The organism is Pseudomonas marvdashtae (assembly GCF_014268655.2).
GTDB lineage: Bacteria > Pseudomonadota > Gammaproteobacteria > Pseudomonadales > Pseudomonadaceae > Aquipseudomonas > Aquipseudomonas marvdashtae.
This window is the reverse complement of sequence record NZ_JABWQX020000008.1, coordinates 1-57671: the sequence shown is the minus strand read 5'-3', so window position 1 is coordinate 57671 and position 57671 is coordinate 1. Positions and strand designations below refer to the sequence as shown.

Here is a 57671-nt window from a genome sequence, read left to right as displayed (position 1 = left end):
CGCCGATCGCGCCACCATCAGCATCGAGCCCAGCGGCACGTTCGACTATTCGACCTACCAGACCGACAACAAGCTGACCGTCAGTGTCCGGCCAATGAGCGTCGAGGACCTGCAAAAACGCAACACCGATCGTGCCGCCTATAACGGCGAAAAGTTGTCCCTCAACTTCCAGGACATTGAAGTGCGCTCGGTGCTGCAGTTGATCGCCGACTTCACCAATCTGAACCTGGTGGCCAGCGACACGGTGCAGGGCGGGATCACACTGCGCTTGCAGAACGTACCTTGGGACCAAGCGTTGGACCTTGTGCTCAAGACCAAGGGGCTGGACAAGCGCATGGTTGGAAATGTGCTGCTGGTGGCGCCGGCGGATGAGATTGCGGCACGCGAGCGCCAGGAGCTGGAATCCCAGAAGCAGATTGCCGACCTGGCGCCGCTGCGGCGCGAGCTGTTGCAGGTCAACTATGCGAAGGCGGCCGACATTGCCAAGCTGTTCCAGTCGGTCACCAGTGCCGAGGCGAAGGCGGACGAGCGGGGCACGATCACGGTCGATGAGCGGACCAACAACATTATTGCCTACCAGACCCAGGACCGACTCGACGAGCTGCGCCGGATCGTGGCGCAACTGGATATCCCGGTGCGCCAGGTGATGATCGAGGCGCGAATCGTCGAGGCCAACGTCGATTACGACAAAAGCCTGGGCGTGCGTTGGGGCGGCTCGATCCAGAACAAGGGCAACTGGAATTCGTCCGGCGTCTCCACCGGGGACTCCACCACCATTGGCACGCCGGGCAGCACCAGCACCAACCAGCCGTTCGTCGACCTGGGCGCGTCAGGCAATACGTCGGGAATCGGTATCGCGTTCATCACCGACAACGTGCTGCTGGATCTGGAGCTGACGGCCATGGAAAAGACCGGCAATGGGGAAATCGTCTCCCAGCCCAAAGTGGTGACCTCCGACAAGGAGACCGCGAAAATCCTCAAGGGCACCGAAATTCCCTACCAGGAAGCCAGCTCCAGCGGCGCCACCTCGGTGTCGTTCAAGGAAGCCGCGCTGTCGCTGGAGGTGACCCCGCAAATCACTCCGGACAACCGCATCATCATGGAGGTCAAGGTCACCAAGGATGAGCCGGACTACTTGAACATGGTGCAGGATGTGCCGCCGATCAAGAAAAACGAAGTCAACGCCAAGGTCCTGGTCAATGATGGCGAGACCATTGTGATTGGCGGGGTTTTCTCAAATACTCAGAGCAAGGTCGTAGATAAGGTGCCATTTCTTGGCGATGTGCCGTATCTTGGCCGCCTTTTCCGGCGTGATGTGGTTTCGGAGAAAAAATCCGAGCTGCTGGTGTTTCTCACTCCGCGTATCATGAACAACCAGGCGATTGCTGTGAGTCGTTGATTCTGTGCGAAATTTGATTCTTGTTGGACCGATGGGGGCTGGAAAAAGCACCATCGGTCGTCTGCTGGCCAAAGAGCTGCGCCTGCCATTCAAAGATTCCGACAAGGAAATTGAATTGCGCACGGGTGCCAATATCCCGTGGATCTTCGATAAGGAAGGCGAGCCGGGCTTTCGCGACCGCGAGCAGGCGATGATCGCCGAGCTGTGTGGTTTCGAGGGTGTGGTGCTGGCCACCGGCGGCGGCGCGGTGATGCGCGAAGCCAATCGTCGGGCGCTGCATGCCGGCGGACGGGTGGTCTATCTGCATGCATCCGTCGAACAGCAGGTCGGCCGCACCGCCCGTGATCGCAACCGCCCGCTGTTGCGTACCGCCGACCCGGCCAGGACCCTGCGGGACCTGCTGGAGGTGCGTGACCCGCTGTATCGGGAAATAGCCGATCTGGTCATCGAAACCGATGAGCGTCCGCCGCGGATGGTGGTGCTGGAAATTCTGGAGCGCCTGCAACAATTGCCCCCCCGTTAATGCGCCGCGCGAAATGCGCTATCCTCGGCATCCCGTCCAAGCCCGACTGGGGCGTGGCGGATGGCCATTAACTGGCGTCATGGCAGGCACCACGGACTTTCGTTAATTGCAGGCAGGACGCCTGATTTCATCTTCACTGTGGGGACACATGCAGACACTTAAGGTCGATCTGGGCGAGCGCAGCTACCCGATTCACATTGGCGAAGGCTTGCTGGACCAGCCAGAACTGCTGGCGCCGCACATCGCTGGGCGGCAAGTGGCAATCATCACCAATGAAACCGTCGCCCCTTTGTATCTGGAACGCCTGACTCGCAGCCTGTCGGCTTATTCGGTCATTTCCGTCGTGTTGCCTGACGGTGAGGCCTTCAAGACGTGGGAAACCCTGCAATTGATTTTCGACGGGCTGCTGACCGCGCGGCATGATCGCCGCACCACCGTGGTCGCCCTGGGTGGCGGCGTGATCGGTGACATGGCGGGTTTTGCCGCGGCGTGTTATCAGCGCGGTGTGGATTTCATCCAGATTCCAACCACGCTGCTTTCCCAGGTCGACTCGTCGGTCGGAGGCAAGACCGGGATCAACCATCCGCTGGGCAAGAACATGGTGGGTGCGTTCTATCAGCCCAACGTGGTGCTGATCGACACCGCCACGCTCAAGTCCTTGCCGGCGCGCGAGCTGTCTGCCGGGTTGGCGGAAGTCATCAAGTACGGGCTGATCTGCGACGAGCCATTCCTGGGTTGGCTCGAAGACAACGTAGATCGCCTGCGTGCGCTGGATCAAACGGCGCTCACCTACGCCATCGAGCGTTCCTGCGCAGCCAAGGCTGCCGTGGTTGGCGCCGATGAGCGCGAGTCGGGCGTGCGTGCCACGCTCAACCTGGGCCACACCTTCGGCCACGCCATCGAAACCCATATGGGTTATGGCGTCTGGCTGCATGGCGAGGCCGTTGCCGCGGGGACGGTCATGGCCCTGGAGATGTCTGCGCGCCTGGGCTGGATCAGCGAGCAGGAGCGTGATCGTGGAATTCGCCTGTTCCAGCGCGCCGGGCTGCCGGTCGTTCCGCCCGAAGAAATGACCGAGGCGGATTTCCTTGAACACATGGCAATCGACAAAAAAGTGATCGACGGTCGTCTGCGTCTGGTGCTGCTGCGCCACATGGGCGAAGCGGTGGTGACCGACGATTATCCGAAAGAGGTTCTACAGGCCACGCTGGGAGCGGACTACCGCGCCCTGGCTCAGCTTAAAGGTTAAGAAGATTTCGATGACTAGTTTGCATGCCGACGAGGCTTTCCTCGGCCACTTCCAGTTAAGTCATGACCCATTTGCTCCTCGGGTCCCAGGCTTCAAGTTCTTCCCGGCCCAACGCAAGCCGGTGCTGGGCCAGTTGCACCACTTGGCGCGCTACAGCCAGTTGCTGTTGGTCGTCACCGGCCCCCAGGGCAGCGGCAAGACGTTGCTGCGCCAAGCGCTGGTGGCCAGTACCAACAAACAGTCGGTGCAAAGCGTGGTGGTGTCGGCCCGTGGCGCGGGCGATGCGGCGGGTGTGTTGCGTCAAGTGGCCCAGGCGCTGAATGTCGCCCAGGCGGAGATTGGCGCAATTCTCGACCAGATCGTGCAATTGGCGCTGACCGGTCAGGAAGTCTATCTCCTGGTGGATGATGCCGAACAACTCGACGAATCTGCCTTGGAAGCCTTGCTGGCCCTCGCCGCCGGTGCACCGGAAGGACGCCCTCACGTGTTCCTGTTTGGCGAGTCGTCGTTGATCGCAGTTCTAGACCAACTGGAACTTGAGGAAGAGCGTTTCCACGTCATCGAACTGGCGCCCTACACCGAGGAAGAAACACGCGAATACCTGGCGCAGCGTCTTGAGGGTGCGGGCCGGGGTATCGAACTTTTCACCGCGGATCAGATCTCTGAGATTCACGAAAGCTCCGACGGCTGGCCTGGCAACATCAACCAGGTGGCTCGAGATGCTCTGATCGAAATCATGATCGCCAGCCGCTCAGCGGTGAAGCGTCCAAGTATGGGGTTCAACATGCCGAAGAAACACGTATTGGCGATTTCCGCCGTGGTCGTGGTCGCGGTCGCTGCCGCCTGGCTGATGCCAGGTCGCAACAAGGCACCCACCACCGGCGCACCTGCCAACGAACAGGCACAGCTGCCTCTCGGTCAGGGCACGCCGCAACCCAACGCAGGTGCCGGCGCCCCGGCGGTGGAATTTGCCGGCAACACGCAGCCAATGCCGCTGCCGCTGGTCGGGCAGTCACAGCCGGTCATGCGCGGTCCCCTGGCTGAAGCGGCTGGCGGAATTACCGAAGGCGACGACGGCGCACCGCCGCCGATCGAAGACACCAGCGACGTACCACCTACCGTGACCACCACCGCGCCACCTGCCGGTGTGCCTGCCGGTCCGGCGCCGACCCCAGCTCCCGCCAAGCCGACTCCGGCGCCGACCCAGTTGGCGACCGCCAAGCCTGCTCCGGTTCCAGCGCCTGCCACCAAGCCGGCCCCAGCGGCCAAGCCTGCCGCCACCCCGGCCAAGGCCGCGGGCGGTAGCTGGTATGCCGGCCAGGCGCCGGGCAACTACGTGGTGCAGATCCTCGGCACCAGCTCCGAAACTGCTGCGCAGAGTTTCGTCAAGGAGCAGGGCGGCGAGTACCGTTATTTCAAGAAAGTGCTCAACGGCAAGCCGCTTTACGTCATCACCTACGGCAGCTTTGCCAACCGTGACGCAGCCGTTTCCGCCATCAAGGCCTTGCCAGCGAAGGTTCAGGCTGGTAAACCTTGGCCTCGCACTGTCGCCAGCGTCCAACAGGAACTGGCAGCAACTCGCTGATGATTCGGCGGCCTTACCCAGGCCGCCTCTCCCGGCAACCTCAAAATTTCCGCAACGGCGAGCGACCTTTCAGGCCGCGCGCCTTGTGGTGTCTGCGTCACAGTAGCGTTTGAGTCGTAGCGGTCGAACCCAAAAAAGTTTTGACTAGCACAGCATATAGCTTTAAACCTTTCACAAATGCGACATGGATTTGCGACAGTTCGTCGTCAAATTTGTGAGCCTCTGTGACGGTGTGTACAATGACCTCCCTTTTGCCCCCGCAAAGCTGGCGTACGTTCGGCGCGGCACGCAACTGGCTGAATTGAAAAGAAATTTGCCTCGATAAGAGGCAGCCTGGTGAGAAAGTGTCTATGAAAGCAGGTCTGTACCAACCAGATGAATTCAAGGATAACTGCGGTTTTGGCCTGATAGCCCATATGCAGGGCGAGCCCAGTCATACCCTTTTGCAAACGGCCATTGAGGCCCTGACCTGCATGACCCACCGTGGTGGGATCAACGCCGACGGCAAGACCGGTGACGGTTGTGGCTTGCTGATTCAAAAACCCGACGAGTTCCTGCGTGCCGTAGCCCAGGAAACGTTTGGCGTGACCCTGCCCAAGCAATACGCCGTGGGCATGGTGTTTTTCAATCAGGACCCGGTAAAGGCCCAAGCCGCTCGCGAAAACATGAATCGCGAGATCCTGGCCGCCGGCCTGCAATTGGTCGGCTGGCGCAAAGTGCCGATCGACACCAGCGTCCTCGGCCGCCTGGCCCTTGAGCGCCTGCCCCTGATCGAGCAAGTATTTATTGCCGGCGAAGGTCTGAGCGACCAAGAGATGTCGATCAAGCTGTTCAGCTCGCGTCGTCGCTCGTCCGTGGCCAACGCTGCCGACACCGATCACTACATCTGCAGCTTTTCCCACAAGACCATCATTTATAAAGGCCTGATGATGCCGGCGGACCTCACCGCCTTTTATCCGGACCTGAGCGACGAGCGCCTGAAGACCGCGATCTGCGTGTTCCACCAGCGCTTCTCCACCAACACCCTGCCGAAATGGCCGCTGGCCCAGCCATTCCGCTTCCTCGCTCACAACGGCGAGATCAACACCATCACCGGCAACCGCAACTGGGCCGTGGCTCGTCGCACCAAGTTCGCCAACGACTTGATGCCGGACCTGGAAGAGCTTGGCCCGCTGGTCAACCGCGTGGGTTCGGACTCATCGAGCATGGACAACATGCTCGAGCTGATGGTGACCGGTGGCATCGACCTGTTCCGTGGCGTGCGCATGCTGGTGCCGCCAGCGTGGCAAAACGTCGAGACCATGGACCCGGACCTGCGCGCCTTCTACGAATACAACTCCATGCACATGGAGCCGTGGGACGGCCCGGCCGGTATCGTCATGACCGACGGTCGCTACGCGGTGTGCCTGCTCGACCGTAACGGCCTGCGTCCGGCACGTTGGGTCACCACCACCAACGGCTTCATCACCCTGGCCTCGGAAATCGGCGTCTGGAACTACCAGCCCCAGGACGTCATCGCCAAGGGCCGCGTAGGCCCGGGCCAGATCTTTGCCGTGGACACCGAAACCGGCCAGATCCTCGACACCGACGCCATCGACAACCGTCTCAAGTCCCGTCATCCGTACAAGCAATGGCTGCGCAAGAATGCCCTGCGCATCCAGGCGACCATGGAAGACAACGATCACGGTTCGGCTTTCTACGACGTCGATCAGCTCAAGCAGTACATGAAGATGTACCAGGTGACGTTCGAAGAGCGTGACCAAGTGTTGCGTCCGTTGGGCGAGCAAGGCTACGAAGCGGTCGGCTCCATGGGCGACGACACACCGATGGCCGTGCTATCGCAGCGCGTGCGCACGCCGTACGACTATTTCCGCCAGCAGTTCGCGCAGGTCACCAACCCGCCGATCGACCCGCTGCGCGAAGCGATCGTGATGTCGCTGGAAATCTGCCTCGGCGCAGAACGCAACATTTTCCAGGAGTCGCCGGAGCATGCCTCGCGCGTGATCCTCAGCTCGCCGGTCATTTCGCCGGCCAAGTGGCGCTCGCTGACCAACCTCGATCGCCCGGGCTTCGAGCGCCAGGTCATCGACCTGAACTACGACGAAAGCGTCGGTCTGGAAGCGGCGATCCGCAACGTGGCCGATCAGGCTGAAGAAGCCGCGCGCGCCGGTCGCACTCAGATCGTGCTGAGCGACCGCCACATCGCGCCGGGCAAGCTGCCGATCCACGCCTCGCTGGCCACCGGCGCGGTGCACCATCGCCTGACCGAAAAGGGCCTGCGCTGCGATTCGAACATCCTGGTGGAAACCGCCACGGCTCGCGATCCGCATCACTTCGCGGTGCTGATCGGCTTCGGCGCCTCGGCGGTCTATCCGTTCCTGGCCTATGAAGTGCTGGGCGACCTGATCCGTACCGGTGAAGTGCTGGGCGACCTCTACGAGGTGTTCAAGAACTACCGCAAGGGGATCACCAAGGGCCTGCTCAAGATCCTTTCGAAGATGGGGATTTCGACCATCGCCTCGTACCGTGGCGCGCAATTGTTCGAGGCCATCGGCCTGTCCGAAGAAGTCTGCGAGCTGAGCTTCCGTGGCGTGCCAAGCCGCATCAAGGGCGCGCGCTTCGTCGACATCGAAGCCGAACAGAAAGCCCTGGCCGCCGAAGCCTGGAGTCCGCGCAAGCCGATCCAGCAGGGTGGCTTGCTGAAATTCGTCCACGGTGGCGAATACCACGCCTACAACCCGGACGTGGTCAATACCTTGCAGGCCGCCGTGCAGCAGGGCGACTACAGCAAGTTCAAGGAATACACCGCGCTGGTGGACAACCGTCCGGTGTCGATGATTCGCGACCTGCTCAAGGTCAAGACCCTCGACACGCCGCTGGACATCAGTGAAGTAGAGCCGCTGGAATCGGTACTCAAGCGTTTCGATTCGGCTGGTATTTCCCTGGGTGCGTTGTCCCCCGAAGCCCACGAAGCCCTGGCGGAAGCCATGAACCGCCTCGGCGCGCGTTCCAACTCCGGCGAAGGCGGCGAAGACCCGGCGCGCTACGGCACCATCAAGAGTTCGAAGATCAAGCAAGTGGCGACCGGCCGCTTCGGTGTGACGCCGGAATACCTGGTCAACGCCGAAGTGTTGCAGATCAAGGTGGCCCAGGGCGCCAAGCCCGGTGAGGGCGGCCAATTGCCTGGCGGCAAGGTCAACGGCCTGATCGCCAAGCTGCGTTATGCGGTCCCCGGCGTGACCCTGATTTCACCGCCGCCGCACCACGACATCTACTCGATCGAAGATTTGTCGCAACTGATCTTCGACCTCAAGCAGGTGAATCCCAAGGCCCTGGTCTCGGTGAAGCTGGTGGCGGAAGCTGGCGTGGGCACCATTGCCGCGGGCGTGGCGAAAGCCTATGCCGACCTGATCACCATTTCCGGCTACGACGGCGGCACCGGCGCATCGCCGCTGACCTCGATCAAGTACGCCGGCGCGCCGTGGGAACTGGGCCTGGCGGAAACTCACCAGACTCTGCGCGGCAACGACCTGCGCGGCAAAGTTCGGGTGCAGACCGACGGTGGCCTGAAAACCGGCCTCGACGTGATCAAGGCCGCGATTCTCGGCGCCGAAAGCTTTGGCTTCGGCACTGCGCCGATGATTGCCCTGGGCTGCAAATACCTGCGCATCTGCCACCTGAACAACTGCGCCACCGGCGTGGCGACCCAGAACGAGAAGCTGCGCAAGGATCACTACATCGGCACTGTCGACATGGTGGTGAATTTCTTCACCTACGTGGCCGAAGAGACCCGTGAATGGCTCGCGAAGCTGGGCGTGCGCTCGCTGGAAGAGCTGATCGGCCGTACCGATCTGCTCGAAGTGATCGAAGGCCAGACCGCCAAGCAGCAACACCTGGACCTGACTCCGTTGCTGGGCAGCGACCTCATTCCCGCGGACAAGCCACAGTTCTGCCAGGTTGATCGCAACCCGCCGTTCGACAAGGGCGAGCTGGCCGAGAAGATGGTCGACATGGCCGCTGCGGCGATCAACGACATGAGCGGTGCCGAGTTCGAACTGAACATCTGCAATTGCGATCGCTCCATCGGTGCGCGTATCTCCGGTGAAATCGCTCGCAAGCATGGCAACCAGGGCATGGCCCAGGCGCCGATCACCTTCCGCTTCAAGGGCACGGCCGGGCAAAGCTTCGGCGTCTGGAACGCCGGCGGCCTGAACATGTACCTGGAAGGTGACGCGAACGACTACGTGGGCAAGGGCATGACCGGCGGCAAGTTGGTTATCGTTCCGCCCAAGGGCAGTGTCTACCGGACCCAGGACAGTGCGATCATCGGCAACACCTGCCTGTATGGCGCCACGGGCGGCAAGTTGTTTGCCGCTGGCACCGCGGGCGAGCGTTTCGCCGTGCGTAACTCCGGCGCCCACACCGTGGTGGAAGGCACCGGCGATCACTGCTGCGAGTACATGACCGGTGGTTTTGTCTGCGTCCTGGGCAAGACCGGTTACAACTTCGGCTCCGGCATGACCGGCGGTTTCGCCTATGTGCTCGACCAGGACAACACCTTCGTTGACCGGGTCAACCACGAACTGGTGGAAATCCAGCGGATCAGCGGCGAAGCGATGGAAGCGTATCGCAGCCACCTGCAGCGCGTGCTGAACGAGTATGTCGAGGAGACCGACAGCGAGTGGGGTCGTGAACTCGCCGAGAACCTCGATGACTACTTGCGTCGTTTCTGGCTGGTCAAGCCCAAGGCTGCCAACCTGAAGTCGTTGCTTTCCAGCACCCGTGCCAACCCGCAGTGATATGCGCCTGAAGAGTTTGATGAGGTTTTAACAATGGCTGAACGTCTGAATAATGACTTCCAGTTCATCGATGTCGGGCGCAAGGATCCGAAGAAGAAACTGTTGCGTCAACGCAAGAAAGAGTTCGTGGAAATCTACGAGCCTTTCAAACCCCAGCAGTCGGCCGACCAGGCCCACCGTTGCCTGGGTTGCGGTAACCCGTACTGCGAATGGAAGTGCCCGGTGCACAACTTCATTCCCAACTGGCTGAAACTAGTGGCCGAGGGCAACATCCTCCAGGCCGCCGAGCTGTCCCACCAGACCAACACCCTGCCGGAAGTCTGCGGCCGGGTGTGCCCGCAGGATCGCCTGTGTGAAGGTGCCTGCACCCTCAACGACGGTTTCGGCGCGGTGACCATCGGTTCGGTGGAGAAGTACATCACCGACACCGCGTTCGCCATGGGCTGGCGCCCGGACATGTCCAAGGTCAAGCCGACCGGCAAGCGTGTCGCGATCATCGGCGCGGGCCCGGCGGGCCTGGGCTGTGCGGACGTGCTGGTGCGCGGCGGCGTGACCCCTGTGGTGTTCGACAAGAACCCGGAAATCGGCGGCCTGCTGACCTTCGGCATCCCCGAATTCAAGCTGGAAAAGAGCGTGCTGAGCAATCGTCGCGAAGTGTTCACCGGCATGGGCATCGAGTTCCGCCTGAACATGGAGGTGGGCAAGGACGTGACCATGGAGCAACTGCTCGAAGAATACGATGCGGTATTCATGGGCATGGGCACCTACACCTACATGAAGGGCGGCTTTGCCGGTGAGGACCTGCCGGGCGTGTACGACGCGCTGGACTTCCTGATCGCCAACGTCAACCGCAACCTGGGCTTTGAAAAGTCGCCGGAAGACTTTGTCGACATGAAAGGCAAGAAGGTCGTGGTACTCGGCGGTGGCGATACGGCGATGGACTGCAACCGTACGTCGATTCGCCAGGGCGCCAAGTCGGTGACCTGTGCTTATCGTCGTGACGAAGCGAACATGCCCGGCTCGCGTAAAGAGGTGAAGAACGCCAAGGAAGAAGGCGTGAAATTCCTCTACAACCGCCAGCCGATTGCGATTGTCGGTGAAGACAAGGTTGAAGGCGTGAAGGTGGTCGAGACCCGTCTCGGCGAACCGGATGCCCGTGGCCGTCGCAGCCCGGAGCCGATCCCTGGTTCCGAAGAGATCATCCCGGCCGACGCCGTGGTCATCGCTTTCGGCTTCCGTCCAAGCCCGGCGCCGTGGTTCGAGCAATTCAGCATCCAGACCGACAGCCAGGGCCGCGTCGTCGCCCCGGAACAAGGCCAGTACAAGCACCAGACCAGCAACCCGAAGATCTTCGCCGGTGGCGACATGGTCCGGGGTTCCGACCTGGTGGTGACGGCGATCTTCGAAGGCCGTAATGCGGCGGAAGGGATCCTGGATTACCTGCAAGTCTGACCGCTGTAGATCGTTCCCACGCTTTGCGTGGGAATGCCTCAAGGGACGCTCCGCGTTCCAGGGGCACGCAGAGCGTGGGGAACGATCAATGAGGAGCAGCCAAACCGCGACAAATTGCCTCGATAGATAAAAGGCACGGCACTTGCCGTGCCTTTTACGTCGCGCTCTGAGAAAATGCCCGCACTTTTTTTCCGGATGCCGACATGACTGCCCTGAAGAACGACCGTTTCCTTCGCGCCCTGCTCAAGCAACCTGTAGACGTCACCCCGGTATGGATGATGCGTCAGGCCGGTCGCTACCTGCCGGAGTACCGTGCCAGCCGCGCCAAGGCCGGTGACTTCATGAGCTTGTGCATGAATCCGCAGTTCGCCTGCGAAGTCACGATGCAGCCGCTGGATCGCTACCCGCAGCTGGACGCGGCGATCCTGTTCTCCGACATCCTCACCATCCCCGACGCCATGGGCCAAGGCCTGTACTTCGAGACCGGCGAAGGCCCGCGCTTCAAGAAAGTCGTCAGCACCCTGGCCGATATCGAGGCCTTGCCGATTCCGGATCCGCAGAAAGACCTGGGCTATGTCATGGACGCGGTCAGTACCATTCGCCGGGAACTCAACGGTCGCGTGCCGCTGATCGGTTTCTCCGGCAGCCCGTGGACGCTCGCGACCTACATGGTCGAAGGCGGATCGTCGAAAGACTTCCGCAAGACCAAGGCGATGCTCTACGACAACCCCCAAGCCATGCACCTGTTGCTGGACAAGCTGGCCCAGTCGGTCACGTCCTACCTCAACGGCCAGATCCTGGCTGGCGCGCAAGCGGTGCAGATCTTCGATACCTGGGGCGGCAACCTGTCGGCAGCGGCGTATCAGGAGTTTTCCCTGGCCTACATGCGCAAGATCGTCAGCGGCCTGATCCGCGAGCACGAAGGTCGCAAAGTCCCAGTGATCCTGTTCACCAAGAACGGCGGCCTGTGGCTGGAAAGCATCGCCGATGCAGGCGCCGACGCCCTGGGTCTGGACTGGACCTGCGACATTGGCAACGCCCGCGAGCGTGTCGGCCACAAGGTCGCCCTGCAAGGCAACATGGACCCGACCGTGCTCTACGCCAAGCCTGAAGCCATCCGCGCTGAAGTCGGACGCATCCTCGCCAGTTACGGCAAGGGCAGTGGCCATGTGTTCAATCTCGGCCACGGCATCACCCCTGAGGTCGATCCGGAACATGCCGGCGCCTTCCTGCGAGCGGTGCACGAGTTGTCGGCGCAATATCACGTCTGATTGCTGCCCCTGTTACCCAGCCTGTCCGGACCCGTGCCGGACAGGCTTTTTAATGTCTGGATGTTTAACAGTTCGATATAGACCAGCCGATCGTTTAGAAGCGTTTAGTTGTTTGTTTTATGGCGATATCTGCTTGTACGATATTTCTTTAATTATGTAAGGGAAATCGATTCAGAGATCGTTCCTTCCATGTTGAGAGATTTGTCCTACATAGGAATCGGTTAACTTTCTATAAGGTTTCTGGCACTTGCGAGGTTTGGCGCTGAGCCGTCTGGTGCGCCTTTGCAAGGGGCGGTAATACGTCTTTCATTTCGATGAATAGTCTGGAACTTATATGAAAAATAACTTTAACAAGAGCAAGGTATTAACGGGGTGCACTACCTCCTTAGTTCTTTTGTCAACCATGATGACGTCTCAAGATGTGCTGGCCCATGGTTATCTCGACGTACCGCCTTCGCGCGCGTTGCTCTGCCAGAAAGGTGACAACAAAAATTGCGGTGGCGCGCAATACGAACCGCAAAGTACCGGTGAAACTTTCAAGGGTTTCCCGAACGGCGTCGGTGGGGCGCCGCTGCAAGGTCCCGTTGACGGCAAGATCGCCAGCGGCGGTCACGCATTGTTTTCTGCCTTGGATGCGCAATCGGCCACGCGTTGGCACTTGACCGAGATCAAGGACCGCAACATTGACTTTCAATGGCGATACACCGCGGTGCACCCTGCAACCAAGCACGAATATTTCATTACCCACGACGGCTGGAACCCAAACGAAGCGCTTAAGCGTGCCTCGTTCGACAGCACGCCGTTCTGTACTGTGGAGGGTGCTAATCAGGTCCCGGTCGGAGGCGCCAAACACAACTGCGTCATTCCCGACAGCAAGTCGGGTCATCACGTCATCCTGGCCGTTTGGACAGTGGGCGATACCGACAACGCGTTCTACGACCCGGCCGATGTGAACATCCTCGCCGAAGCCGCATTGCCGGGCGGCTGGCAGCCGGTGGGCAGCATTACCCCAGCGACCCCATTGCTGATGGGTGACAAGGTCAAGGCCCGGGCGTTCTCCGCGAGCGGTGAAAGTACCGAATACAGCGTAGAGATCCGTATCGATAACGCTGAAGTAGGCAAGCCTGAAAACTGGTCGTTCAAGCTGGCCGAAGCCATCAACAACGCCCATTCCGTGATTCGTGCCGGTATTCGTGACAATGACGGCAATATCACGCCGGTCGAGGGCACCAACCGCCTGTATGCGCAGAAAGAAAGCGGTGTGACTCGCTATGAAGTGCAACTGGACATGCAGGAAGACGCTGGCGCCAGCATGGAGATTTCCTCCCTGCAACCAGAATACGTCCTCGACAAAGGTCGGGTGAGCATGGTGTTCGCCGCGCAGACAAACCGCAGAATGAACCTCGAAGCCACGCTGTTCGACGAGAAGAACAAACAGGTGGGTGTCGTGAGCAAGACCGTGGCTGAAGGCAGCACCAACCTGAACCTGGACGTGCGCAGTGCCCCTGGCGCCCATACCCTCACGCTGGTGGGAACCACCGAAGACGGGCGCACCACCCGCCAGGATACCCAGGCGGTCACCCTGACCGGTGAAGGCGCGGGCATCGAGTACGACTTCGTATTCCCTGAAGGTATCAGCGACTACACCGCCGGCACGAAAGTGCTGCAGCCCAAGACTGACGAAGTCTTCGAATGCAAGCCGTTCCCGGCGTCCGGCTACTGCAAGCAGTACGGCCCGACGTCGAACGGTTTCGAGCCGGGTGTCGGTGCGTCCTGGCAAAGCGCCTGGGACAAGCTGTAAGTCCTGACAGGCACGGCCCCAGGCATTCCGTACAGGTTGCCCGGGGCTTTCGAGCGAGGTCACAACCATGCATTCCAACTGTCTCGGGCAACGGGTTCGGCTGCGCGGGCTACCGGTCGCCAGACATGAGTTTTTCGTACCTCCGATGGCGCGGCGGCGATCCTGCGCAAAGCCTGCGGGCGCGATGGTCCCAAGGACGCAAAGGTGAACCTGTCTTTTCTGAGCGGCGGCCGCCTGCCGAAGCTGCTGGTGGTCATACCGCTGCTGTATGGCGTTTTTCTGGCCGAGCAAGAGTGGCGCTTTCGCCAGGCGTTGAGCCGTGATGCGCCAGTGGTCGTCGACACACCGGCAGTCCCGGTTCGCCAGCTACCCAACGTGCAAGCGGTGGCAACCGTACTAGGGCTGCCGCTTGGGGGGGCACAGGCATCAAGCGCTGAACCGATCACGTTGCAAGCCAGTTTTGTCGCTGGCCAAGGCTTGTCGCGGGCATTGCTGGCCGACGCCGCTGGCTCGCGAATTTACCAGGTAGGTGAGCGCTTGCCGGGCGGCAGCGTGCTGCGCCGGGTCGAGGCGAGCCATGTGCTGTTATGGCGCAACGGGCGGGAAGAGCGGCTGGCCCTGCGGCAGGAAGCCAAACCTCTGTTGCGCAAACTGGACCCTGGGGAAGGCCGCCATGCCGCGCTTCGTTCTTCGCAATACCTACGCCCGGTGGTTGGGCAATCAGAGTGATCGAATTCATGAATAGCTTCATCCGGGGCCGCACCTCGCGGTTCCTGTTCTGTCTTGCCGTGTCTTGTTCGTTGTTGCCCACCGGTTCGTTGCGCGCCGAAGAGCCCCAATGGCAACTGGCGATGAACAACGCAGAACTACGCGACGTGGTCGATGAAATCTCGGCCATCCTGGGCAAGACCGTGGTGCTCGATCCCCGGGTGACGGGGCGTATTACTGTGATGTCCCACCAGGCGCTGGACCGTGAAGGCGTGCGTCGGTTGTTCTATTCGGTGCTCGACGCCCACAACTTCACCGTGATCGACGAAGGCGAGCGGATCCTGATCGTCCCGGTCAGCGATGCCAAGACGCGGGCCAGTGCCAGCGCCGTGAAAAACACCACTCCGTCGCAGTTCGTCACCCGGGTCATCGACTTGCAGTCGGGTGTTGCCGCCGATATTGCCGGGCTGGTCCGGCCCCTTGTGTCGGGCAATGGCTATATCGGCCCTTCAGTGTCTTCCAACGCGCTGGTGGTAACCGACACCGCCGCCAACGTGCAGCGCATTGTCGGCGTGGTGCACCAGTTGGATTCTGGACGTAACCGCAACCACAGGGTGCTGCGTTTGAGTCATGCCCAGGCCGGGGATATCGCGCCGATCATGCAGGCCACGGCTGGCAAGCGCGAGGGCGATGCGGCAGGCCTGGTGATTGCCGACACTCGCAGCAATCGCCTGGTGATCATCGGCGCGCCGTCGGTGCGTCAACGCCTGGTCGACCTGGCCCGGACACTGGACGTTCCGGCGGCCGCATCCCAGGGCAACGCGCGAGTCATCCGCCTGCGCCACAGCGATGCCAAACAACTGGCCGAAGTGCTCGAAGGCATCGGACAGGACCACAATCCGGCCCAGTCCGTGCCTGGCACTCGGGAAAACACTTCCACGGCGTCGTTCATGATCAAGGCTGATGAAAGCCAGAACGCTTTGGTGCTGATCGCCGAACCGGCGCAGGTCCGCACTATCGAGCAGATCGTTCGCGAACTGGATCAACCCCGTGCCCAAGTATTGATCCATGCGGCCATCGTCGAGATTTCCGGGGACATTTCCGAAGCGCTGGGTGTGCAGTGGGGACTCAAAACCGGAAGTGCTTCAGGGCTCATCAATTTCCCAGGAACCGATATTCCGATCATCGGCGGGCTGAAATTCAACAAACTCGACAAGGCCCCGGAAGGCGCCGTCCTGCAGCTGGGCGGCGATCGTTTCGGCGCGCTGGTGTCGGCGCTGGCGAGCAGTACTCGCAGCAATCTGCTTTCCACCCCAAGCCTGCTGACGCTGGACAACCAGGAAGCGGAGATCATCGTCGGCCAGAACGTCCCCTTCAAGACCGGCTCCTACGCCACCAACAGCAGCGGTGCGGACAATCCGTTCACCACCGTGGAACGCAAGGACGTGGGCATCAGCCTCAAGATCAAGCCCTACATCAACGAAGGCTCCACGTTGCGCCTTGAAGTCGAGCAGGAAGTCTCGGACATCGCACCGTCGGTTTCCGGCCTGGAGTCTTCCGACCTGATTACCAACAAGCGCGCCTTGAAAAGCACGATCCTGGCGGACGATGGGGAGATCATCGTTATCGGCGGCCTGATTCGCGACAGTGTTCGTACCCAGGAAAGCGGCGTGCCCCTGCTGCGCAGCATTCCGTACCTGGGAGCGCTGTTTCGCTGGAATCGCGACATCCAGACCAAAAGCAACCTGATGGTCTTCCTGCGTCCCACTATCGTGCGCAGCAAGGAAGACCTGGCCGACGTGAGCCGTCAGCGCTACGACGCGTTGCGAGACCTGAGCAAGCCGAGCCCCCGACAGAATAATTCCTTGTTGCTACCCAAGGACGCTCGCCAGCTATTCGAGCCGTCTTCGGATGCCCCGGTGACTGACTTGCGTCAACCGAAGGCGGGTGACCTGTGAGTGAGTCGCAGGCCCGGCTGCCCTTCGGTTTTGCCAGGCGCCATGGCGTGCTGCTGGAAGGCGACGGTGCGACCCTGAGCCTGGCGATGCGCCGCGATACGCCGCTGACGGCGTTGGCCGAGGTTCGGCGCTTGTGTGGTCAGGATCCTTCGATCCAGGTGCTGGAACCGGCTCAGTTCGCCACACGCCTGGCCAGCGCCTATCGCCAGGGACAGAGCGCCGCCGAGCAAGTAGCCCAAGGGCTGGACGAGGAACTGGACCTGCTCAGCCTGGCCGATCAGGTGCCACAGACAACCGATCTTTTGGAGCAACAAGGCGATGCTCCGATCATTCGTCTGATCAATGCCTTGCTCAGCGAAGCGGTTCGTGAACACGCCTCGGATGTGCATCTTGAAACGTTCGAGCAATACCTGTCGGTCCGCATGCGCATCGACGGACAGCTGCAGGAAATGCTGCGTCCGCGCCGGGAGTTGGCGAATCTGCTGGTATCGCGGATCAAGGTCATGGCGCGCCTGGACATCGCCGAAAAGCGTGTGCCCCAGGACGGTCGAATGGCGTTGCGCCTGGCCGGTCACGAGGTCGATGTGCGGGTCTCGACCCTGCCTTCAGCCCATGGCGAGCGCGTGGTATTGCGCCTGCTCGACAAACAGGCCGGCCGCTTGGATCTGCAGCGCCTGGGCTTGCCCGACGATACCCTGGCAAGTCTGCGTCGGTTGCTTTGCAAACCCCACGGCATCGTATTGGTCACCGGGCCGACGGGGTCGGGAAAAACCACCAGCCTTTACGCGGCGTTGAGCAGCATCAACGACCAGAGCCGTAATATTCTCACCGTCGAAGACCCCATCGAATATCACTTGCCAGGCATCGGCCAGATGCCGGTCAATCCCAAGGTCGACATGACCTTTGCCCGTGGCTTGCGGGCTATTTTGCGCCAGGACCCGGACGTGGTGATGGTCGGCGAAATACGCGACCGCGAAACGGCGGAAATTGCGGTCCAGGCTTCCCTGACCGGCCATCTTGTGTTGTCGACGTTGCACACCAACACCGCCGTCGGCGCATTCACGCGGTTGATGGACATGGGCGTGGATGCCTATCTGCTGGCGTCGTCCGTGGCCGGTATCGTCGCCCAGCGGTTGTTGCGAACCCTGTGTCCGTCCTGCAAGACGCCCTATGTGGCCGATGCGGCCATCTGCCGGCGCCTGGGGCTCGATGCCAACGCCGCGCCACGACTGTTCAAGGCCCAGGGCTGCGACCATTGCCAAAAAGGTTATCGCGGGCGTATCGGCATCTACGAACTGGTGAATGTCAGCGCCGCGCTGTCGCAGCTGATCCACCAGGGCGCCACCGAGCAGGCATTGACCCTCGAGGCGCGCAAGACCTCCCGCAGCCTGTTCCAGGATGGGCGGCGGCGGGTACTTGAAGGCTTGACCAGCGTCGATGAACTGCTGCGCATCACCCAAGAGGACTAGCGCATGCCGACCTTCGACTATCGGGCCGAAGATGCCCAGGGCCGGCGCTGCAAGGGGCGTATCGAGGGCGACAGCCCCCGTCATGCGCGTCAGTTGCTACGCGAACGGGGCTTGCTGCCCAGCGAATTACGCGAAGCAGCAGAGCGGACTCCTGGACGCCGGTCCAGTGGGGGCCATTTGAGCCCGGCTGATCTGGCATTGCTCACGTTGCAGTTGTCCACCTTGATCCAGGCCGGTTTGCCCCTCGAAGAGTCACTGGGAGCAGTGGCGCAACAGAGCCAGAAGCGGCGCGTCGCCAATCTGCTGGCGGCGGTGCGCAGCCGTGTGATGGAAGGCCAGGCACTGGCGACGGCGCTGGGGGCCTTTCCCCAGGCCTTTCCCGAGCTGTTCTGCGCCACGGTCGCTGCGGGCGAACAGTCCGGTCATCTGGGCCAGGTGTTGGAACAATTGGCGACCTATACCCAGGCACGCCAGGCATCGCGCCAACGCATTCAACTGGCGTTGGTGTACCCGCTGATCCTGATGCTGGCCTGCGTCGCGATTGTCGCGTTCCTGCTGGGCTACGTGGTGCCGGATGTGGTGAAGATTTTCATCGACAGTGGCCAGCCCTTGCCTTGGCTGACCCAGGCGCTGATCGCCGTGAGCGATGGCTTGCGTCGCCATGGCCTGCTGCTGCTCGGTGCCCTGGCCGGCTTGTTCGCGCTGTGGCGCTGGAGCTTGCGCCAACCGGCCTGGCGTCTGCGCTGGCACCGTTTGCTACTGCGCCTGCCGCTGCTGGGCGAAGTGTCGCGGGCGATGGAAGCGGCGCGATTCGCCAGCACCCTGGCGATCCTTAGCAAAAGCGCGGTGCCGCTGGTGGATTCCTTGCACATTGGCGCGCAAGTGATCGGCAACCTGGCGATCCGCGCCCGCATGGCCGATGTCGCTCGTTCAGTTCGCGAGGGCGGGACCCTGACCCGTGGCCTGGAGCAGGGCGGTGATATCCCGCCACTGATGCTGCACATGATCGCCAGCGGCGAACGAGCCGGCGAACTCGACAACATGTTGGCCCGGGCCGCCGAACAACAGGAAGCCAGCCTCGCGGCGCGCATCGCGCTGGTGGTGAGCCTTTTCGAACCGGCCATGTTGGTGTTGATGGGCGGCGTCGTGCTGCTGATTGTCATGGCCATCCTCCTACCGATCCTGAGCCTCAACCAATTGGTGAATTGACCGATGAAATTCCAAAGCAACCGACCTGCAAGGCATCAACGCGGTTTTACCCTGATTGAAATCATGGTGGTGGTGGTCATCATTGGCGTGCTGGGCGCCATCGTGGTCCCGCAGTTCATGAGCCGCCCCGACCAGGCCAAAGTCACGGCCGCCCGGACCGACGTCCAGGCGATTGCCACGGCCCTGGAAATGTACCGTCTCGACAACTTTCAGTACCCCTCGACCCAACAAGGCCTGGAGGCGTTGAGCAAGCGCCCGTCCGGCACGCCCGTGGCAAGGAACTGGAACCCGCAAGGGTATCTGAAAAGCCTGCCGGTCGACCCTTGGGGCACGCCCTACCAGTACCTCAATCCCGGGCACAAAACCATCGATGGCAGCTATGACCTCTACTCCCTGGGGGCCGACGGCATGCCGGGCGGTGAAGGGATGGCGGCCGACATCGGCAATTGGGTCGAGTGACCATGCAGCGTTGTTGCCGCGGCTTCACCTTGCTGGAGCTGATGGTGGTCATCGTCTTGATCGGGGTCCTGGCGGGCATGGTCCGTTTCGCCACGGGGTCGAGCCCGGCGCGTGAGGCGCGGCAACACGCTCGGGACTTTGTCGCGGTGGTGCAGCAGTTGCGCGAGCGGGCGGTGTTGGACGGGGAGGAATACGGTCTGCGCGTGCAGCCTGGCGGTTATCAGGCGTTGCGACTCCAAGCCCAGGACTGGACGGCGGTGTCGGCGTTGCATCGATTGCCCGAGGGCCTGACGTTCGGATTGGAGCAGGAGGGGCATGTCCTGCGCCTCGATCACGTTCAAGGCCCACCACAGTTGCTGATGCTCAGCAGTGACGAGACCAGCCCGTTCAGGCTGCTCGTCAACGTCGCTGGGCAGACGGTTGCCCGGGTATCGAGCGACGGTCTGGCGGAGCCGCTGGTCGATGAATAACGCACGCAGGCAGGCCGCTGGCTGCCAGGGTTTCACGCTGTTGGAAGTCATGATCGCCCTGGCCATTTTCGCCACGCTGGCGGCGGCCGTGCTCTCGGCCAGCCAGTTCGTGCTCAAGCAAAGCGCTGGCCTTGAGGACCGTCTGTTCGGTGCCTGGCTGGCGGACAATCAGTTGAGCGAACTGCGTCTGCAAGCCGTCACGACGCCCGGGCAACAGCGACTGAACCGGCACCTGGGTCGCCGCGATTGGATCTTGCAACAGCGTATCGCCCCGGCCCGTGACGGGCGCCTGCTGCAGGCCGAGATCCAGGTCAGCCGCGGCGACAACTCGATCGTCGTGCACCGCACCATCGGGTGGATCCGCAGCCGTCATGAATAGGCAGTCGGGTTTCACCTTGTTGGAGCTGGTCATCGCCATCGCCATTTTTGCCTTGCTCGGCCTGGCCAGTTGGCGGTTGTTCGATGGCGTCGTGCGGACCCAGCAAGGGGCCGGTCAGCATGAGCGCGACATCAGGGCCTTGCAGCGTGCTGTCGGCGTGATCGAACGGGATGTGTGGCAGGCGGTTGCCGACTCGGTCGTGCTCGCGCCCGGACATTTGCAATTGCAACGCAGCCATTGGCGCAACCCACTGGATCAGCCACGCAGCGAGCGCCAAGCGGTGATCTATCGACTTGAAGGGACGACGTTGTGGCGCGACAGTGTCGGAGAAGGCTCGACCGTTGTTCAGCGGCAGAAATTGCTCGGCGACGTCCGCAGCTTGAGCTGGCGGGTGTTCGACCGGCAACGGGGCTGGCACCGCGAAACCGCGAGTGACACCGCGCCGCTGGCGCTGGAATTGATCGTGTCGGCGGGGCGTTTCGAGCAGATTCGCCGAGTGCTGCCGTTGCCGGAGGCGTTGCCATGAAGCGCCAACGGGGCGTGGCGCTGATCAGCGTGCTGCTGGTGTTGAGCCTGGCCTTGCTGCTGGTCGGTGGGCTGTTGCGCAGCCATCGCCTGTTATTGCATAGCAGCGCGCAGCAACTGCAACAGGTCCAGTTGCGGCAATTGGGTTTGGCCGGGGAGGACTGGGCGCGGGTGGTATTGGAAAACAGTGGGATAACACCGTCCGGGCCCGTTGACCTGAGCCAGGATTGGGCCCGGCTCGGGTCCGTCTTGGAAGTGGACAGCGCCGAGCTGCACATCGGTATCGAGGATTTGTCCGGACGCTTGAATCTCAATGGGCTGCTGGCCTTGGGGCAAATCGATCAGGTCACCCTCGGTCGCTGGAGTCGCTTGCTGGCCCTGCTGGATCTGCCGCCGCTGGCGTTGCCCCAGATGGGGCCGGTGCAGGAGTTGAGTCAATTGCGCCTGCTGCCGGGCATCGACGGTCAGACGCTGCGACGCCTGGAGCCCTGGGTGGTGTTGCTGCCCAAGGACGCGCGACTGAACGTCAATACCGCCCCGCACCTTGTGCTGATGACCCTTGATGGGATGGAAACCGGGCCCGCCAAGACGTTGGCCGACCAGCGTCGCCAGGCGCCATACGCCAGTGCGCAGGCGTTTACCAATGACCCGTTGTTGTCCGGCTTGGGCCTCAGCAGCCATGGCCTGGGCGTGAGCAGCCGCTGGTTCCGAATCACCGTGAGCGTGATCCATGGCGACAGCCGTCTGCGCCTGGCCTCGGATATCGAGCGCGATTCTGAGAGCGGGCGCTGGACGGTTCGCCAGCGACGTTTCTTACCCTTGACCCCCAGCGAGCTCCCTTGATGAAAACCTGGCTTTACCTGACAGCCGAAGGCTTGGACGCGCCGTGCGCCAACTGGCCGTGTTGCGTGTGGTCGCCCACCGGCGAGCGTCGTCGCCTGCCATTGCACAAGGCGGCCGGCGAAATGCGCGGACGGCCCGTCGATGTGTTGCTGCCCATGGAAATGTGCAGCTGGTTGCGCAGCGATCCGTGGCCCTCCCGACGCCAGCCCCGGCCCCAGGCCCTGGCGTTCGCCATCGAAGAACAATTGAGTGAAAACCTGGAGACGCTGCACATCAGCGCCGGCCCGCGGGACCGTCAGCAGCGTTATCCACTGATGGTGACGGCGCGTACCCGGTTCCAGGCGCTGCTGGCGCTGCTCGCCGAGCAAGGCATTGATACGCGCGCGGTGCATGTCGATGCTGATCTGATTGCTGATGACCAGGCGTTTGGGGTGCGTTGGTTCGGGCGCTGGCTGTTGGGTGGAGGACTGCCCGCGCGGGTGCCGTTGTCGGCACGGGCCTTGGCGGCGCTCAAGCCCAGCCTGCCGGAAGACATTCATTGGTTGGACGAAGAGCGCGATTGCCCAGCTATCGATGCATGGCTGCTGAACGCGGGTGGACGTCCCATCGACCTGTTGCAAGGTGAGTTTCGTCGACGCCGAAGCTCGTTGCCATGGCGTGGCGCTTCGGCGGTGATGCTGGGCCTGCTGGTGCTCACCTGGGCTTTCAGCGAAGCCCGCGTGCGCTTTCTTGAAAGTGAAACCCGGCTTTTGTATGCCCAAAGCGAGCAGCGATTCAGGTCGCTGTACCCGGGGCAGGTGCGGATCGTCGACCTGGCGGCGCAGTTCCAGGCATTGCAGGGCCGTCGTGGGCAAAGCCAGGTCACCCAAGTCGCGCGTTTGGCCCGTCTGACCGAGCAGGTCATTGGCGCCAGCAACGTCGAGGTGCAGCGCATCGATTTTCGTGAGGGCGAGGGCTGGAAGATCCAACTGACGGCGAACAGTTTCGTCGAACTTGAACAACTGCGTGAGCGCGGGCTGCAAAACGGATTTTCCGTCACCCTGGGCAGCGCGAGTAAACAGCACAACCGCGTGCAGGCCCTCCTCACGCTGGAGAACAGTTGATGGGCGTCAATGGATGGCGGGTCCTGCAACAGGCCTGGGGAAACCTCTCGCGCCGAGAGCAAGGTTTGTTGCTGGGGCTTGCCGGATTGTTATCGGTGGCGTTGGCCTACACCGCGATCTGGCAACCGACCCGGCAACGACTGGAGGTTGCCGAACGACAGCATCGCCAACAGGCCGAACTGAACGCCCGGATCCAGCGCGCCGAACCCTCCCGGATTACGACGGCCGCCACCCGACCCTTGTCGGTGCGCGTCAACGCAAGTGCTACAGCGGTGGGGTTGGACATGGCGGAAATGGAGGTCGACGGCGACTCGTTGCGACTCGCCGTCAAGGGTGAGGCGAATGCGTTGCTGCATTGGTTGGATCAACAAGAGCGGGAGGGCGCGGTGCTTCAGTCGCTGACCTTGGAAGTGCGTGATGATGTGTTAGAGGCGCGAGTGGTTTTGCGTCAATGACCGACCGAGCGCACAACATCTTGAGCAGGCGTATGGGCTGTTGTTGCGAGGGGATTTATCCCCGCTGGGGCGCGAAGCGATCCTAAATGCCGACAACGCCGTGTGTCAGGCAGATTGAGTTGACTGCTTAGGGGGCTGCTACGCAGCCCAGCGGGGATAAATCCCCTCGCCACAAAGTGTTCGCTCTGTTCCGGGGTTGAACAGGGCTCTTGTGATGGCTAAACCTGCACATTCCCCGGCAACAACGGCAATTTCGCCAGCTTCACCGCCACCCACAACGCAATCACCAGCAAGCCACCGATGAACAGGCCGACCCCGTTCCAGCCGCCCAGGTGCCAGGCAACGCCGCCCGCCGTACCCGCGACGCTTGATCCGGCGTAATAACTGAACAGATAAAGCGACGAGGCCTGGCCCTTGGCTTGGAGCGCGCGGCGGCCGATCCAGCTGCTGGCGACCGAATGGGCGCCGAAGAAACCAAAGGTGAATACCAACATGCCCAGGATCACCAGCCACAGCGGCGTGGCCATGGTCAGCACCAGGCCGGCGAGCATCAGCGCGATGGTTGCCCAGAGCATTTTGCGCCGACCGAGTTTGTCCGCCAGGGCGCCGACTTTTGCCGAACTGTAGATGCCCGACAGGTACACCACCGACAGCAACCCGACGAAGGCCTGGTCCAGATGATAAGGCGCGGCCAGCAGGCGATAGCCGATGTAGTTGAACAGCGTCACGAACGCGCCCATCAGCACGAAGGCTTCAAGAAACAGCAGCGGCAACCCGGCGTCGCGAAAGTGCATGACGAAACCGTCCAGCAGGCTGCGCGGGTGCAGCGAACGGGGGCGGAAGTTGCGTGACTCGGGAAGAATCCGCCAGAACACCGCCGCCGCGATCAGCGCCAGCCCGCCAACCACCAACATCGCGGTGTGCCAGCTGACAAAGTCGATCAAGACCCCGGTGATCAGGCGTCCGCACATGCCGCCAATGGCGTTGCCGGCGATGTACAGCCCCATCGCCAGGCCGATGTGCTTGGGGTGGATTTCCTCGCTCAAATACGTCATCGCCACCGCCGCCAACCCGCTCAGCGACAGCCCCACCAAGGCGCGCAGCAGCAGTACACCTTCCCAAGTCGGCATCATGGCGCTGGCAATCGTGCACAGCGACGCGGCGAACAGCGCCGTGACCATCACCGGCTTGCGCCCGATGCGGTCGGAAATCGGGCCGGTGATCAACAGGCCGATGGCGAGCAGGCCGGTCGCCACCGACAGGATCAGGCTGCTCTGCGCCGCGTTGATGGAAAACTCCCGAGACAGCAGCGGCATCATCGGTTGCACGCAATACAACAGGGCGAAGGTCGCAAAGCCACCGCAGAACAGCGCCAGCACCGTGCGCATGAACAACGGCGTGCCTTTCTCGATGTAGATGTCCTTGAGTTCGGTGGTGACGTCCTGCGCACGCGGCGGGATTTCATGGGCCAGTGGAGCGACAGCAGTTTTCACGGTGGACCTCGCAAGAGCACGATCAGGCAGGCAATGAAAAAAGCATATAGCCGGCTAATGTTTCTATCCAATATATTATTCGACCTGTTTAAGACGTTCAGCGACCTATTGGATGGCCTCATGGAACTGCGTCACCTGCGTTATTTCATCGCCGTTGCCGAAGAATTGCATTTCGGCCGCGCCGCGCTGGTCCTGGGCATCTCCCAGCCGCCGTTGAGCCAGCAGATCCAGGCACTGGAACAGGAGATTGGCGCACGGTTGTTCGAGCGCACCAATCGTCGGGTCGAATTGAGCGAGGCCGGGCGGTTGTTCCTTGAAGAAGCGCGACGGGTGTTGGTCCAGGTGGACAAGGCCGCCGACGTGGCCCGCCGTGCCCAGTTGGGTGAATTAGGCGAGCTGAAAATCGGCTTCACCTCCTCGGCACCGTTTAATTCGACCATTCCCCAGGCGATCTTCTCATTCCGGCAACGCTTCCCGGCGGTGCACCTGAACCTGCGGGAAATGAGCAGCACCCAAGTGGCCGATGCACTCGTGGACGACGTGATCGAGGTGGGCATCATGCGACCGTTACCGCTGCCCGACACCTTGACGGAAATCGAACTCAGCCGCGAACCGCTGGTGGCCGTGCTCAGCGCCAAGCATCCCCTGGCCCAGGGCAACGAAGAGGGCCTGTTTCTCTCGGCCTTGGCCCTGGAGCCGTTCGTGTTCTTCCCCCGCAGCTACGGCAGTGGCCTCTACGCCCAACTTCTGAGCCTGGCCCGCGACGCCGGCTTCAGCCCGCATTTCGCCCAGGAAGCCGGCGAAGCCATGACCATCATTGGCTTGGTCGCGGCGGGGTTGGGCGTCTCGGTATTGCCGGCGTCCTACCAGCGCATGCGTATCGATGGGGTGGTCTATCGACCGCTGCTCGACCCGGTGGCGGTGTCGGCGGTGTGGCTGGTACAGCGCAAGGACCAGCGCTCGCCGATGGCGGCGGCGTTTGTGGCGTTGTTGACCGATGGGGTGGAGTTGTAAGGCCATAAAGCTGAAGTGGGTAATGACAGGCCCACCCGTGCTCGGGCATACCAACATTACTTTAGTTTTCCAACGCTTCGGCCGATATCCCATTGTTCGACCAACCCAATCATGGAGAAACAGGATGTTCAAGCAGTTGACCTTTACCGCCTTGCTGGCAGTCGCCGCGCTGACCACAGGGTGTGCTTCGGTAAAAATGGCGGATGACACCCAGGATGCGCAAGCGAAAACCTTCCAGACTGTCCCTGACAAAGCGAACATCTACGTTTACCGCAACGAAAGCATGGGCGCTGGGGTGAAAATGCCGGTAACACTCAACGGTAAAGCTGTTGGGCAGACCGTTGCCAAGTCGTATTTGATGCTATCGGTACCGGCCGGCCAGCAGACGTTGGTGTCGTCTGCGGAAAACGATTCAGAGCTCAAGCTCAGCACAGAAGCTGGCAAGAACTATTTTGTCTGGCAGGAAGTGAAAGTGGGTTTCATCAAGGCTCGTAACAACCTACAGGTTGTCGATGAAAAAACCGGCCGCGCCGGGGTGGTCGAAAGCAAGTTGATTCAAGCTGAGTAACTCGGCTGTCTTGAGTCGTGCTGATTAAGAAGGGCGCCCCAAAGGCGCCCTTCTTCGTTCATGACGCTGTGGGGGCTTCTCTTTCAGTCATCCCCCCCAGACCGTCGCAGGCTTGTTGACGTGATAGTCATAAAACCCCTGCAGCGTCCAGGTATCGCCCTGGCGTTCAAACGCGGCGCGCCATGCACCTCGGCCGCTGCCGGGGGACAACTGGGCCATGTCGTACCAGTAGTATTGATTGATTTTTTTAGTGGTCACCCTGCCCGCACGAATGTTATCCATGATTTCCATTGTTTTTGCCCTGGCTGTTTCGGGGAAGTTGGCGTATGACATTTGTGTTTCAGCCAGTGGGCTGGTGTCTGCCTCAAACTTGTCCCGTGCGAGGGTTGGCTCGGGTAAAACAGGGGAGGGAGGCGCGGGCTGTGTGCCGGTCACTTTATTTGTCCGTGCCTGGGTGACGATTTCGATGTCGAAGGGTTCGTAGTACGAAAGTGTGTTTGTAAACTTATTAATATCCTCTCCGGTGACCAAGGTCATGGATCGCTGTGTCTGGCCCTTGTTGGCAATGAAGTAAGGAATCCGATGGTTCCTTATTTCTGTCAACAGCCCCGGTTTGTGCCGGCGTATCTTCTCTTGCCTGAGGGCTTCAACCAACTCGTTGTGGTATTCGACCGAGGCGATGTATGTTCGCCTGGCAGTCACTGTTTCCGGTGCATTTCCAGGGAACAGTTTCAATGCCTTGGCATTCATGGTGGTTTCTGCCGCCTCGATCATTTCCCGGGTTTCCCTCGCTATTTTTTCTATGGCTGTTTTCTTTTTCCCTTGATTGGCGGTATACGCCATGAATACGGCGCCGGTGACGTTATCGGTGATGACCGCTGTATTGACGTGAATCCGGTCGTCGCTAAAGAACTCCTTTTTATTTGTCAGGACCGTGTCGTAGATTTTTATTTTCTGCGGATCCGTGAGGTGTACGCCTGATACATTTGTCTCGATGTCTTTACTGCTGAGGAGGACGACGCTCCAAGTGTTCATCTTGTCCAGCAGGTTGTTATGCGCCGTTTGATGGTGCGCCAAGCTGGTGGGGTCCTGCGTCAGGTCATATATCCGTGAGCGATAAGCTTCTATATCGGGCACGCCTGTCTCCGCCATGCTTTCGCGAAGGATGCGCTCGGCCAGTTCATCGGGCATCGAATTGAAGATACGCTTTGCGGTGTTGACTGTATCGCCGTAGCGATAGCGATTCTTGACCAGCACCCCTTCCACCAATGCATTGATCGTTTTCTGCCGTGGGGTTTCCGCGGTCCAGCCGAGCAGGCTGTATGCAGGTCCACCGCCGAGCAACCGTAACGGCTCTTCAATTTTCCATTGGCCATTTTGCCAAGTCACTGTCCGTTGGTGCGTGCGGTTGTTTGGCGCATAGATGATCCTTTCGCCCGCCTGCACCTGTGTCTTGTAGTAACCCTCGCCCAGCTTCAAATAATCCTGCCCGCTTGCGTCGCTGTAGCGGCTGCGCCCCTCGGGCACCAATCCCTTGCCGTCAAATCCTTTGAGAACGAACGGTTCCAGGTCTGGGTCCGGCATGCGAGGCAGGGCCGATAGCGCCGGGCGTGCCTGACCTCGATGGCGGCCGGCGCGTGCCATGATCAAGTCCTGCCCTGCCTCGGCCAGGACGTCCCCCAGCCCGCCGATGAAATCGTGGGTCCACTGATGGAGGCTGCCGCCCTCGGAGTCTATCGCGGACACTGCGGCGCCCGCGGCCATGGTCGGCAGGATCGCACGCCCCAATAGGCCGCCCAGCCGACCTGCCGGGAACATTGACATCGCGCCCGTCAGCAGCATGACCGCGCTGCGGCGTCCTTCTTGGGCGGAGGCGCTGTCGCGCTCGGCATTGGTCACCGTCAACATGTCCACCGTCTTGATCCCATGGGTGATTTGCGTCTCATGCAACGCCTTGAACACATCCCCCTCTACCACGGGCGAAGAGATTGTCTTCGCGAAATCATCCTGTGCCCTGTCCTTGGCCCTGGCGAAGACCGACTGTGTGACTTGCTTGATCTTTTCATCGGGCGTCAGCTCTTCGGAGGCCACCACCAGGCTGGCAAGTTGCTCGGCCTGTTCGAGCAGCGGCAAGTGTGAAATGAGCCAGCGGGTCATCTGCGACGTAGCGGTGAGTGTTTGCGCCAAGGTTAATTCCAATGCCCGGGCGCTTGCCGCATCCACGTCCCTGAACGTCTTGCCATCGGGCGCGCCTGGCGTGTACAGCGTCAACGAGGGGCGGCTCGCCGTCATCTTCACCCCAAACGCCAGCAATTCCTTCAGCACGCTGTCGCCCCATTGCAGTTGGCGGACCACTACCTCGTGCCCATTGACCTTACCGCGCACTGCCGCCGTCGGACCGTCCAGCGCGGCCAGCACCAACTTCAAGCCGGTATTGTCCCGGTCTTGCCTCAAGTCGCCCGAAATATGAGCCGCCCACACTTGGGCGCGCATCTGTTGCGCTTTCAGCGCCATCCACTGTGCCTGGCGCTCTCGGGCTACACGTTGCAGCTCGGCCGGAAGCAGGGCGCCAATGTTCGCCCTTTCAATGACTTCCACAATCTGTGCGAAGCTCAGCGGCCCTTCCACGGTTGGGTGAGGGGCATTGCGTTCGTCCCGGGTCAGGTTGGACATCGCCCACTGGGTCAGGGAACGACAGTCATCGACGATCCTCATCACGCTGCCTTGCGAGACCCCGGAGCCAAACGGCGAGCCCCCCGTCGGAGCGTGGGGATCGACCACGGTTTTCCTGATGCTCAGGGACACGTCCTCAGGGTCGACCGGCGGGTATTTCGCCTTGATGACGTCGGCGAGCAACTGGCGGGTCCGGTCCTCAAGGGCCTCCGGAGTGGCCAGCGTTACCGGGTCCGGTGGCAGGGGCAGGTCGGTCAGGGTTTTGTGCACGGCCTGCGTCGCCGTCCACCACGCCAGGCGATCGCTGGCGGTGACGTGCGAGTTGCCGTGCAGCCAGGCATGGAGTCTCTTCAGATTCAGCCGCAGCTCGCGCTCGTCCATGGCGCTCGCCAGATCCAGCTCGTGGCCGATGTCTGCTGCCACGTCGATCCTGTTCATCCAGGCGGTGATTTCTTCCGACACTGCCGGACCTTCCAGCACGGCGTTGCACACGGCGGCTTTCTGCGCTGCCCGCAGTTCCGTGACCAGGCGAATGAGGAAGTGCTCGGTGACGGGCTCGGCATTGACTTCATCCTCAGTGTTGCCGTCTTGCGTCAGGTCGGTCTTGAGCGCCTGCAATGTTTCGTACATTTGCAACGGCTGGCCCGGGCGGTACAGCACGGCAGCCCCCGGATCGCTGGCGTTGTCATGTCGCGACAAGGCCACGGCCCCGGACACCGGAACGCTGAAGCTCCACCGGCGGGGTGTAATTGCCAGGCTGAACACCCCGGGTCGAACCCGCTCCGCCAACTTTGCGCGAGACGCCGCGTCCGGTGCCGACAGCGCATAATCGGTCAGCGCTTTGTGCATCGGCGGGCTCAGTGTCGTGTCCAGCCGATGAAGGTCGGCCTGGGCCTTGAGTTGTCCGGCGAGTTCATCCACCAGCCAGTCGCCGACGTTACGCGCCTGGCTGAAGCTGGCCGGGTTGTTCCAGAACTCATCCAATGCACGGGTGAGCAGTCGTTCATAAAGCGCCGGCGTGGTGTTGATCAGCCGCTTGATTTCCGTTTTTACGGCGCGCTCGTTCAGGGCGACGGGCGCTACGGTAGCGTTGTCACGGTGGGTGACAATCTCGATGTCGTCCAGGTCATGGAAGAACGCGCTTGGATCGATCCTGCCGGCGACGGCTTGTAGTAAAAGCGTCTCGAGAAAGAGGATGTCCGCCACCGTCTTACGGATTGCCGGGCCATCGGCTGTGCGCTGCGCAGGCGGGATCGTCTCTTCTCGCAGCGTGCGCACGGACAGCTCGTGCACCGTCACGCTGTCCGCCAAGGCAGGGAAGGTTTTCCTGAACCAATAATCCAGGTGTTGCCTCATCACATTGGAAGGCCGTGGGATGGCGTCGTTCAGGCGGATCATGTCTTGCTGCGAAGCCTTGAGCTGGCCGACCAGCGTGGCATCCGGCAGCACGGCGCTGTCAGCCAGCGGTGGGTCGTCGGGTCCGGCGGAAGGGACCGAACCGTCAGTATCGGGGGTGCCCACGAAAGGCGGTAAGTCGTAAGAAGCTGTTAACGGGTTGTGTTCCACTGCTTTCTTCCTGGAAGAATGTTGGCAGCACAACCTATTCAAGAAAAGTTTGGGTGGGTGGTATATAGGTACCGCACTCAGGGGGGAGGAGGTGGGGTAAGACGAATCAAGGAATGCCGATGAGGTGGGCGCACGCTTGTCATTTTTTTCTTGTGAGGAACACCAGGATCGCCGCGCGGGTAGCCTGCGTTTGCTCTTCCAGCAAGCGGCAAAGAGTGCCGATTCGATCGGTATCAACAAGACGGGGGCGGATGAAAAGTTGCGTCACGGACCCTTCGGCTGTAGGAAAACGCGCATTTCTAGTTACGACACTTCCGATTCGTAGCGCAGACCACCCCGCAGGGGTTGCGACTCGCCCACGCTGCAACGTCTTATTCACCATTCCGAAGCCGCCGGCTCAGCGCTCCTTCCCCAGTGGCAAGGGAAGCAGCCTAAAGCCCATGAATGAGGTCCCTGGAAATGCACTCATCTTTGGATGCCCCCTACACCAACGAAATCTCCCATGAATCTCTTCTCCATTTGGATGACTTGTACTTGGAGCAGCCCCGGCAACTAGAGGGTTACGGCGAAGAAGTCGCGGCATTCATGAGTCGACAAAAAGCCTTCGTCGAAGCTCATCCGCCAATCGCCATCTACCGAGTGGCCACCGAGGGAAGCCAGACGCGCAATGGCGGAACGATCCAGCAAGTGTCATCGTCGTTGACGTTCACCTTGGACAATGGCTGGAAAGTACGCGCCGCGCAGAAAGGCGACCAGGTGGTGTATGCCGATGGCAGCACGGCACGGATCATCACCGGCGCCGGGAAAAACAATAGCGACATTGCACTGGTCGGCAGCCGCCTGAGCAATGGCGACAAGATCGTCAATACGCTTCAGAAACGTTTCATGATCATCGTGCGTGAAGGCGTGCCGATGGCGGAGGATTTTTTGCCTGCTCTTCAACTGGCGGAGGTTCATTACCTGTACTCGCAAAGACTGTAATCAAATGAGGCCGGATAGGCGAATGCAGAAGAAGCCATGAGTTTTAAGAGAGAAGTCTTGAAGGGCGCCGCAAGGCGCCTTTTCTTCTGTCAGGTTGCGACTTGCGCCTGCAAGCGTCGACCGACGACATCCAGCAAATCGCAGCCCTCATGCAAAGAGATCACCGGCAAGCGAGCCAATTCACTGTAGGCACCCTCTTCGAACACCAGGTTTTCGGGGTTCAAGAGTTAACGTTGATTGTTTAACGAAGCGTCCGGCGTGCCTACGGGGGGCTCCAGGTTCTCCAAAGCACGATTGACCAGCAGCTCGCCAAGCTCTGTCAGTTGTTGAAGGGCCATTGCCATGCTGCGGTTTGCGCCTTGCAGCTCGCCGGCGAGGTCGGTGGACATGACGTTCAGGGAGGCGAGGGTTTCGCTGGCGTGGCAGAGCAGGGATTGGGTATCGATGTTGGGGAGGACAGTAAAGACTCGACTAATGCATTCTGGGTGTTCTTGATGTGTGTCGACGGTAGAAACATCCTGTGATTCCGTGGCGTTTGGGATGACCTTTTGCATTCTGAAGCTCCTTGCTCGGTTATGAACTCGCCAATATCAAGCGATCCGCCTCATGAGGTGGTGGCTAGGCCTGATTTATTACCAGAAAATTTTGCTGGATTAATCATATTTCTGAACATCTATGTAAATAAATGCTTCCGATGTTAGTTGGATCGGTGTGATTGTTTGGGTGTTGCGTAATTGTCTGTAAGAATTTTCATTTTTGTTTGTAGGGTTATATCCGTGATTTGTGATTTTGTGACGAGGATCTAGCAGTGGTTGCAATTCACCAATTATCGACTATTTGACTGTATTGTTTTTTCTCATGATCGGGGTGTGTAGGATGCAGCCTGGCGAAAGCCACCGGCTCGGACTCGCCTAGGCGCGTGGTCGAGGGTGGTTTTAAGGAAAGGGTGGGTGTGTATGTATAAGAAAGATAGAACAGAACAACTAAAAAATAACATCAAGTATCTTATCAGGAGTCGAGGTGAAACACGGCTGTCATTGTGCAGTGCCAGTGGTCTGACTCGAACGACTATTTATAATATCCTTGAAGGTAGGGTTGTTAATGTCCAGCAGTCGACTATTCAAAAGATATCCGATTTTTTCGGGGTGTCTTATAAGGAAATAGAAACGGTGGACCTGGAAGGGCGGGAGGTCATAGAAAGCAGCGCTTCGTTATATGGAAATATGAATCCGGCGGCGGTTCCTATTATAAGAGAGAGTCAATTGGTCGACAGCCTGGGCAAAAGAATTGGTGAGCTGGTGGTGGCCAATCCGTTGACCTACTACTTTGGCGCGGCCAGCAATTTGATTGGCGTCCTTCTGGAGAAGGATATTAGCGGCGTGTATGACCGGGGAGACTTATTAGTGGTGAGGAAAGGTGGAGCGAGTAATTCAGGGGAAAAACTCGTCTACAGCAGGGCGACTAAAAAATTATTTGTTGTTAGTGAGCCTGGTTTTGATTCTGATGTGGCTTTGGTAATAGGTGAAGTGGTGGAGGAGCGATTCAATGGCCAATAGTGTGGAGATTGAGAATGATAAATACAAGCTCTTGGGTTTTGAGAGAAACAAAAAGCTTGCGATCATTATGGTGATGACGACCGGGAAGGTGATAAAAGTAAAGCTAAACGAGTTGGTGGGAAGTGAGATTGTAGATAATTTGAATAAGGTTGAAATTAAGGATATTTACAGGAAGTTTTATTCTGGCGGTAGCGCGGTGACTGCTTATGAAGTCAGCGATCGTCATGAGCGGTCTTGGATGGCCTATGTGGTGCTGAACTTAATGCTGTTCGGGCTCTATATCTTCACCAATGTTGCTGCGGCGAAGCTGGTCCATATAGAACTGTTTGATATTGTTGTGACTCCAGGGCTTTTTTTATATCCGTTGACATTTCTCATCGTGGATCTGCTTAATGAGTTCTATGGGCTTAGGCTTGCAAGGAAGGCGATATTGCTTGCTTTTGTAAGTAATGCTTTTATCCTTGCGCTACTGAGTTTTACCAATTGGCTTCCCGGGTTGACGGGTTGGAAGTTGGATGCGCATTATGGGGAAGTTGTTACTCATGTGTCAGCTGCATTAATAGCGTCTTCGGTTTCTTTTCTGTTTTCGGAGTACGTTAACTCTTATTTGTTGAGCAAGATAAAGAGGCTTACAAATTCTAGGTTTTTATTTCTGAGAGTGTTTGTCAGTACTTTTTTTGCGGTTATTCTCGATAGTTTTATTTTCTGTTTTATCGCCTTTTATGGAAAGATGGGAAACGCTGAGCTGTTGAGTATAATATATGTGCAGATAGCAATAAAAATTTGCTTCGCTCTATTCAATATCCTCCCCGCTTATGGGGCGAGGTCATTGTTCAAGCGTTATATCACTAACGTCCAACCTGCTTGAAATGGGCGGGATGGGTAATCTCCGATAACCCATCCCCTTCGAGCTGCCCTATACCTACAGCGCCAGTTTCTCTTTCAGGCGGGTCATGGTTCCTACCTTGTTTTCGAGAAACTGTTCCAAACCCCTGGCACGCAGATGGCAGGCATCACATTCCCTGCAGCCACTTCCTTGTATGCCGTTGTAGCAGGACAGGGTGTGGTGCCTGATCACTTCCAGTTGTTGATGATGATCGGCCAGCGCCCAGGTTTCTGCCTTGTCGAGCCACATGAGCGGCGTCTCAATGCGCAGTTTGTAATCCATGCCTGTTTCGATGGCATTGTTCAGGAGCCTGACGAACTGATCGCGACAGTCCGGGTAGCCTGAGAAGTCGGTTTCGCAGACACCGGTGATGACAGTTTCGGCGCCCACTTGATAGGCGTAAATCGAAGCCAAGGTTAAAAACAGGATGTTGCGCCCTGGGACAAAGGTGCTGGGTACACCGTGGGCGGCATTGCTGACATTCGGGACTGGGATGTTGTCCCGGGTCAAGCTGCTGACGGCCAGTTCATTCAGCAGCGAGGTGTCCAATACCTTATGGGCCGCGACGCCAAATTTTTTGCAAAGCTGTCGCGCCACTTCGATTTCTGCACGATGGCGCTGGCCGTAATCGAAGGTGATGCAGTGTATTTCGTCATACATCGGTAAGGCATGAATCAGGCAGGTGGTTGAGTCTTGACCGCCGCTGAAGACGATCACTGCTTTCTTGGGCATTTCCTTCATCCCTAAAATTCCGGCTTATGGTTGGGAAGGCGACCCTAGCGCGAAATTCAAGCTCTTTGGTGTGGGAAATATCGGAAATACGGTGGTTCGTTTTCTGAGTTTGCCTGCGATTGGAAAACTGTTTCAGGCAACGCACCCGTAAAAAAGGGCTGCTGCGCAGCCCAGCGGGAGCAAGCTCCCTCGCCACGGGGAATGCGAGGTCTATTGCACCTTCGCCAAATCCCCTTTCAACGCAACGCCCGCCATGATCGCGCCCGCGTGGCATTCATAGGTAGTCGGGTCCTTGCGTTCGTTGCTCTTGTAGAAGCTGACGATGTTGGTGACGGCGTTGGCGCCGGCATTCTTGGCGGCCTGGTGCAGGCTGATCAGCGCCGATTGCAGCACCCATTCGCAAGCCACTTCATCAGACTTGTTGAACGCGTTGGTTTTCTTGTTGGTGACCGCGCCAGGGCTGACCACGGTGACGTTGCCGGCCGGTTTGTTGCCGGCCAGGTAGAACTTCACGCTGCCGTCGATCTTGCCGGTGCGGATGGCTTCGGCGACGACTTTGTCGAACGGCAGGAACAGCGCGGTATCACGGGCCTGGCTGAGGCTTGGCAGGGTGCTGAGCAACAGGGCGGCGGTTACGGCGATTTTCTTCAACGACATAATGGTCTCCTTGACCAGAGCTAACGAGAATCAGTGCCAGCGGCGGAAGATCAGCGAAGTGTTGACCCCGCCAAAGGCAAAATTATTGTTCATCACGTATTCATTGCTCAACGAGCGGAACTCATTGCGCAGGTAATCGAGTTTGCCGCATTCGGGGTCGACTTCATCGAGGTTGAAGGTGTGCACGTACAGGTCGCGGTTCATCATCTCGATGCTGAACCAGGACTCCAGCGCGCCGCACGCGCCCAAGGTATGGCCGAGAAAGCTTTTCTGCGAACTGATGGGCATGTGTTCGCCAAACAGGCTGCTGGTGGCCAGGGTCTCGGCAATATCGCCCTGCTCGGTGGCGGTGCCGTGGCCGTTGACGTAGCCGATCGCGGACGGTTCGAGGCCGGCGTCTTCCAGGGCCAGCTCCATGGCGCGGCGCATGGTGCTCAATTCGGGGCGGGTGGCGTGTTGGCCGTCGGCGTTGCTGCCGAAACCGACGATTTCAGCATGGATCCGTGCGCCGCGGGCCAAGGCGTGCTCAAGGTCTTCAAGTACCAGCATGCCGGCGCCTTCACCAATCACGAGTCCGTCGCGGCCCTTGTCGTAGGGGCGTGGGCTGGTTTGCGGTGCGTCGTTTTTCAGGCTGGTGGCGTAGAGCGCATCGAACACCATTGCTTCGGTCGGGCACAGTTCCTCCGCGCCGCCGGCGAGCATCAACGGCAGGCGACCGAACTTGATCGCTTCATAGGCGTAGCCAATACCATGGCTGCCACTGGTGCAAGCGCTGGACGTGGGGATAAGCCGTCCGGTCAGCCCGAAGAAGATGCTGATATTGGCCGCCGTGGTGTGGGGCATCATGCGCACATAGGAGTTGGCGTTCAGCCCTTCGGCGACGCTGTTGAGCAGCATGTTGCCGAATGCCTTGATCTCGTCGGTGCTGCCGGTCGACGAACCGCAGGACACGCCCATGCGCCCATCCTTGATCGACGGATCGCCCAGCAGCCCGGCGTCGGCCAGGGCCTGCTCCGCCGAGCCCACGGCCAAGCGCGAAACCCGGCCCATGCTGCGCAGTTGCTTGCGGGTCCAGTGAGCGGGCACCTGATAGTCATCGATAGGTCCGGCCAGCCGGGTGTTCAGCTCGGTGAAGCGGTCCCACTCATGCATGCGCCGGATGCCGCTGCGGTTGGCGGCGAAGTTGGCGGCGATGGTGTCCCAGTCGCTGCCAATCGAGGTGATGCCGGACATGCCGGTGACGACAACGCGCTTCATCAGCACAAGCCTCCGTTGACGGCGAGGACTTGCCGGGTGATGTAGGCCGCTTCGGCGGACATCAGGAAGTTCACCGCGCCAGCCACTTCTTCCGGGGTGCCCATGCGCTGGGCGGGGATCATTTTCATCAATTCTTCCACGGGTACGTTTTCATCAAGCATGGCGGTGTCGATCAAGCCCGGCGCGACGCAGTTGACGGTGATCTTGCGCTTGCCCAGCTCGATTGCCAACGCCTTGGCCGCGCCGATCAACCCGGCCTTCGACGCGCTGTAGTTGACCTGGCCGCGATTGCCGATCAGCCCGGAAACCGAGGTGATGCAGACGATTCGTCCAGCGGCGCGACGACGGATCATCGGCATCATCACTGGGTGCAGCACGTTGTAGAAACCGTCGAGGTTGGTGCGCATCACCACATCCCAGTCGTCCTCGCTCAGGGCCGGGAAGGCGCCATCGCGGGTCAGGCCGGCGTTGAGCACCACGCCGTAATAGGCGCCGTGGGTTTCGACGTCGGCCTCAAGGATGGCCTTGCATGCGGCGCGATCGGACACGTCGAATTGCAGCACCCGGGCATTTCGACCCAGGGCCAATATCTGCGCCAGGACGGCTTCGGCCTCGGCGCGACCGCTGCGGCAGTGCAATACAATGTCATGCCCGGCCTGGGCCAGGCGCAAGGCGATGGCGCGGCCGATGCCACGGCTGGAGCCGGTGACCAGTATGGATTCAGTCATGGCTGGGTTCCTGTTGCGGACGGTTCGTTGAGGTACTGGGCGGCATGGGGCGGACGGAACACATTCAGGCGCGCGGTAGCGTGGATGCCGGGTGCGCGAATATGGCATTCGAACACACCCATGCCGTTGTCGTCTTCCAGGGAGCGCAGGCCGTGGATGGCCAGTTCTGTGCCGAGGGGGAAACACTCGACGTTGCATTCGAATTTGCGCGTACCGAGCAGGAAGCCCAGTTCCACGGAACCGCCCCGTCGGCGTGCGTGGCAACCGGCAAACGCCGCCACGCTCTGGGCCATCAATTCAATGCCGACCCAAGCCGGCAGCGCACCGTCTTCACGGTTGAACAAACCGTCGGGCTTGACGGTGGCAAGTGCGTGGATCTGCTCGTCATCGAAGGACAGGATCCGGTCGATGAGGATCATGTCGCCTGCGTGAGGCAGCAATTCGGCGAGCGGCCAGTCAATCATTGGGCGTTTCCGATAATAAGGCTGACGTTGTTGCCGCCGAAGGCAAATGAATTGCTCATCAGGCGACGGGGTGTTGTCGGGTTCAGGCGGGCGCGGGTGTCGGTCCATTGCAGTGCCGGCAGGTCGGGATCGGCTTGGCCGTCCCAGACATGCGGCGGCAGTGCCTGGTCGGGGTTTTGTGAGCTCAGGGTCAACCAGCAGAACGCCGCTTCCAGCGCTCCGGCCGCGCCGAGGGTGTGGCCGGTCATGGGTTTGGTCGACGAGCAGGGTACGCCGGCTGAGAACAGCCCGGCCACCGCGTGGCTTTCCATCGCGTCGTTATGTTGCGTGGCGGTGCCGTGCAGGTTCAGATAATCGATCTGGCTGGCGTCCAGGCCCGCGCAGCGCAGGGCTTTTTCCATGGCTTGGCGGGCGCCGCGGCCACTGGGTTCGGGTGCGGAAATGTGGTGCGCGTCGGAACTGGCGCCGTCACCGAGCAGGGCGATCGAATGCTCATCGCCTGGCGCCTTGCTCATGAGAAACAGCACCGCCGCCTCGCCGATGTTGATACCGCTGCGGTTCACCGAAAACGGGTTGCAGCGTTCGCTGGAGACCGCTTCCAGTGCCGAGAAACCGTTGAGCGTCAGCTTGCACAAACTGTCCACGCCGCCGCACAGCACCGCATCGCACAGGCCAAGGTCCAACAGGCGACGAGCGCTCATCAAGGCTCGCGCGCTGGAGGTGCAGGCAGTAGAGATCACATAGGACGGACCGCTCAGGCCAAGCCAGTCGGAGAGGAAATTGGCCGGCGCGCTGAGTTCCTGCTGTTGGTAGTCGTACCCATCGGGGAACCGCTGCTCGCGCAAATAGTGGGCGATGCCCTGGCTGGCTTCATCGATGCCCGATGTGCTGGTGCCCAGGACGATGCCGATGCGGGCGCGGCCATAGGTACTGATCGCCTGGTCGATCTCGGGGCGAATCTGCATTCCGGCTTCGAGCAACAGTTGATTGTTACGGCTGCGCTGTGCCACCAAGCATTGCGGGATGGGGGCCAGTTCACCCGGCACCGAAGCCACCGGCAACGTCCGCTCAGGCACCCAGCCGGCTTCGACACGCAGGCCCGAGCAATCGCCGGCAAACAGGTTGCGCGCGACGCTTTGCTTGTCTCGGCCCAGGGCGCAGATCACCCCGAGGGCGTTCAAATAGGCGGTCATGGGGCGTTCTCGGTCAACGGTGTGATGCGGTAATGCGGGCCTTCAGGCAGGCTCAGTTCGAAGTCCAGCGGTTGCTCGTAGCGCACCTGCCAGCGTGCATCGAGGGTCCGCTGGGTGCTCTGCTGCCGAGCGGTGGGATAGTTGCCGGCCAGCTCCGCTTCGGGCGTCAGGGCGAACAGTAGCGCGGCGAACAGCTCCCGGGCTTCGGCGTTCGGTGGTAGCAAACCGTCGGCCTGCCACTGGCCATCGACCAGGCGCTGGCGGGCCAGGGGGATGCCCAGCGGGTCCATCATCGACCAACGGATCCCGCTGTTTTCGCGCTGGATCACCAGTAACCAATCCTGGCGTTGGCCGGCCAGTTGCCGTTCGATGTGCAATTGCAGCGGCAGCGCCAGGGTCAGCGTACGTTCCGGCAGCGGCGCGTGGCTGGAGCAGGCACTGAGCAGCAGCAGACAACCGATCAACAGGCCACGGATCATCGGGCGTCTCCTTCGAGCGGCTTGCGGGCGACCACGTTGACCAGGGTTTCCTCCCGCTCGCCAAACGGCTTGGGCCGGCGCAGGCCCAAGCGTTCCAGCAGGCCGAAATCCTTGGCTCGGCTCCACCACAAGTACGGGTAGGAGACGTTGTGGTCTTCGAACTGGAACCCTTGATCGCGAATCATCGCCAGGTACTGCGCGGCGCTTTTCTGCACGTGCATCGGGTGGCGGAACAGCCAGCGGATCACCCAGGTGTCGATGTAGGCCTCGGTGGATTCGGCGAACATCAGGTAGCCGCCAGGCTTGAGCACGCGGTAAAACTCGGCAAGGGCTTTTTCCTGCTCGACCAAATGATGAAAAGTCTGGTGGCAGAACAGCAGGTCCACGCTTGCGTCAGGCACCGCCAACGTCGCGCAGTCGCTGCCGATCAGCTCCACGGCCATGCCCTGGCGGGCAGCTTCTGCGGTGCTCAACGCCAGGCTGTGCGGGTCGGCGTCGACGCCAATCAGTTGTTGTGGTGCGAATACTTGGCGCAGGTATTGAAACGACTTGCCCTGGCCACATCCGGCGTCCAATAACACCGGGTTGGAGGGCGGCAAAGTGCTGAACAGACCGCGCAGATCGTTGATCGCCACGCGCAACACATGGTGCTGCCAGGTGTGGCTGCGCAAGAACCAGAAACCGAAGCGGGTTTCTTCGACGTAGTTGTCGCTCAGGTAGCTCATGACGGCTGACTCATGACGTCGGGCTCGCGCAGATTTCCGAAAGCATGCGCAGGCGCCGCTTGGGTTCGCTGACGAAGGGATTACGCTGGTCCCAGGCGTAGCCGGCCAGGATCGAACTGATCATGCGCCGGATGTCGGCGGAACCTTCGGTGTAGAAAATCACGTCCTGGAACGTGCCGGCGTACCAGCCCTCGACATAGCAGCGGAAGGTGTCGACGCCGCGCTTGAGCGGCTCGGCGAACTCGCTCTGCCAATCGACGCTTTCGCCTTGTAGCTGACGATGCAGCACGCCCGCGGCCATGCTCGCCGAGCGCATGGCGATGGTCACGCCGGAGGAAAACACCGGGTCGAGGAATTCCGCAGCGTTGCCCAGCAGGGCGAAGCCAGGGCCGTGCAATGTCTTGACGTTGGCCGAGTAGCCGCCGATGGTGCGCGCCGGGGTGTCCCACACAGCGTTCTGCAGGACACCGGCCAGGCTTGGAGTTTCATTGATGAAGCCGCGCAGGCAGGCGTCGAGGTCTTCGGTGCGTCCCTCGAAATGTTCTGCCGCCGCGACCACGCCCACGGAGCAGCGGCCACCGCTGAACGGAATGGTCCAGAACCACACGTCGCGTTTGCTCGGATGGGTGGTGATGAGGATTTTTTCGCGGTCGAAGGCTGGGCCGTCGATGCGATCCTCGATGTGAGTGAACACCGCCTGGCGCACCGGGAAGTTCGAGGGTGCCTCAAGGTCCAACAGACGCGGCAGGACTCGGCCGTAGCCGCTGGCATCGAGCACGAAGTCGGCCTCGACCCGGTACTCGCTGCCGTCCTCGCGCTGCACGCCCAGTTGCGGCTTGGCCAGGGTGAAATCTACGTTGGCGATGGCCTGGCCGTAACGGATTTCCACGCCTTGCAGCGCGGCTTGGTCGGCGAGCAACTTGTCGAAGTCGGCGCGCTGGACCTGGAACGTGGTGGGCTTGCCTTCGCTGAAGGTGTCGCCGAAATCGAAGGCGCTGTAGCGCTCGCCCCAGGCGAACGCCGCGCCGTTCTTGCGCTGGAAGCCGGCGGCGTTGACCGCGTCGAGCATGCCGGCTTCTTCGACGAAGTCCAGGCAATGGGACAGCAGGCTCTCGCCGATTGAGAACCGTGGAAAATGCTGGCGCTCGATGACCAGCACATCGTGGCCCCTGCGCTTGAGCAGCGCAGCGGCAATGGCGCCGGAAGGCCCTGCGCCGATGATCACGACCTGTCGACGTTCCATTTCAACTGTTGACACTTGGGCTCCTGGCCGGGACGGCATGCGAAGGAATACGGTGGAAACCGGCCACGGCCGGCAGCAAAGTGGCGATCAGGCCCATCAGCATCAGCGCGAAGTACAGCGCCGGGCTGATGAGCTGTTGTTGCAGCAGCAGATTGAGGAAGACGATTTCACTCAAGCCGCGAATGTTCAGCAAGACACTTTCCCGCCAGCGACTGGCGCCGACGAACGAGGCCCCGGCCCAACCGAGCCCCAGCCAGTTGCCGAGCAGTTTGCTGGCAATCGGCAACAGCAGCAACGCACCCAGCTGGATCCAGCCAAGGCTGTCCATGGCGCTGTGCACATTGATCTGCACGATGCCGAAGGTCAGGATCAACGGGATCGCCAGGTAGGTCTGCAACCGATGCATCCAGGCGGCGCTGAGGGGCAATACCAATGGCACCTTGAGCGCGGCCATGCACAGCAGATAACCGATGCCAGTGATCAACGCATTGAGCCGGTAATGTTCGGCGACCACCAGCAGGGCAAAGAACAGGCCGCTGTGCAGCAGCGGTTGGCGCAGGCCGGCCAGTCGCAGCAGCAAGGGCACGCAGGCGCCGGCCAATGGCAGCAGCAGGCTGCCCAGGTGCAGGCTGCCCTGGGCCAGGGCGAACAGGCTCCAGCAGATCAGGTCGATCAGAATCGCGGTCTGCACCAGGCGCCGGGTGGCGGCGGGCGGGTAAGCGATGTGCCGCAAATACAGGTACAGCACCGGAATCGCGGTAATCGCAAACAAAAGCCCGACCGCCAGCGAACTGATCCAAGGCTGTGGCGGCAGCAGCCATACCGCAGTCGCCAACCCGAACACGAACGGCACGCCAAAGCTCGGCAAGGCGATTTTAACGCTCTGGCGGTCCAGCCTCAGGTCGATCACATCGCTGAGAATGTGCCCCAGCAACAAGGCGAACGCGAGGCTGTAGAGGTTTTTCAGCCACACCGGCGAGACCAGTTGCGCGCCGCTGAGGTGCCAACCCGGCTCGATCCAGAAGTACATCAACAAGGGCAGGCCGAACGTCGCCAGCAGCAATTGGCTGACGATCGGTATCAGCCCGAAGCGACGGCCAACCAGGGTCGCGAAGGCAAACAGCGCCAAGGTCATCAGCCAGAACAACGCGGTCATCATTGGACGGGCTCCGCAGTGCCGGCATGGACCTGACGCCCCGCCCACGGCGCGAGCAGGAAGCTGAATGCCAGCCCCAGGCTTACCGCCAAGCCGAAGTTACTCACCGCCGGCGTACTGGACAACGCCAGCAAGCCGAACGACAGCCACGTCGTGACCGCCGCCAGCAGTGTGCCCAGCAGGCTCACGGCGGCACCGCCGATCTGTTCACGCATGAGAATGGCGTAGTCGACGCCGATGGCCGTCACCAGCAGCAGGCCGAACAGGCTGAACAGCGTCAACGGTTGCCCCAGCCAGCCGAGGCTCGCCAGGCTGCACAGCGCAGCCAGCAGCGGCAATGCCACGACGCGCAAGGCACCGCCGACGCCGAATGGCCAGATCAACACCAATACGATCAGCACGCACGAGGCCAGTTTCAGTTCGGCGGCGCTGACTTGCGTGGCAGCGAACACCCGGTTCAGGTCGCCCAGGCGATCCACCAGTTGCACGCCGGGCAGGTCCACCGCCTGCACCCGCAGCAGCGCGGCATCGTTCAAGCCTTGCAGGCTGACCACCGCCGCCACGCCTTGCGCCGTCGGGCCGAGCCAGAGCGTGCGGTAGGGTTCGGCCAGCGGCCCGGTCAGCGCGGCGTCAATGTCGGTGACCGGCAAGGCCTGCAATTGCGCCAGCTCCGTTTCCAGCGCAGCGGCGGGCACGCCGAGGTCCAGGAGCGGCTGCCAGAACGCCGGCAGCCGGGCCAGGGCCTCACGAACCTGTTGTTGCTCGGCGGGCGGGCTGACCAATTGATTGAGGGACAGATAGCCTTGGAGTTTTTCCAGGCCGATCAACTGGTCAAGCCGCTCGTTGAGGGCCGTCTGGCGTTCGAGCAGCTGTGGCTGGTTCTCGGCACGGATCAGGAAGAACTGGCTGGTGGGCTGGAAGCCGGTGATGCGGGCGATGGCCTGGGCTTCATCGGTCAGGTGTTGGGGCGTGCCGATCCACTGGCGAATATCGTTTTTACTGGTCAGTTGCCAGAGGCCACCGCCACAGAAGCCCAGCAAGAGTGCAAACAGGATCGGCGTGCGTACCCGGGTCAGCAACGCGTCGCGGCACTGGAGCAGGCTCTCGCACAGCCGCAACGGCCATTGGGCAGGGCGCAGGTCAGCGTGTTGAAGCAGTGCCGGCAACAGGCAGACCGCCGACAGATAGGCGCCGATCAGTCCGGCGGCAGAGAAAATTGCGATTTGGGTCAGGGCCGGGAACGGGGTCCAGGCCAGGGCCAGGTAACCGATGCACGTGGTCGCCAGGCTCAGGCTCAGCCCCGGCAGCGTCAAGCGCAGGGCCGGCCAGCTGCGCCACGGCTTGAGGCTCCAGCTCTTGGACAGGTAGTGCAGCGGATAATCCACTGCCACGCCAATCAGGCTCGAACCCAACACCAGGGTCATCACGTGCATCCGTCCGAACAGCGCCACGCAAGCCACCGCGCCGAACAACATGCCCACCAGCACCGGCACGAACGCCAGCCACACCCGAAAACGTCGGAAGGCCAGCAACAGCAGCAACAGGATGCCGACTGTCGCGCCCCCGCCAACCCAGGTGATTTCCCGCGACGCCTGTTGCTGGCCGCTAGCGGCATACAGCAGGCCGCTGGCGGCCAGCAGTTGCCCTTGGGCCTGGCTTGCGAGGTCACGGCTGCGTTGCAGCAGATCGGCCACTTGCAGCGGCAGGTTCATGTCGAAGGCATTGCCTTGGGTGCGCGCCCGCAGCATGACCCATTGCTTGCCGTCGGCTTCGGCGATCAGTGCGCCGCTGCCCACGTCCAGCTGTATCGCGCCGCGTTGCGGCTGGCTGTTCTGGATACGGCCGGTCAGGCCGAGCCAGTCATCCTGGCTCGGCACCAGGCTGAAGCCGCTGAACGGGTCGAACAGGGCCTGCACCCGTTGCTGGATAAAGGCCTGGGGTTGATCGATCAACTGCTGCCGGTCCGTTGCCGACAGCATGGCCAGTCGGCCGTCGAGCAATTGCTTGCGCAGCGCCGGCAGGTCAGCCTGCAGCGTCCACTGGACCCTGTCGAACAGACCGCTGGCCTGCCATTGTTCGCCGAGGGTTTGCGCCAGGGTGATGGCGTGCTGGCGGTCGGCGTGGCCAACCAGCACCAGCACTTCGCGGTTCAGCGGCTCTTGCATGCGGTGTTCGGCAATCAGTTCCAGCGCATCAGGTGACGTACCGGGCACCAATTCCATGAGATTGGCCGACAACGGTGCGCCGTTGCGCCATTGCCAACCGGCGAGCGCCAGCACCGCCAGCAGCAGGATCAGGAACAGCCGGGGCAGCATCCGTTCACTCGGCAAAATCATGTTGCTCCGCTTCGCTCAAAGGCTGCGCACTGGTGCTGTCCTGCATGCGCAGCACGGTGCTGTCACCCTGGGTTTCCAGCAGTTCGATGCGCTGGACCAGTTCGCCGCCGTCGATGTTGATCTGGTTGAAGACTTGTTTGAGCAGCACCGAGCGCGGGGTGAGGGTGAGTTTCCACTGCTGCGGCTCGCCCGACAGGCTCAGTTCGAAGTCCCGCTGCAAGCCACTGCTGTCGCCCTGCAGTACCGCGAGGAACAGGCGGTTTTGCTCGGCGCCGGCACTTTTGTTCGGCAGCAGCTGCCAGCCATTGCCGTCCCGTCGCGCTATGCCATTGGCGGTGATGCGGTAATCCTGTTGCAGTGGCGTTTGCAGCAGCCAGAGCAGGCCGTGGTTTTTCGCCAGCACGAAGCGGCCCTTGCTGGTGAGTGGTTGGGGCAAGGCGCGCAGATGTTTTTCCTGGATGAACTGGCCGTGGATCACGTCCGGGCGGGCCAGTTGGTCGCTCAACTGTTGCAGGTCGAACGCCTGGGCCAGCGGCGACAAGCTGCATAGCAGCAGCCAGATGAACAGGCGCTTCATGACAGTTTCCTCTCGACGGCTTCGACAAATACCCGTGGCGAGGCCAGGAGCATTTCGCGGGTGGCCATGTCCACGGCCACTTGCACCGAGCTGGCACGGGTCAGGCGTTCGCCGGTCGCGGCATCGCTGATCAGGTAATTGATCTTCAGCCGGTTTTCCCATTCCACCAGGCTGGCGCGTACGGTCAGGGCCTGGCCGAACACCGCACTGCGCACGTAGCGCAGTTGCAGGTCGATCACCGGCCACGCATGGCCGGATTCGAGCATGTCGTTGTAGTTGTGGCCGATCAGGTCGAGCAGCGCACAGCGGGCCACTTCCAAGTATTTGACGTAGTGGCCGTGCCAGACCACGTTCATCGAGTCGACGTCAAAAAACGGCACCACGATCGGGGTGTCGACGTGCAAAACACCTTGGCTACGCATGCAGCCTCCAATGTTGTTCAGCGATGCGTTGCAGGCACAGGCGCAGTTCGCCTTCCAGCGCGCGGTCTTCGATCACAGGTGGGAAGTCCTCGGCCAGTTGCTGGTGCATGGCGGCCAAGGCAGGCGGCAGTGGTCGTGCATCTTCGGCGCGGCTGCGCAGCCAGACGCCTTGGTTGGCGGCCAGCAACGTGGCGGCGGCGACTTGCTCGGTCAGTTCCAGTACGCGGATCGCGTCCCGGGCGGCGATGGTGCCCATGCTGACCTTGTCCTGGTTGTGGCATTCGGTGGAGCGCGAGAACACGCTGGCCGGCATGGTGTTTTTCAGGGCTTCGGCGGTCCATGCGCTGGTGCCGATCTGCACGGCCTTGAAACCATGGTTGAGCATCGCCCGCTCGGCGCTGGCGCCGGACAGGTTGCTCGGCAAGCCATGGTTGTAGCGCTCGTCCACCAGCAGGGCGAGCTGGCGATCCAGCAAGTCGGCGACGTTGGCGACCAGGTTCTTCAGGCTGTCCATGGCGAAGGCGATGTGTCCGCCGTAGAAATGCCCGCCGTGAAGCACGCGCTCCGCTTCGGCATCGATGATCGGGTTGTCATTGGCGCTGTTGAGTTCGGTTTCGATGAACGAGCGCAGCCAGCCCAGGCTGTCCGCCAGCACACCGAGCACATGCGGCGCGCAGCGCAGGGAATAGCGGTCCTGCAGGCGATGCAGTGGCGCGGTCGGAGCGTCGATCGCCAGGTCCTTGCGCAGCCACGCGGCGACTTGCATCTGCCCCGGGTGTGGCTTGGCGGCGAACAGGCGTTCGTCGAAGTGCTCCGGATTACCTTGCAGGGCGACGACATTCAGCGCCGTGATCCGGGTTGCCAGTTGCAACAGGTAATCGGCGCGGGCGAAGGCCAGGCAGGCCAGGCCGGTCATCACGGCGGTGCCGTTCATCAGCGCCAGGGCTTCCTTGGGCCGCAGCACCAGCGGCGTCCAGCCCAGTTCACGGTGCACGTCGGCGGCCAGGCGCCGCTCGCCGCGGAACATGACGTCCCGTTCACCGGACAGCGTGGCGGCAACATAGGACAGCGGCGTCAGATCGCCGCTGGCGCCCACCGAACCTTCTTCCGGGATCAGCGGCAGGATGTCGAGTTCGAGAAAGGCCTGGAGCCGTTCCAGCAGTTCCACCCGCACTCCCGACACGCCGTGGCACAGCGACTGCAAACGCGCCGCGAGCACGGCGCGAGTGGCCTGGGCGTCGAGCAATTTGCCCAGGCCGCAGCCGTGGAACGTGTACAGGTGACGCGGCAGGGCCTCGACGTGGTGCAACGGCACCGCCACTACGCAGGAGTCGCCGTAACCGGTGGTCACGCCATAGATCACGCCTTCCTTGTCCAGCAGGGAATCGAGAAATTGCGCACCCTTGGCAATGCGTTGGCGGAACGCCGGGTCATCCTGCAACTGCGTCGGTGCCTGACGGTTGGCCAGGGCCAGGACGTCTTCAATGCGCAAGGGGCGTTCGCCGAAGGTTACCGGCTCAAGAGTGGGCATCGTCATCGGTCTTCCAGAAAGGGTAAAAGTTGAACCACTGTTGCGGGGCCTGGAGGCAGTAGTGCGCCAGGCGTCCGGCATACAGGCCGGCCCAATGGGCGATCACCTGTTCGCGGTCGTTGCGTTTCCACACCACGGCGTCGGCGAAGGGTTCGAGGGTGACGCGATAGCGCCCCTCGTGCTTGAGGCACATCAGCAGATTGACCGGGCACTTCAACAGGCCGGCCAACAGCCAGGGACCTTGCGGGAATGCCGCCGGGTGACCCATGAAATCCACGGTCACGCTGCGTCCCCCATGTAACGGCACGCGGTCGCCGGCGATCGCCAGCCATTCGCCGCGCTCCAGGCGTTCGCTCAGTTGCAGCATGATCACCGGGTCCAGCTCGCTGACTTGGATAAGGCGCAGGTGCGTCGCGCCAGCTTCGCCCAGCAACCGGTTGAATTGTTCAGCGTGCTTGGTGTGCACCAGCACGTTCATGGTGACTTTTTCACCCAGCTCGGCCAAGGCCCGGCACATTTCCAGGTTGCCCAGGTGCGCGCCCACCAGCATCTGCCCGCGGGTGTCGCGCAAGTGGTTGCGCAGCAGCGCCGGGTCGACGATTTCGATCTGCTCGATGCTCAGTTTGCCGTTCCAGACGTCGAGCTTGTCCAACAGGGAATCGGCAAACGCCATGAACTGCCCGAAGACGCGCCGGTGGGTCGGGCGCAGCTCTGGGCGGCTGCTCCAATCGGCCAGGCGCTGTTGGTACTGCCAGGCCGCGTGACGGGCGCTACGGCCGAAAATGAAGAAGTACAGGACGATGCCGTACAGCACCGGGCTCAATAACCGACGACCCAGCACCTTGGCGGCGAACGCCGTGAGTTTCATCAGCCAGAAACTGCCGCGCTCCTGGCGATCGGCCCAGTGTTGTTTGTCAGTGTTCATGCTCGCCACCGTCGCCAGAGAATCAGCGGAAAGCGCACCAGCATGCCGAAGAACAGCCGGGTGTGCATGCTGGAGATCAGCACGTTGTCGTGGAACAGGCGAAAGTGCGAGACCCCGTCCAAGGGGTAGTGAACCCGGGTGCGCAGCCAGCGCATCGGCTGGTTGCGCCAGGCCAGGCGGACCAGGATGTCCGAGTCGAAATCCATGCGCTTGCCGATGTTCGCCGAGTCGATCAGCGCCAGGGTTGGCACCAGGGGATAGACCCGGAAGCCGCACATCGAATCGCGGATTTGCAAGGACAGGCTGTTGATCCAGACCATGACGTGGGTCAGGTAGCGCGCGTACAAGCGACCTTTCGGCACGCTAGCGTCGTACCGCGGATAACCGCAGATCACCGCGTCCGGATGGGTGCGCGATTGCTCGATGAACGCTCGAACATCGCCAAGATCGTGCTGCCCGTCGGCGTCCACCTGCAAGGCGTGGCTGAAGCCCAGGCGCGCCGCTTCGCGCAGGCCGGTCATCACCGCGCCGCCCTTGCCCTGGTTGACCGCCAGCCGGACCAGGTGAACCCGCTCGTGCTCGGCCAGTTGCTCAAGCACCGCGGCGCATGCCGGGCTACTGGCATCGTCCACCAGCACGCAGGGCAAACCGTTGCCGAGCAACGTCTGGACCACCGTAGCGATGGCGGTTTCGTGGTTGTAGACCGGGATGACGGCGCAGGGGTTATGCATGCGGCATGTCTCGGTGACCGAGGAGCATTGTGTGCAGGTACTCAGGCATTGTTTTCCCCCAACACAATCCGCCCACTGGAGCAGGCCGCCGCCGCGTTGCGGTAGGCGAAATACAACTTGCCGCGCTCACGGTCGAAGCGCAGGTGCAGTTGGATTTCATCGCCGGGTCGCACCAGTTGCTGGAATTTAAGAACCTCCATGCCAAGGAATCGGGGCGGCAAGTTCAGCAGTTGCCGGCCGAGGCTCAAAGCCCAATCGACCTGAACCACGCCCGGAAGGACCGGCGCGGTGGGAAAGTGGCCACTGAAGTAAGCCAAGTCTGGCGGCACTGCCAGGCACAGGTTCCACTCGCCTTCGGTTTCGGTTTGCTCAAGCAGTTCGGGGGTTTTCGGGCGGGGCGCCATCAGCACGGCTTCGACTTCGGCCTGGGGCAGCTTGCCTTGGGTGTTCAGCGGCAGTTGCCGCAGCCAGCGCCAACGTCGGGGCAAGGCCAAGGTTTCGCAATGCCCGCTCAGGTGCTGGCGCAGCGCTTGGGTAACGGCGCGTCGGCCCAGATTGCGCAGAGCGTGCAGGCCGGATTCGCTAAGCACCAGCAGGGCACCGAGGGAGGCGCGATTCTCCTGCACGACTCCCAACCGCGCTTCACTGACCCATTCATGAGCCGTCAACGCCTGTTCCAGCATCGGCAAGGAGATACGTTTTTCTTCAAGCTTGACGATGCGATCCAAGCGACCGAGCAATTCGAAACGCCCATCTGCGGCGATCCGCGCCGCGTCGGCGGTGTGTTCCACATGGCCGATCGGCAGATAGGGCGAGGTAATCAGCAAGGCGCCGTCACTGTCCTGGCTCAGCTCGACACCGGCGAAGGGCTGCCATAGGTTACCGCCCTGGCGCCAGGCAATGCCGCCGGTCTCCGAGCTGCCGAACACTTCGGTCGGCCATTGTCCCAGGCGTTGTTGCAAGCTTTGCGCAGCCTCGGGAGGCAAGGCACCGCCGGAGGAAAATACCCGGCGCACGCAGCTCAAGGCCGGCCAGTCGAGGTTGTCGCCCATGCGTTTGAGCAGCGCCGGACTGGCGACCCAGGCAAATGCCGGCTGTTCGCGGCTGGCGCGTTGCAGGTCTTCCGGAAACGCCAATTGCCGACGCACAAAGGTGCGTCCGGCGCACAGCGGCCACAGCACCCGGAACAGCAGGCCGTAGATGTGTTGAGTGGCGACGCTGCCGATCATGCAGGCTGTCGGGCCAAGGTCGGCGCCCCATAATTGCTCCAGCGCCTGGACTTCGTTACTCAGCTGACGCAGGGTTTTCTCGATGCGCTTGGGTTCGCCGCTGGAGCCGGAGGTGCAAAGGCTCAGCCAACAGTCATCAAGGTCCAGTTCGGCGGCGTCCAGCGGGGCCTGATGAAAATCGTTGGGATGCGTGTCGCCGGCCTGGTCGGTCAACCACAGGTCGACATCGGCCGACCAGCGTTGGCGCGTCTGGGCTTGCAGGTCGGCGGGCAGCAGGATGTGCGCGCCCGCGCGCCAGGCACCGAGCAGCGCTGTCGCCAGATCGGCTGCATCTTCGAAGTACACGGCCACGCGGCGGATGCCCCCGGCTTGCAGGCCTGCGGCCAGGCCTAGCGCGTTTGCGCGCAACTGTGCGTGATTCAACGCCGGATCGACGGTTACAGCGCGTTCCGGCTGCGTCTCGAGCAACAATTGCTCAAGCGTTATCCAATTCATGGGCGGCCTCTTACCCGTTGTCGTATGAGCCATTCAATGGCAAACAGCAGCCCCATCAATCCGTAGGAAATCAGGCCGGTGTACAACATCCACCAGCTCAGCGGCGCCCATAGGGTCAGGACGGCGGCGAGCAAACCGTTACACAGGAAAAACACACTCCAGGCCACCGTGACCTGGCGTGTATACACCACCGCTTTGGCCGGCAACTGCGGTTCGCGCAGGCGGGCCAGGCGTTCAATCATTGGTGGGCCATATTTCAGGCTCAGCGTGAACAGCCCGAGCATGAACGCGCTGATCAGCACCGGATACCAGCGCAGCAGGCGCGGGCTATCGAATACCGCGAGCAGCACGCAAAAGATGATCGCCGTGCCCGCCATCCAGCGGCGGCCCGGCCTGCCCTTGCCGAGCAGCGCCCGGGCCAGCCACAGGCAGCCCAACAACAACCCGAACTGCCAAGGAGCAAAGTGCTCCATGCCGAAATACACCGCAAAGGGATACAGCAGGCCCGCCAGGAGCAGGCCAAGGCCGATCAGCCGGCTCATGCGGCCGGTTGGACCAGTCGATAGACCGCCTCGACCACGTCGTTGACGGTGCGCACCGATTTGAATTCCTCGGCGGCGATTTTCTTGCCGGTCTGGCGCTTGATGTGGTCGATCAGGTCGACCGCATCGATGCTGTCGATTTCCAGGTCCTGGTACAGGTTCGAATCCAGCGTCACACGCTCGGGCTCCAGCTCGAAGAGCTCGACCAGGGCATCGCGCAGGGTAATGAAAATGTCGTCACGAGTTTGCATAGTCCGGTCTCAGGGGCGTTTTGCAGTGACGAAGGCCGCAAGGCTTGCCACATTGCTGAAATGGTTACGGGTGTCCTTGGCGTCGGCGTCGATCTTGATGCCGTACTGCTTCTGGATCGCCAGGCCGAGCTCCAGGGCATCCACCGAGTCCAGGCCCAGGCCTTCGCCGAACAGGGTCTGCTCGTCGCCGATGTTGTCGACGCTAATGTCCTCAAGGCCGAGGGCGTCGATGATCAGCTGTTTGATGTCACGGTGCAGATCGCTCATCTACGGCGAGCTCCTTGATGAAATAATGATGCAAAAAATCGTTGAGCCTGCGCGAGGCCTGCGGCGCGGGGCCCAGCGCGGCGAACGCCTGTGGGTCTATATCGGCCCCCACGCGAAAACTGAAGTGCACGCGGCGCTTGGGGATCCGATACCAGGGTTCGGCCTTGGTCAGGGTGGTCGGGCTGACCTTGATCGTTACCGGCGTCAGGATTGTCGCGCCCCGCAAGGCAATGGCCGCCGCCCCCCGATGAAAGGCCGGTGCCTGGCCTGGCTGGGTGCGCGTGCCTTCGGGGAAGACAATCAGGCACTGGCCGTCTTGCAGGGCGTCGCTGGCGGCGTCAAGCATGTCCATGCTGCCATCGTTGCTGATGTATTGCGTCGAACGCAGCGGGCCCCGGGTGAAGGGATTGTCCCACAGACTTTGCTTGACCACGCAATTGGCGTCGCGCACCAGCCCGATCAGGAACACCACGTCAATCAGCGACGGATGGTTGGCAATGATCATCTGGCCGGGACGGCCGAGTTTCTCCGCGCCGTCGATTTGATAGGTCAGTACGCCGGTACGGGCCATGAACCGGATAAAGAACCAGAACAGGCGCCCCACCGTGCGGCGGGCCCGTTGTCGATGGGTCCGGGGATCGCCTGGCAACGCATTGAGCAATGGGAACACCAGCACACGCAGGCACAGCCCGCCCAGCCCGAAAAGGGCGAAGCTTGCAGCGGTCGCGAAGAGGCGCCAGTAATAGGCGTCGCGATGTTTACCGGTCACCGGTTGCGTTGCCAGGTCCATAGACGATTCTTCCAGGCATGTTGGCAAGTGGTTTGATTGCCCAGCAGCGTACGCACCAGATCCAGTGCATGGGGCCAGTCGCAGCCGGGCATTGGGTCTGGCGGGCTGGATAGTGCCAGTTGCCAATCTTCGCCTCGGGTCAGCAGCAGCCCCACTGCGTAGGGAAACGGTACGTCATCGACCCAGTGCGCATACACGCTGGGCGGTTGTTCTTCGGTGATGACCAACAGCACCGCGGGCTCGCCTTCGTTCAACAGGGCAGCGGCTTCCAGCATGCCGTGTTCCAGGCCATCGCCCGTCGCGGCCAGAGCGGTCATTTCGCTGGTTTCGCCGCGCATGATCGACCACAGGCCGATGACGGCGTTGTGCACCGACAAGCTGAACTGGGTGGGCGACAAGGGTTGGTCGGCTGCCAGGTCCTTGAGAATCTCAAAGGTGCGTGGGGTTTCGCCGTGACGGGAAATAAAGACCAACGGTAGGTCCGCTCGCCCCTCGGCCAGCGGCCAGGCGGCGCTGAAAGCCATGCGGGCCAGGCGGCTTAGGCGTCGCCGCTGCATGGCGGGCAGGAACGATACGTCAGGGGCCGCATCGCTGACGGGCGGCACGACCGGTTGTCGGCTCCATGCCCGCCAATCGTCCACGCTTTCGAGCCCAGGAGCCCACGCGCGCCATTGGGCGATATTGAAGTTGATCACAGACTCATCCCACCCCTGCGGGCTTTTATTGTCACGGTTCAGTGGCTTGACCCGCGTCTTACCCTGCATGGCCTTGCGACCCAAGTGGCGCGCATTATCCCGGTGCGGTTGGCTTGTAGCAAATACTGGTTACATTTTGTCCAGGGCAACCGTCGGCTGGTCGGGGCCGGCTCGGCAGGGCCATTGTCACGATTGTGACGAGGCTCGTCTGTAAGCCACTTCCGTCATCTTGCAGGTCAATTGACGCTCGGTTGTCCGAAAAAGCCACCGATGCCGTAATCCGCCCCCGCTGAAGGTAGCGAAGCGGCGCGTAGGCCTACTACACTCGGGAATCTTTGATACACGGAGGTTTTGATATGCGGCGTGTGGTGTTCAATCAGAAAGGTGGCGTGGGCAAGTCCAGCATCGCCTGCAATCTGGCGGCGGTCAGCGCCAGCGAGGGTTATCGCACGCTTTTGGTCGACCTGGATGCCCAGGCCAATTCCACTCAATACCTGACCGGCCTGACGGGCGATGACATTCCCATGGGCATCGCGGACTTTTTCAAGCAGACCCTGTCGTCCGGGCCTTTTTCGAAAAAGAACAAAGTGGATATCTACGAAACGCCCTTCGATAACCTGCACGTGATCACCGCCACGGCGGAGCTTACGGATTTGCAGCCAAAGCTTGAGGCGAAACACAAGATCAACAAGCTGCGTAAATTGCTCGAAGAGCTGGACGAGGATTACGACCGGATCTACCTGGACACGCCGCCAGCGCTGAACTTCTACGCTGTATCAGCGTTGATCGCCGCCGACCGTGTGCTGATTCCCTTCGATTGCGACAGTTTTTCCCGCCAGGCGCTGTACGGCCTGCTGGCGGAAATCGAGGAGCTCAAGGAAGACCACAACGAGGGGCTGGAAGTCGAAGGCATCGTGGTCAATCAGTTCCAGGCCCGCGCCAGCCTGCCTCAACAGATTCTCGACGAACTGATCGCCGAAGGCTTGCCGGTGCTGCCCGTCTACCTGAGCAGTTCGGTGCGCATGCGTGAGTCGCACCAAGCGAGCCTGCCGCTGATTCACTTGGATCCGCGGCATAAGCTGACCCAGCAGTTCGTGGAGTTGCATGGCTTGCTGGAAAGCGCCTGATCCTGGCTGCGCAAATAATGCGGGGCTTCAAATCCCCTGGCTGCGCAACCAACTCATCAGTTGTGGCAACGGTAACGCGCCGCTCTGGCGCGCTACCTCCCGACCGTCCCTGAAGAGAATCAGGCTGGGAATCGAACGAATCCCCAACTGCGCCGAGAGCTGCTGATTGGCTTCGCTGTCGAGCTTGGCCAGTCGGCACTTGCCGGTCAGCTGTGCGGCGGCCTGTTCGAACACCGGCGCGAAGGATTTGCACGGGCCGCACCACTGCGCCCAGACATCCACCAGCAACGGCAGATCGCCCTTGATCTGGCTGGCGTAGTCGCCTTGCTTGAGTTCGAACGGTTTGCTTGAAAGCACCGGGGCTTTGCAACGCCCGCACTTGGGCTGGTCGCCCAGGCGTTCGGCGGGGATGCGATTGAGCCCATTGCAATGGGGGCAGGGGATCAGCATCGGATCGCCTCCTGGAAAAAATTCAAATGGCCTGGCACAGATTGAACACCAAGTTGCGACCAGCGCAAAACCCCCGTGGGCGTCTGCACGCTCCACAGGGGCGGAAGGGGTGTGGCTGTTATTTAGCGTTGGTCAGTGTGTTGTAGCTGGTCATCAGGTTACGGTAGTCCGGGATGTGGTTGGAGAACAAGGTCGCCAGTCCTTCCACATCGTTGCGCCAGTCGCGGTGCAGTTCGCAGGCCAGGCCGAACCAGGTCATCAGTTGCGCACCCGAGGAAGACATGCGGTCCCAGGCCGATTGACGGGTCAGTTCGTTGAACGTTCCGGACGCATCGGTGACCACGAACACTTCGAAACCTTCGGCCAGGGCCGACAGCGCCGGGAAGGCCACGCAAACTTCGGTCACTACGCCGGCGATGATCAGCTGCTTCTTGCCGGTGGCCTTGATTGCCTTGACGAAATCTTCGTTGTCCCAGGCGTTGATCTGGCCAGGGCGGGCGATGTACGGGGCGTCCGGGAACAGCGTCTTCAGTTCGGGCATCAGCGGGCCGTTGGGGCCGGTTTCGAAACTGGTGGTGAGGATGGTCGGCAGTTGGAAATACTTCGCCAGGTCGGCCAGGGCCAGCACGTTGTTCTTGAAACGGTCCGGATCGATGTCGCGTACCAGCGACAGCAGGCCAGCCTGGTGGTCTACCAGCAGAACAGCAGCGTTATCTTTGTCGAGACGGTTGTAGGAAGTAGTCATGGCGTAGCCCTCATTAAGTTTTGGTTGCCGAAGGTTCGGCGTGGTTAAGGTTTTTAATGTCGGTGCAGCGATTATTCGGTAACTCATCTGGCCGAAGCGCCGGTTTGAATCCGTGTTGCGTTTCGATGGGTGTAGATTAAAACTGGCACCTTTGAACCGCTAGACTGCGAAAATCAGCCTTAGCGTTCTATTTGGAGAACGATCATCGAAGACCTCAACACGCTTTACTATTTCACCCAAGTGGTTGAGCACCGTGGGTTCGCCGCGGCCGGCCGCGCACTGGACATGCCGAAGTCAAAGCTCAGCCGGCGTATCGCCCAGCTAGAAGAGCGGCTCGGGGTGCGATTGCTCCATCGCACCAGTCGCCATTGCACGCTGACGGAGATCGGCCAGGCCTATTACCAACGGTGCCTGGCGATGCGGGTCGAGGCCGAAAGCGCTGCGGAGGTCATCGAGCGCAACCGCTCCGAGCCCCAAGGGCTGGTGCGCATCAGTTGCCCGACGGCGCTGCTCAACAGTTGGGTCGGGCCGATGCTGACGCGCTACATGCTCAAGTACCCGCGGGTGGAGTTGTTCATCGAGAGCACCAACCGCCGGGTCGACCTGATTCATGAAGGGTTCGATATCGCGTTGCGGGTGCGCTTTCCGCCGCTGGAAAACACCGACATGGTCATGAAAGTGCTGAGCAACAGCACCCAGTGCCTGGTGGGCAGGCCGTCGTTTCTCGAGCGCTTGTCTTCACCTGCCTCGCCGGCGGACCTCAATGGCCTGCCGAGCGTGCATTGGGGCGCGGCGCAGCGCGAGTATCAGTGGGAATTGTTCGGCCCGGACGGCACCCGCGCGCTGATCCGCCATGAGCCGCGCATGGTCACCGATGATTTGCTGGCCCTGCGTCATGCGGTACTGGCAGGCATCGGCATCGCCCACCTGCCCACCGTAGTGGTGCGCGAGGACATCGCGGCCGGGCGGCTGGTGGAACTGGTGCCAGGCTGGACGCCCAAGTGTGGGATCGTCCATGCGATCTTTGCGTCACGGCGCGGGTTACTGCCGTCGGTGCGCTCGCTGATTGACTTTCTGGCCGAGGAGTTCAGCCACAGCGATATGGCCTGAGGCTGTCTTCAGCAGGTTGCCATTCATCAGGTGCGCCGCACTGTAAACGTGTCACGGCCTCAAAAAAGACACGACGTACCCGTTTGCAACCTCAGGAGGTCCCATGAGCCATCCTCAAGACCCAGCTACTCCCCAGGCAGTAGACAACCCCAACGACGACGGCTTCGTCCTCGGCACCGCCGGCCGCGACGAAGACCCCAACGCAGCCCCGGCCTACGCCACCGACAGCCGGCATGACCGTGATGAATTGACCCCTGAAGACGCCCGCGGCATGCCTGGCTATCCCGATGAAAAACCTGCGCAAGAACCGGCCAGTGAAGAGACGGAGTCAGGGATCGAGACGCCTGAGCAGGGGAACGATAAGGCGGGGTGAGCAGCCTACGATGACTCTCGTCCAGGCAACCCTGATTCCGTGGCGAG

Annotated in this window: 55 protein-coding genes (1 of these 55 running past the window's edge); 27 read left to right on the top strand and 28 right to left on the bottom strand. The window is 61.2% G+C overall.

Going from position 1 to position 57671, the window contains the following annotated elements; all coding sequences use genetic code 11:
* From HU742_RS25975 to HU742_RS25885, 19 genes are all read left to right on the top strand, one after another.
* Nucleotides 1–1399: the 3' portion of a type IV pilus secretin PilQ gene (locus HU742_RS25975; RefSeq protein WP_186639654.1), read on the top strand. Its footprint begins 674 nt before the window's first position; only the last 1399 of its 2073 coding nucleotides appear in the window; the start codon falls outside the window, past its left edge; it ends in the stop codon at nt 1397–1399.
* A gap of 4 nt (nt 1400–1403) precedes the next feature.
* Nucleotides 1404–1922, top strand: coding sequence for a shikimate kinase AroK (gene aroK, locus HU742_RS25970; RefSeq protein WP_186611754.1), 519 nt, complete (start codon nt 1404–1406; stop codon nt 1920–1922).
* 148 nt (nt 1923–2070) lie between these two features.
* A complete protein-coding gene (aroB, locus tag HU742_RS25965; protein WP_186611755.1) occupies nt 2071–3171 on the top strand; it encodes a 3-dehydroquinate synthase in 1101 nt (366 codons plus the stop codon).
* A gap of 10 nt (nt 3172–3181) precedes the next feature.
* Entirely contained in the window at nt 3182–4756 is a 1575-nt protein-coding gene (locus HU742_RS25960) for an AAA family ATPase (RefSeq protein WP_186644376.1), read from the top strand.
* Nucleotides 4757–5106: 350 nt separating this feature from the next.
* Nucleotides 5107–9555, top strand: coding sequence for a glutamate synthase large subunit (gltB, locus tag HU742_RS25955; RefSeq protein ID WP_186644378.1), 4449 nt, complete (start codon nt 5107–5109; stop codon nt 9553–9555).
* A 33-nt stretch (nt 9556–9588) separates the two neighbouring features.
* Complete coding sequence (locus tag HU742_RS25950; protein ID WP_186639659.1) at nt 9589–11007, top strand: FAD-dependent oxidoreductase; 1419 nt, start codon at nt 9589–9591, stop codon at nt 11005–11007.
* A 203-nt stretch (nt 11008–11210) separates the two neighbouring features.
* Nucleotides 11211–12278: a uroporphyrinogen decarboxylase gene (gene hemE, locus HU742_RS25945; protein WP_186644380.1), complete on the top strand. Its 1068-nt coding sequence runs from the start codon at nt 11211–11213 to the stop codon at nt 12276–12278.
* Between the two features lie 334 nt (nt 12279–12612).
* Nucleotides 12613–14079 (top strand): N-acetylglucosamine-binding protein GbpA, encoded by a 1467-nt coding sequence (gene gbpA / locus HU742_RS25940; protein WP_186644382.1) that lies wholly within the window; start codon nt 12613–12615, stop codon nt 14077–14079.
* 204 nt (nt 14080–14283) lie between these two features.
* On the top strand, nt 14284–14808 hold the full coding sequence (locus HU742_RS25935) for a type II secretion system protein N (RefSeq protein WP_186639665.1): 525 nt from the start codon (nt 14284–14286) through the stop codon (nt 14806–14808).
* A gap of 8 nt (nt 14809–14816) precedes the next feature.
* Nucleotides 14817–16745 carry a type II secretion system secretin GspD gene (gspD, locus tag HU742_RS25930; protein ID WP_186644384.1) on the top strand — a complete coding sequence of 643 codons (1929 nt, stop codon included), beginning with the start codon at nt 14817–14819 and terminating at the stop codon, nt 16743–16745.
* Nucleotides 16742–18214, top strand: a complete 1473-nt coding sequence (gene gspE, locus HU742_RS25925; RefSeq protein WP_186639669.1) for a type II secretion system ATPase GspE — start codon at nt 16742–16744, stop codon at nt 18212–18214. Before gspD ends, gspE begins: the two co-directional genes overlap by 4 nt.
* A 3-nt stretch (nt 18215–18217) precedes the next feature.
* Nucleotides 18218–19423 (top strand): type II secretion system inner membrane protein GspF, encoded by a 1206-nt coding sequence (gene gspF / locus HU742_RS25920; protein WP_186644386.1) that lies wholly within the window; start codon nt 18218–18220, stop codon nt 19421–19423.
* Between the two features lie 3 nt (nt 19424–19426).
* Nucleotides 19427–19882, top strand: coding sequence for a type II secretion system major pseudopilin GspG (gspG, locus tag HU742_RS25915; protein WP_186644388.1), 456 nt, complete (start codon nt 19427–19429; stop codon nt 19880–19882).
* Between the two features lie 2 nt (nt 19883–19884).
* Entirely contained in the window at nt 19885–20352 is a 468-nt protein-coding gene (gene gspH / locus HU742_RS25910) for a type II secretion system minor pseudopilin GspH (RefSeq protein WP_186639675.1), read from the top strand.
* Entirely contained in the window at nt 20345–20731 is a 387-nt protein-coding gene (gene gspI, locus HU742_RS25905) for a type II secretion system minor pseudopilin GspI (RefSeq protein WP_186639677.1), read from the top strand. The genes gspH and gspI overlap by 8 nt, the downstream gene beginning before the upstream one ends.
* Nucleotides 20724–21257 carry a type II secretion system protein GspJ gene (locus HU742_RS25900; RefSeq protein WP_186644389.1) on the top strand — a complete coding sequence of 178 codons (534 nt, stop codon included), beginning with the start codon at nt 20724–20726 and terminating at the stop codon, nt 21255–21257. Before gspI ends, HU742_RS25900 begins: the two co-directional genes overlap by 8 nt.
* Nucleotides 21254–22099, top strand: a complete 846-nt coding sequence (locus tag HU742_RS25895; RefSeq protein WP_186639681.1) for a type II secretion system protein GspK — start codon at nt 21254–21256, stop codon at nt 22097–22099. Before HU742_RS25900 ends, HU742_RS25895 begins: the two co-directional genes overlap by 4 nt.
* Entirely contained in the window at nt 22099–23202 is a 1104-nt protein-coding gene (gspL, locus tag HU742_RS25890; protein ID WP_186644391.1) for a type II secretion system protein GspL, read from the top strand. Before HU742_RS25895 ends, gspL begins: the two co-directional genes overlap by 1 nt.
* The gene (locus HU742_RS25885; RefSeq protein WP_186644392.1) at nt 23202–23657 is read left to right on the top strand and encodes a type II secretion system protein M; all 456 of its coding nucleotides are present in this window, start codon (nt 23202–23204) and stop codon (nt 23655–23657) included. The genes gspL and HU742_RS25885 overlap by 1 nt, the downstream gene beginning before the upstream one ends.
* Before the next feature lie 218 nt (nt 23658–23875).
* Here HU742_RS25885 and HU742_RS25880 read toward each other — a convergent pair whose 3' ends face one another.
* Nucleotides 23876–25129 carry an MFS transporter gene (locus tag HU742_RS25880; protein WP_437179914.1) on the bottom strand — a complete coding sequence of 418 codons (1254 nt, stop codon included), beginning with the start codon at nt 25127–25129 and terminating at the stop codon, nt 23876–23878.
* Nucleotides 25130–25270: 141 nt separating this feature from the next.
* Between HU742_RS25880 and HU742_RS25875 the strand changes: the two genes are divergently transcribed.
* The gene (locus HU742_RS25875; protein ID WP_186644395.1) at nt 25271–26164 is read left to right on the top strand and encodes a LysR family transcriptional regulator; all 894 of its coding nucleotides are present in this window, start codon (nt 25271–25273) and stop codon (nt 26162–26164) included.
* 124 nt (nt 26165–26288) lie between these two features.
* Nucleotides 26289–26732 (top strand): DUF2846 domain-containing protein, encoded by a 444-nt coding sequence (locus tag HU742_RS25870; protein ID WP_134922538.1) that lies wholly within the window; start codon nt 26289–26291, stop codon nt 26730–26732.
* 87 nt (nt 26733–26819) lie between these two features.
* On the opposite strand, the gene HU742_RS25865 is transcribed toward HU742_RS25870, so the two are convergent.
* Nucleotides 26820–30971, bottom strand: coding sequence for a dermonecrotic toxin domain-containing protein (locus HU742_RS25865; RefSeq protein WP_367616120.1), 4152 nt, complete (start codon nt 30969–30971; stop codon nt 26820–26822).
* A 459-nt stretch (nt 30972–31430) separates the two neighbouring features.
* On the opposite strand from HU742_RS25865, the gene HU742_RS25860 reads away from it, so the two are divergent.
* On the top strand, nt 31431–31952 hold the full coding sequence (locus HU742_RS25860) for a PAAR domain-containing protein (protein WP_186644396.1): 522 nt from the start codon (nt 31431–31433) through the stop codon (nt 31950–31952).
* A gap of 89 nt (nt 31953–32041) precedes the next feature.
* Here the strand turns inward: HU742_RS25860 and HU742_RS26920 are convergent, their stop codons facing one another.
* Nucleotides 32042–32176: a hypothetical protein gene (locus HU742_RS26920; RefSeq protein WP_264082746.1), complete on the bottom strand. Its 135-nt coding sequence runs from the start codon at nt 32174–32176 to the stop codon at nt 32042–32044.
* A gap of 3 nt (nt 32177–32179) precedes the next feature.
* Nucleotides 32180–32506 carry a DUF6124 family protein gene (locus HU742_RS25855; protein ID WP_186639693.1) on the bottom strand — a complete coding sequence of 109 codons (327 nt, stop codon included), beginning with the start codon at nt 32504–32506 and terminating at the stop codon, nt 32180–32182.
* A 402-nt stretch (nt 32507–32908) separates the two neighbouring features.
* Between HU742_RS25855 and HU742_RS25850 the strand changes: the two genes are divergently transcribed.
* Together HU742_RS25850 and HU742_RS25845 are read left to right on the top strand one after the other, a co-directional pair.
* Nucleotides 32909–33508 (top strand): helix-turn-helix transcriptional regulator, encoded by a 600-nt coding sequence (locus HU742_RS25850; RefSeq protein WP_186639695.1) that lies wholly within the window; start codon nt 32909–32911, stop codon nt 33506–33508.
* A complete protein-coding gene (locus HU742_RS25845; RefSeq protein WP_186639697.1) occupies nt 33498–34376 on the top strand; it encodes a queuosine precursor transporter in 879 nt (292 codons plus the stop codon). Before HU742_RS25850 ends, HU742_RS25845 begins: the two co-directional genes overlap by 11 nt.
* Nucleotides 34377–34430: 54 nt before the next feature.
* Here HU742_RS25845 and queC read toward each other — a convergent pair whose 3' ends face one another.
* The 22 genes from queC to HU742_RS25735 all read right to left on the bottom strand — a co-directional run bounded on the left by queC (nt 34431) and on the right by HU742_RS25735 (nt 53819).
* The gene (gene queC / locus HU742_RS25840; protein ID WP_186639832.1) at nt 34431–35126 is read right to left on the bottom strand and encodes a 7-cyano-7-deazaguanine synthase QueC; all 696 of its coding nucleotides are present in this window, start codon (nt 35124–35126) and stop codon (nt 34431–34433) included.
* A 210-nt stretch (nt 35127–35336) separates the two neighbouring features.
* The gene (locus HU742_RS25835; RefSeq protein ID WP_003197008.1) at nt 35337–35783 is read right to left on the bottom strand and encodes a hypothetical protein; all 447 of its coding nucleotides are present in this window, start codon (nt 35781–35783) and stop codon (nt 35337–35339) included.
* A gap of 30 nt (nt 35784–35813) precedes the next feature.
* Entirely contained in the window at nt 35814–37040 is a 1227-nt protein-coding gene (locus tag HU742_RS25830) for a beta-ketoacyl-ACP synthase (RefSeq protein ID WP_186639699.1), read from the bottom strand.
* Nucleotides 37040–37768 carry a 3-oxoacyl-ACP reductase FabG gene (gene fabG, locus HU742_RS25825; protein WP_186639701.1) on the bottom strand — a complete coding sequence of 243 codons (729 nt, stop codon included), beginning with the start codon at nt 37766–37768 and terminating at the stop codon, nt 37040–37042. The genes HU742_RS25830 and fabG overlap by 1 nt, the downstream gene beginning before the upstream one ends.
* Nucleotides 37765–38232: a hotdog family protein gene (locus HU742_RS25820; RefSeq protein WP_186639703.1), complete on the bottom strand. Its 468-nt coding sequence runs from the start codon at nt 38230–38232 to the stop codon at nt 37765–37767. Before HU742_RS25820 ends, fabG begins: the two co-directional genes overlap by 4 nt.
* The gene (locus HU742_RS25815; protein ID WP_186644397.1) at nt 38229–39425 is read right to left on the bottom strand and encodes a beta-ketoacyl-[acyl-carrier-protein] synthase family protein; all 1197 of its coding nucleotides are present in this window, start codon (nt 39423–39425) and stop codon (nt 38229–38231) included. Before HU742_RS25815 ends, HU742_RS25820 begins: the two co-directional genes overlap by 4 nt.
* A complete protein-coding gene (locus HU742_RS25810; protein WP_186644398.1) occupies nt 39422–39904 on the bottom strand; it encodes a DUF3261 domain-containing protein in 483 nt (160 codons plus the stop codon). The genes HU742_RS25815 and HU742_RS25810 overlap by 4 nt, the downstream gene beginning before the upstream one ends.
* Nucleotides 39901–40629, bottom strand: coding sequence for a class I SAM-dependent methyltransferase (locus HU742_RS25805; RefSeq protein WP_186644399.1), 729 nt, complete (start codon nt 40627–40629; stop codon nt 39901–39903). Before HU742_RS25805 ends, HU742_RS25810 begins: the two co-directional genes overlap by 4 nt.
* 10 nt (nt 40630–40639) lie before the next feature.
* Nucleotides 40640–41887 (bottom strand): NAD(P)/FAD-dependent oxidoreductase, encoded by a 1248-nt coding sequence (locus tag HU742_RS25800; protein ID WP_186644400.1) that lies wholly within the window; start codon nt 41885–41887, stop codon nt 40640–40642.
* The gene (locus HU742_RS25795) at nt 41874–43031 is read right to left on the bottom strand and encodes a cation:proton antiporter (protein ID WP_186644401.1); all 1158 of its coding nucleotides are present in this window, start codon (nt 43029–43031) and stop codon (nt 41874–41876) included. The genes HU742_RS25800 and HU742_RS25795 overlap by 14 nt, the downstream gene beginning before the upstream one ends.
* Complete coding sequence (locus HU742_RS25790; protein ID WP_186644402.1) at nt 43028–45364, bottom strand: MMPL family transporter; 2337 nt, start codon at nt 45362–45364, stop codon at nt 43028–43030. Before HU742_RS25790 ends, HU742_RS25795 begins: the two co-directional genes overlap by 4 nt.
* Nucleotides 45348–45941: a LolA family protein gene (locus tag HU742_RS25785; RefSeq protein WP_186644403.1), complete on the bottom strand. Its 594-nt coding sequence runs from the start codon at nt 45939–45941 to the stop codon at nt 45348–45350. Before HU742_RS25785 ends, HU742_RS25790 begins: the two co-directional genes overlap by 17 nt.
* Nucleotides 45938–46363, bottom strand: coding sequence for an acyl-CoA thioesterase (locus HU742_RS25780; protein ID WP_186644404.1), 426 nt, complete (start codon nt 46361–46363; stop codon nt 45938–45940). The genes HU742_RS25785 and HU742_RS25780 overlap by 4 nt, the downstream gene beginning before the upstream one ends.
* A complete protein-coding gene (locus HU742_RS25775) occupies nt 46356–47900 on the bottom strand; it encodes an HAL/PAL/TAL family ammonia-lyase (protein ID WP_186644405.1) in 1545 nt (514 codons plus the stop codon). The genes HU742_RS25780 and HU742_RS25775 overlap by 8 nt, the downstream gene beginning before the upstream one ends.
* A complete protein-coding gene (locus HU742_RS25770) occupies nt 47881–48819 on the bottom strand; it encodes a lysophospholipid acyltransferase family protein (RefSeq protein ID WP_186644407.1) in 939 nt (312 codons plus the stop codon). Before HU742_RS25770 ends, HU742_RS25775 begins: the two co-directional genes overlap by 20 nt.
* The gene (locus HU742_RS25765; RefSeq protein ID WP_186639725.1) at nt 48816–49550 is read right to left on the bottom strand and encodes a glycosyltransferase family 2 protein; all 735 of its coding nucleotides are present in this window, start codon (nt 49548–49550) and stop codon (nt 48816–48818) included. Before HU742_RS25765 ends, HU742_RS25770 begins: the two co-directional genes overlap by 4 nt.
* A gap of 41 nt (nt 49551–49591) precedes the next feature.
* Nucleotides 49592–51274: an ApeI family dehydratase gene (locus tag HU742_RS25760; RefSeq protein ID WP_186644408.1), complete on the bottom strand. Its 1683-nt coding sequence runs from the start codon at nt 51272–51274 to the stop codon at nt 49592–49594.
* Nucleotides 51271–51816 carry a COG4648 family protein gene (locus tag HU742_RS25755; RefSeq protein WP_186644409.1) on the bottom strand — a complete coding sequence of 182 codons (546 nt, stop codon included), beginning with the start codon at nt 51814–51816 and terminating at the stop codon, nt 51271–51273. Before HU742_RS25755 ends, HU742_RS25760 begins: the two co-directional genes overlap by 4 nt.
* Nucleotides 51813–52067 (bottom strand): acyl carrier protein, encoded by a 255-nt coding sequence (locus tag HU742_RS25750; protein WP_186611795.1) that lies wholly within the window; start codon nt 52065–52067, stop codon nt 51813–51815. The genes HU742_RS25755 and HU742_RS25750 overlap by 4 nt, the downstream gene beginning before the upstream one ends.
* Nucleotides 52068–52076: 9 nt before the next feature.
* On the bottom strand, nt 52077–52334 hold the full coding sequence (locus tag HU742_RS25745; RefSeq protein WP_186639731.1) for a phosphopantetheine-binding protein: 258 nt from the start codon (nt 52332–52334) through the stop codon (nt 52077–52079).
* Nucleotides 52315–53124, bottom strand: a complete 810-nt coding sequence (locus tag HU742_RS25740) for a lysophospholipid acyltransferase family protein (protein WP_186639733.1) — start codon at nt 53122–53124, stop codon at nt 52315–52317. The genes HU742_RS25745 and HU742_RS25740 overlap by 20 nt, the downstream gene beginning before the upstream one ends.
* Nucleotides 53100–53819: a beta-ketoacyl synthase chain length factor gene (locus tag HU742_RS25735; protein WP_367616122.1), complete on the bottom strand. Its 720-nt coding sequence runs from the start codon at nt 53817–53819 to the stop codon at nt 53100–53102. The genes HU742_RS25740 and HU742_RS25735 overlap by 25 nt, the downstream gene beginning before the upstream one ends.
* A gap of 356 nt (nt 53820–54175) precedes the next feature.
* Between HU742_RS25735 and HU742_RS25730 the strand changes: the two genes are divergently transcribed.
* Nucleotides 54176–54946 (top strand): ParA family protein, encoded by a 771-nt coding sequence (locus tag HU742_RS25730; RefSeq protein WP_186639737.1) that lies wholly within the window; start codon nt 54176–54178, stop codon nt 54944–54946.
* Between the two features lie 27 nt (nt 54947–54973).
* On the opposite strand, the gene trxC is transcribed toward HU742_RS25730, so the two are convergent.
* Nucleotides 54974–55396, bottom strand: coding sequence for a thioredoxin TrxC (gene trxC / locus HU742_RS25725; protein ID WP_186644411.1), 423 nt, complete (start codon nt 55394–55396; stop codon nt 54974–54976).
* Nucleotides 55397–55514: 118 nt separating this feature from the next.
* Nucleotides 55515–56141: an isochorismate family cysteine hydrolase YcaC gene (gene ycaC, locus HU742_RS25720; protein WP_018603387.1), complete on the bottom strand. Its 627-nt coding sequence runs from the start codon at nt 56139–56141 to the stop codon at nt 55515–55517.
* Between the two features lie 204 nt (nt 56142–56345).
* Between ycaC and HU742_RS25715 the strand changes: the two genes are divergently transcribed.
* A complete protein-coding gene (locus HU742_RS25715; protein ID WP_217828420.1) occupies nt 56346–57251 on the top strand; it encodes a LysR family transcriptional regulator in 906 nt (301 codons plus the stop codon).
* A gap of 103 nt (nt 57252–57354) precedes the next feature.
* On the top strand, nt 57355–57624 hold the full coding sequence (locus HU742_RS25710) for a hypothetical protein (RefSeq protein WP_186639741.1): 270 nt from the start codon (nt 57355–57357) through the stop codon (nt 57622–57624).
* Nucleotides 57625–57671: the final 47 nt, after the last annotated feature.

Coding starts and splice junctions, on each gene's coding strand:
- ycaC (WP_018603387.1), bottom strand. CDS start 56,141: ATGACTACTTCCTACAACCGTCTCGACAAAGATAACGCTGCTGTTCTG.
- HU742_RS25765 (WP_186639725.1), bottom strand. CDS start 49,550: ATGCATAACCCCTGCGCCGTCATCCCGGTCTACAACCACGAAACCGCC.
- trxC (WP_186644411.1), bottom strand. CDS start 55,396: ATGCTGATCCCCTGCCCCCATTGCAATGGGCTCAATCGCATCCCCGCC.
- HU742_RS25740 (WP_186639733.1), bottom strand. CDS start 53,124: ATGGACCTGGCAACGCAACCGGTGACCGGTAAACATCGCGACGCCTAT.
- HU742_RS25860 (WP_186644396.1), top strand. CDS start 31,431: ATGCACTCATCTTTGGATGCCCCCTACACCAACGAAATCTCCCATGAA.
- HU742_RS25815 (WP_186644397.1), bottom strand. CDS start 39,425: ATGACCGCCTATTTGAACGCCCTCGGGGTGATCTGCGCCCTGGGCCGA.
- HU742_RS25755 (WP_186644409.1), bottom strand. CDS start 51,816: ATGAGCCGGCTGATCGGCCTTGGCCTGCTCCTGGCGGGCCTGCTGTAT.
- gspI (WP_186639677.1), top strand. CDS start 20,345: ATGAATAACGCACGCAGGCAGGCCGCTGGCTGCCAGGGTTTCACGCTG.
- gbpA (WP_186644382.1), top strand. CDS start 12,613: ATGAAAAATAACTTTAACAAGAGCAAGGTATTAACGGGGTGCACTACC.
- HU742_RS25850 (WP_186639695.1), top strand. CDS start 32,909: ATGTATAAGAAAGATAGAACAGAACAACTAAAAAATAACATCAAGTAT.
- HU742_RS25790 (WP_186644402.1), bottom strand. CDS start 45,364: ATGATTTTGCCGAGTGAACGGATGCTGCCCCGGCTGTTCCTGATCCTG.
- gspD (WP_186644384.1), top strand. CDS start 14,817: ATGAATAGCTTCATCCGGGGCCGCACCTCGCGGTTCCTGTTCTGTCTT.
- HU742_RS25760 (WP_186644408.1), bottom strand. CDS start 51,274: ATGAATTGGATAACGCTTGAGCAATTGTTGCTCGAGACGCAGCCGGAA.
- HU742_RS25845 (WP_186639697.1), top strand. CDS start 33,498: ATGGCCAATAGTGTGGAGATTGAGAATGATAAATACAAGCTCTTGGGT.
- fabG (WP_186639701.1), bottom strand. CDS start 37,768: ATGACTGAATCCATACTGGTCACCGGCTCCAGCCGTGGCATCGGCCGC.
- gspL (WP_186644391.1), top strand. CDS start 22,099: ATGAAAACCTGGCTTTACCTGACAGCCGAAGGCTTGGACGCGCCGTGC.
- HU742_RS25730 (WP_186639737.1), top strand. CDS start 54,176: ATGCGGCGTGTGGTGTTCAATCAGAAAGGTGGCGTGGGCAAGTCCAGC.
- HU742_RS25830 (WP_186639699.1), bottom strand. CDS start 37,040: ATGAAGCGCGTTGTCGTCACCGGCATGTCCGGCATCACCTCGATTGGC.
- HU742_RS25950 (WP_186639659.1), top strand. CDS start 9,589: ATGGCTGAACGTCTGAATAATGACTTCCAGTTCATCGATGTCGGGCGC.
- HU742_RS25710 (WP_186639741.1), top strand. CDS start 57,355: ATGAGCCATCCTCAAGACCCAGCTACTCCCCAGGCAGTAGACAACCCC.
- HU742_RS25775 (WP_186644405.1), bottom strand. CDS start 47,900: ATGACGATGCCCACTCTTGAGCCGGTAACCTTCGGCGAACGCCCCTTG.
- HU742_RS25900 (WP_186644389.1), top strand. CDS start 20,724: ATGAATAGGCAGTCGGGTTTCACCTTGTTGGAGCTGGTCATCGCCATC.
- HU742_RS25810 (WP_186644398.1), bottom strand. CDS start 39,904: ATGATCCGTGGCCTGTTGATCGGTTGTCTGCTGCTGCTCAGTGCCTGC.
- HU742_RS25855 (WP_186639693.1), bottom strand. CDS start 32,506: ATGCAAAAGGTCATCCCAAACGCCACGGAATCACAGGATGTTTCTACC.
- HU742_RS25895 (WP_186639681.1), top strand. CDS start 21,254: ATGAAGCGCCAACGGGGCGTGGCGCTGATCAGCGTGCTGCTGGTGTTG.
- gspF (WP_186644386.1), top strand. CDS start 18,218: ATGCCGACCTTCGACTATCGGGCCGAAGATGCCCAGGGCCGGCGCTGC.
- HU742_RS25960 (WP_186644376.1), top strand. CDS start 3,182: ATGACTAGTTTGCATGCCGACGAGGCTTTCCTCGGCCACTTCCAGTTA.
- gspG (WP_186644388.1), top strand. CDS start 19,427: ATGAAATTCCAAAGCAACCGACCTGCAAGGCATCAACGCGGTTTTACC.
- HU742_RS25750 (WP_186611795.1), bottom strand. CDS start 52,067: ATGCAAACTCGTGACGACATTTTCATTACCCTGCGCGATGCCCTGGTC.
- HU742_RS25875 (WP_186644395.1), top strand. CDS start 25,271: ATGGAACTGCGTCACCTGCGTTATTTCATCGCCGTTGCCGAAGAATTG.
- HU742_RS25780 (WP_186644404.1), bottom strand. CDS start 46,363: ATGCGTAGCCAAGGTGTTTTGCACGTCGACACCCCGATCGTGGTGCCG.
- HU742_RS25805 (WP_186644399.1), bottom strand. CDS start 40,629: ATGAGCTACCTGAGCGACAACTACGTCGAAGAAACCCGCTTCGGTTTC.
- HU742_RS25835 (WP_003197008.1), bottom strand. CDS start 35,783: ATGTCGTTGAAGAAAATCGCCGTAACCGCCGCCCTGTTGCTCAGCACC.
- HU742_RS25745 (WP_186639731.1), bottom strand. CDS start 52,334: ATGAGCGATCTGCACCGTGACATCAAACAGCTGATCATCGACGCCCTC.
- queC (WP_186639832.1), bottom strand. CDS start 35,126: ATGCCCAAGAAAGCAGTGATCGTCTTCAGCGGCGGTCAAGACTCAACC.
- gspH (WP_186639675.1), top strand. CDS start 19,885: ATGCAGCGTTGTTGCCGCGGCTTCACCTTGCTGGAGCTGATGGTGGTC.
- HU742_RS25795 (WP_186644401.1), bottom strand. CDS start 43,031: ATGATGACCGCGTTGTTCTGGCTGATGACCTTGGCGCTGTTTGCCTTC.
- HU742_RS25820 (WP_186639703.1), bottom strand. CDS start 38,232: ATGATTGACTGGCCGCTCGCCGAATTGCTGCCTCACGCAGGCGACATG.
- HU742_RS25770 (WP_186644407.1), bottom strand. CDS start 48,819: ATGAACACTGACAAACAACACTGGGCCGATCGCCAGGAGCGCGGCAGT.
- HU742_RS25870 (WP_134922538.1), top strand. CDS start 26,289: ATGTTCAAGCAGTTGACCTTTACCGCCTTGCTGGCAGTCGCCGCGCTG.
- hemE (WP_186644380.1), top strand. CDS start 11,211: ATGACTGCCCTGAAGAACGACCGTTTCCTTCGCGCCCTGCTCAAGCAA.
- HU742_RS25885 (WP_186644392.1), top strand. CDS start 23,202: ATGGGCGTCAATGGATGGCGGGTCCTGCAACAGGCCTGGGGAAACCTC.
- aroB (WP_186611755.1), top strand. CDS start 2,071: ATGCAGACACTTAAGGTCGATCTGGGCGAGCGCAGCTACCCGATTCAC.
- HU742_RS25785 (WP_186644403.1), bottom strand. CDS start 45,941: ATGAAGCGCCTGTTCATCTGGCTGCTGCTATGCAGCTTGTCGCCGCTG.
- gltB (WP_186644378.1), top strand. CDS start 5,107: ATGAAAGCAGGTCTGTACCAACCAGATGAATTCAAGGATAACTGCGGT.